Consider the following 57,671-nt stretch of genomic DNA (forward strand, 5'->3'; position numbering starts at 1 on the left):
CGTCTCAGCCTGCTTGAGCGCTTCGGTCGTTCGTTCATGAGCAGCCAGTTGCTGGACCGTCCGCATGGAATTCCACGCAGACTGGACCTCCGCCTTCTGACCGGCCGTCATGCCTGCTGTGACGGTCTCGAAAGTCTTGCCATCAGTGTCTTTCGCAGCCAGAGGCAGGAAGGTCCGTTCCCCGAAACGGGCGGAAACCGCCTTTGCAAAACCTTCGAGTTCTGCCTTCACCATTTTGTCGGCGAGCGCGTATTCGAGGCCAGCCGGGAGATCGTTGCGATCGATCGCATCACGAACGCGTTCGAGCGTTTGTTTGGCAGATGGTGAGAGCGCCGGGATGTCGACCGAAACCTTGAGCCGGACCGCGCGCTCCTCCGTCTCATGTTTCAATTCAGCCTCGGCCCGCTCACGAAGATAGCGTTCAAGATTTCGGGCGAGCGCCGGCACGTTGGCGACCGCTTTTTCACGGTCCTGCTTGTCGCCACGGCTGGCAAGAAGTCCGGTCTTGCCCTTGAGCGCGCCAAAGCTCTCTGGCTCGCCGGCAATCCTTGCCAGGGTGGACTGCGCGACCGACGGGTCCTTGACCATGGCGTCGACATTGATCGCCTTGAAGGCGGCTTCCGGCTGCGCGTAGACGAGATGGAAGCGCGTCGAGACGTCCTCCCATTGCGTCTTGAGGCCGGGATCGGCGGCGAGCTTATCCTCGACAGCCTGGTCGAGCGATTTCGGGAAGGTGGTGATGCCTGATACCATGGGCTTGGCCTCCTTGATTGTGTCCGGGATGGAATGTTTGTTGCTGCCGCGGACCAGTCCGAGTGCCGCACCGATGGCGGCTAGACGGGCGCCGAGGTCGGCAAGTTTCTGTTTTTGCCGGACGGCCCATTGGAGGCGATCGTGTGCGATGGTGCGGGCGACGTTGACAAGATGAAGGCCCCGCGCTTCCGCGAAGCGCAGCGCTTGGCCGTAGAACGACGCCTTCTCGTAATCGAGGGTCGTCTCCTTGGCGTTTCGGCGCGACAGGATCGGGATGAGGCCGCCGGATTTGGCGAAGGAGCGACTGCCGTAGTAGACGGCGAGATCCTCACGATGGCGCGTCATGGCCACATAGGTGAGATGCCGGTCCAACGAGAGGGAAGCAAGCACCTTCACCCGGTCGACCGTCGCGCCCTGGCTCTTGTGGATCGTCGTCGCATAGCCGTGATCGAGGCTGTTATAGAAGCGCTGCTCGATCGTGATCTGGCGGCGGTGCTCGCCGTCACCAATCTCCGCAACGATCCGGCCAGGTGCGGCTTCAAGCACCTTTGCGAGCATGCCGTTCTTGACGCCAAGGCTGCCCTCGTTCTTGAGGAACACGATCTGGTCGCCGGTCGCGAACATGCGGGTTCCGTCCTCGGTCTTGAACGCAAATCCGTCTGCGACGACGCCGCGCTCGACCAGCTTGGCGCGCGCCATATCATTGAGCATTCGGACGTCGCGGCGAAGGTGTGCGAGGATCAGGCTGCTCTTCGAAGGGTCGTAGTCGCGGTCCCAAGCTGCGATCAGGCTTTCGACGGCTTGGTCTTTCAGTCTCAAACCAATCATTCGACCATGGGCGGTGTAGGCATCGACAGCCTTGCGGACATTGCCACGAGCGAGATCGAGCGAGGCGTCGCGCATCCATTGCTGGCGCTGACGATAAATGGTCTCGAGTTCGGCATAGCCGATGCGATCGGCAATCGCGCGGAAGGCGGCACCCGCTTCGATCGGCTGAAGCTGTTCCGGATCGCCGACGAGCACGAGTTTGGCGCCGGCCTTGGTTACGGCTTCGACGAACAGCGCCATCTGCCGTGACGACACCATGCCCGCCTCGTCCAACACGAAGACGGTCTTGTCGCCGAGCTGGTTGCGACCCTGGTTCCAGCGAAGCTCCCACGACGACAGCGTGCGGGAAACGATGCCGGCTTCCTTCTCCAAACCTTCGGCGGCTTTGCCAGCCAAGGCTCCGCCGACCACGCGATAGCCGGCCGTTTCCCACGCCTCGCGCGCCGCCTTCATCATCGTCGTCTTGCCGGCGCCGGCGCGGCCGACGACAGCGGAAATCCGCGTGGCCCCGGCGACATGTTCGATCGCCGTTCGCTGCTCATCCGACAGACGGGCATGGCGCGAAAGAGTCATCTCCAGCGTCGCTTCGCGCACGCCATGAGAGTCGCGGCCGGACAGCCAGACAGCCCGGTTGACCATCTCGGCTTCAAGCCGGATCATCTCCCGCGTCGTGTACTTCGCGGGTGTCCGAATACCAGTCGCAAAGTTGATCCGCTCGCGTTCGAGCCGGAGCGCTTCCGGACTTTGCAAAATGCGGACCATCAGACTTTGGAACAGAACGACATCGTCGATATAGCGATACAACACCTTCGCAACATCGCGTTCATCGAAGACGCTCTTCTCCCGCGTAATCAGGTCGAGCACGATCTCCGGACGGCGCTGGATGCGGCGGGCGTTCTCGCCGCGGCGCTCCTCCTGACGCTCGATGCGTTCGAGTTTGGGAGTCGAGGTCTCCGACTTGTGGTCGGATTGCTGCGCCTTGCGCTCGATGGCTTTGGCGCCGACGCCGAGGTGAATGGTCGGCTCAAGCAGAATACCTTGCTTTTCGAAGGAACGGCCATCGATGCGGATATCCAAGCCAGCAAGCGCCAGATGTTTGTTCTGGCAGGCAAACCAGCCGTTGCGAAACGCGTTGAAATCGGCCGTGCTTCCAGCCCAAAGCTGATAGACGATCTTGCCGGCGTCATTGCGGATCGGCTTGCCGTCCGGGGCGAGAACCACGACCTTCTTCGAACCGAACCCGTCTTCGACGAGTGGCCGCAATGTCGTCATCAGATGCACATGCGGATTACCAGGCGCATCGTGATAGACCCAGTCCGCGACCATGCCCTTCGAAGTGATGTGCCGCTCCACGAAATCCCGAATAAGCGCAATGTTCTGCCCGACCGTCAGCTCGATTGGCAGGGCTATGGTGACGTCCTTGGCGAGCTGCGCGTCGGATCGCTTCTCGAAGCCCTCCACATTGTTCCAGAAGGCCTCGGACGCGCCGGCGACCGAGCGATCGGCAATCATGCTGCGCACCCATTCCGGCGCGTCGGCAGGGATCACGAACTCCTCATGCAGGAGCCCCTGCTTACGGGTGTAGTCGATCGTCCGGGCTTCCCGCTCAAACTCCATCTTGGCGCAGTGCCGGTAGGCCGCCGACAGGACGGCGCTGCGGCCGGAGCCACGGGCGACGATGCTGACGGAGAAGTGAGGGACGGCCACGGCGGAGTTCTCTCCCGGTTGCGAACGAAATCAATGGGTTCGTTGGGAGTGGCGGCGCCACCAGGCTCTCTCAGCAACACGTCGCGCCAGCGACGTATAATTGCGCCCTTGGAAGCCGCTCCTTCGGAACGGCCGGGATCATTCCCGAAAGCATCACCCTTGGCGATTGTAGGATTCACAGTAGTGCGTTCGCTACTTAAGTTCCGGAAACTGGGTTCGAAAGACAAGCTTTCTCACCCAGGAGACGATCGGACATGAAGAAACCATCCTCGAAAATCCGTGACGAAATCGCCAAGCTGCAGGAACAGCTCAAGATCGCCGAGACCAGGGAAGCGGAACGCATCGGCCGGATCGCGCTCAAGGCGGGCCTTGGCGAGATCGAAATCGACGAGGCGGAACTTCAGGCAGCGTTTGAGCATGTGGCCAAGCGATTTCGCGGAGGGCAGGGCGCTACGACCGGAGGGAAGAAGGGCGCCGGCGGCAGCAGTGGACAAGCGTCCACCGCGGCGGACACGTCTGGCGCGGCTGCGGGCGGCGATCGCGAGGCTTGAACGCATGGCGAGGACGATGACATCCGACACCCGCAAGAAGGACACGCGCGAAAAGATCGAGCTCGGCGGCCTGATCGTCAAAGCCGGGCTGCGCTACGAGAAGCGCGCGCTGTTGCTGGGCGTGCTTCTCGATGCCGCCCGCCGGATCAAAGGCGACGAGGGTGAGCGGTCCAGGCTGACCGCAATCGGCGTGGAGGCCTTCGGCAATGACGATCAATAGGATTGCGCTCGTCGTCGTGCCAGGGACGTTGATGATCCTGGTCGTCATCGGAATGACCGGGATCGAGCAGTGGCTTTCAGGCTTCGGAAAGACCGAGGCCACACAACTGGCATGGGGGCGGGCGGGCATAGCCTTGCCCTATGTGGCCAGTTCGGCGATCGGAGTTCTGTTGCTGTTCGCGACCGCCGGCTCGATCAACATCAAACAGGCAGGTTGGGGCGTCGTCGCGGGATCGAGTGGGACAATCCTGGTCGCAGCAGTCCGCGAAACAATGCGCCTTTCCGCTTTCACGAAGACGGTGCCCGCCGACAAGACGGTCTTGGCCTTTCTCGATCCGGCAACGTCGATCGGAGCGAGTGCGGCGCTACTATGTGCCTGCTTCGCACTCCGCGTGGCGCTCATCGGCAATGCGGCATTCGTAAGGGTCGAACCGAAGCGCATTCAGGGCAAGCGAGCGCTCCATGGCGAAGCGGACTGGATGAAGCTCACAGAGGCGGCCAAGTTGTTTCCCGATGCTGGTGGCATCGTCATCGGTGAGCGCTATCGCGTCGACAAAGACAGTGTCGGTGCCCGAGCGTTTCGAGCCGATAGCGCGGAGACCTGGGGCGCCGGCGGCAAGTCGCCGCTGTTGTGCTTCGATGGCTCGTTTGGTTCGTCGCACGGGATCGTCTTTGCAGGTTCCGGCGGTTTCAAGACGACGTCAGTGACGATCCCAACGGCGCTCAAATGGGGCGGCACGCTGATCGTGCTCGATCCATCGAACGAAGTCGCACCGATGGTCTCCGCGCATCGCGGCGAAGCGGGGAGGGACGTGTTCGTCCTCGATCCCAAGAAGCCGGACGTCGGCTTTAACGTCCTGGACTGGGTCGGCCGTTTCGGCGGAACGAAGGAAGAGGATATTGCCTCGGTCGCATCATGGATCATGAGCGACAGCGGCGGCGCGCGCGGTGTCCGTGACGACTTCTTCCGCGCATCGGCGCTGCAGTTGCTCACGGCGCTCATCGCCGATGTCTGCCTTTCCGGCCACACGGATGAGACGGAGCAGACGCTTCGGCAGGTGCGCATGAACCTCTCGGAACCGGAACCGACATTGCGCAAGCGGTTGCAAGACATCTACGACAATTCGAGCTCGGATTTCGTCAAGGAAAACGTCGCCGCCTTCGTCAACATGACCCCGGAAACATTCAGCGGCGTCTATGCCAATGGGGTCAAGGAAACGCACTGGCTTTCCTATCCGAACTATGCCGCCCTCGTGTCAGGAAAAAAATTCTCGACCAGCGACGTCGCGGCGGGAAACACCGACGTCTTCATCAACATCGACCTCAAGACGTTGGAGACCCATTCGGGTCTTGCGCGAGTCATCATCGGCTCGTTTCTCAACGCGATCTACAATCGCGACGGACAGCTCAATGGGCGCGCGCTGTTTCTCCTCGATGAGGTCGCGCGCCTGGGCTATATGCGGATCATAGAGACCGCACGGGACGCCGGCCGCAAATACGGGATCATGCTGACGATGATCTATCAGTCGATCGGCCAGATGCGTGAGACCTATGGCGGCCGCGACGCAGCAAGCAAATGGTTTGAGAGTGCTAGCTGGATTTCGTTCGCCGCGATCAACGATCCGGAGACTGCCGAGTACATCTCTAAACGCTGCGGCATGACCACGGTCGAAATCGACCAGGTGAGTCAAAGCTTCCAGGCAAGGGGATCGTCGCGAACGCGCTCGAAGCAACTCGCGGCTCGACCGCTGATTCAGCCGCACGAAGTCCTGCGCATGCGGGCGGACGAACAGATCGTCTTCACGGCCGGCAACGCGCCGCTCAGATGCGGCCGCGCCATCTGGTTCCGGCGGGCTGATATGAGGGTCTGCGTCGGCGAGAACCGGTTTCATTCGATGGGCGGAAGGGAGAGGGAAGGTTCGAATTCGAAGCCAGCGGTAAACGCCGATGAACCCAAACCGACTGTAACGTCTGTCGGCGAAGAGGGATAAAAGCTTGGTGCAAAAGAACGTCATACCGTTCAGGAAAGATCGGAAGGTCGCGAACAATCGCGCCGGCTTCAATGCGTCGCGCTCGACGCCGGGTCGTCACCGTCCCCATCGCGGCAGAGGCATTCCGACCGCGATTGTCTGGGCCGTGGTGATCGGCGCCGCCGGTTGGCTGTATCTCGATCGCAGCGGCCATCTCGACAGCATCGCAGCCTTCGCCAAAACACCGGGGCAAGATACGCTGTCTGCGCCATTCGTGTTGTGCGGCGACAGCCATCGGACGAACTGCGTCGTCGATGGCGACACCTTCTGGTTCAAGGGCCAGAAGATCCGCATCGCGGATATCGATACGCCTGAACTCAGCCCGCCCCGCTGCGAGACAGAACGGATCAAAGGCGAGGCGGCAAAATCCCGCCTGCTGACGCTGCTCAACGCGGGAAAATTCTCGCTGTCGACCGAGTTGCGTGACGAGGACAAGTATGGACGGAAACTTCGGACCGTATCTCGCGCTGGCAATTCACTGGGCGATGTCCTGATCAACGAAGGGCTCGCCCGATCGTGGGATGGTGCCCGACACGGTTGGTGCCAGGGCGGGTGACAGCCATCATCACCTTTCCTCCACGGGAGAGGGATAGGGGTTTGGGGAAAGGGAGGAGGGAACCGTCCCCTTTCTCCATGGGAGGAAGTTTGAAGGAGGGGCATTGCCCTTCCTTCATGGGGTGAGTTGAGAGGGGCGGCAGAGCCCCCTTTCATAGCCGCTGCGGCCGGTCGATCCGGCTGGAATGGCTCATGCGGAAGGCGAAGACCAGAGGCGGAAAACCGCCTCTGGTCTCGACCTCAATCGCCCGGGTCGAAAGGCTCTTTGTCCTCAAGGCCGATGTGCCATCGTTTGTCGGACCACCGGGATGGGAGGTAGATCTCGTCACCGCCGAAGTGCGCAATGATAATCTCGTCGGCTTCGTGGAACAGAGCGAAATCGACCTTGTTGTCGATTGCCCAAAGCAGCGCCGCAGACAGAAACTCGCGCGAAATATCGGCGGGAAGATGCACCTCCGCATCGAAATTTCCGCGCAAACTTTCCAGCCTGTCCGGCTGTTGATCCGGGAGCTTCTGGCCGTCTCCAACCGGCTGAGTGATTTGATACGTTGTCATCAGGGTCTCCTTTTCGTTTCTGACGAAAGGTGTCTGCACCGTAGCCGTGAGGGGTCAGGTACCGCGGATCGCGGCCGCCGTGCGGCGAGCGGAGGAACCGATTTTCTCTGTGCCGCTTGCGGCGCAGGGAAAATTGGAGGGGCCGTGATGTCCTTGACGCCGGAACGGCGGGTGCAAAATGGGACGTCAGAGAGAGATAGAACCGCGTCCTGAAGGGACGCGACCGCTTGCCATCTGCGATGGCCATGGGAGGCTCTGGCTGTCTGCGGACAATGATGTTTGGCAGAGGCATGCTTCTTGCTGCGAGAGGATCGTCACCCGGCTGGGCGGAGACCGCGTGCGGGCTCCGGTCGCAGCGCGACTAGAGCCGCGCGCCATCGGCGCCTCGCCCGAGCGCCATTCTTCACGAAAATGAATCGGTCGCACCTGTAGGATTCACATATGTCGTTGGACGTGGCGGCGCTGTGTGACGATCATGCCGCTATGATTTCGCAACCCTACCAGCTCTATGTCGAACGATCGGATCCAGCCAGGAACATGGCTCGTTTCTACGCTATGCAGATTTCGGTTTCCTTGTTCGGGGAAACTTGTCTGACGCGAAGGTGGGGAAGGATAGGAACGTCAGGGCAGACAAAGGTCCACCATTTCCAACGGGAGGAAGAGGCGGTCAGCCTGTTCCTCGATCTAACGCGGCAAAAGAGAACACGTGGCTACCGACCGAGGCCGGCCAACGATCGCGCTATGCGCTAATAGCAGGGCTACCGGCGGGAGATAGCAGTGAAAAAGAGTCGCCGTGGCGACCCTTGCGTCATTTGCGCCGGTCCCAGTCGGTCTCGAACGAAACCTCGATCTCGACGAAGAACGGGATCTTGATTGCGAGCTTCAGGCCGAGCTTTCCCTTGCGCAAGAAGTGACTGATCACCTTGCCGAGATTGCGGAGCCGGCGGCCCGTGGCTGCGAGGAACTTTGTGAGTTGTTGCATGGTAGGTTCTCCTTTCGAATTGGTGGTATCGCGGGGATCGAAAGCAGACCTCGAAGGAAGGCCGCACCGGAACGGCCGAAGCGCGAGCGGAGAACCTGGAGCCGCCTGAATTTTGATCGCGCGAGGAGCCGCATGCGGCGGGGAAAATTCTGGCGGCGCAAGGTTGCGGCGTGACGCAAGGGCTGCAACATCCCCTGACGTAGATGACAGCTGTGTCGAAAGGAGAGATGCGACGGCGCGGTGCTCCTCAGGCGGAAAGCGCTGGAATCGGGGGCGGTGATTGCCGAACGGAGCTCGGCTCTGAAATGAGAAGGGAAGCCGCCTCAGAAGGGCGGGTCGGCCTCGATGGCACCGACCTGCTCGGCGAGTTGCACGGCGAGCTCGGCCCGTGCAAGTTCAAGCTCGCCCTCGATCTGGCGGCGCTCGGCCGCATCGCATGCGTTGTTCAGCTCTGCCCGCAGTTCTTCGATATGCTGTTCGATCGTCATGGTCTCATCTCCTTGAGTTCGTGAAAGACGACATCGCAAGGCGGGACGGGATGGCGGGGTCAGGGATCGCGGATGCGACCGCCAACGGCGGCGAGTGGGGGAGCCGATTTCGTGTTGGCGCCACAGGCGGCGGCGCGAAATTGGGGGAACCGCTCGTCCTTGACGCCGTCATTCCGGCCCGGCATCCTCGACCGATCTGAGCAGCTATCCCCAGTTTCCGTATGCCACCAAAAAGCCGAAGGTGGGCTCGACGCCCGGCTCCGGCTTCACAAATCCGGGGAGGAGGCCCCGCCCAATGGACGGAGCCTCGAGATCCTAGTCGCGGTTAGGGCGTGACCAGATCAGTTGCAGGCCGTCTTCGCCTTCGACTTCGGCCAGCGTGGCATAGATCGGAGCGGGGAAGCTCGGGTCGTCCAGCTTGACCGAGAGGTAGCCGCGGTCAGTTTGCTCGGAGCGCTTCTGCCAGGCGGCGCCCAGCTCGACGTTTTGCGGTGCACCGCAAAACGTCGATTATGCTGAGACGGTGATTATGCGGAGTGCCGGTCGCTGAATGCTGTATTTGCCGATGATTTCGGCGGATCCTGCTCCGCATAATCCCGGAGGCGGTGATGGATAGTGCGTCTTAAAATAGGGACGCGTTTGGCCTATGCTGATACCCACGATCAGTTAGGCGAAAGCTGCAAAGTTGGCGGAAAAGAATGATGCTTGGGAGAACATTGCTCGCATTCGACGGCGGTTAGCCGAACTGAGTGACGAGCAGATGGCGCTTGAGCGTGAGCTGGAAGCATTTAAGCAGCAGCTGATTTCCGATAGCCAGGCCCACGCAGATAAGCCGGTCTTCGCAGACGCTCCTGTGACAAACAGCTCACCGTCAGTGGAAAAGGTGCAGTTGTTCCGGCAGCTGTTTGCCGGACGTCCCGACGTCTTTCCGGTTCGCTGGAACAACAAGAAGGACGGACGCTCCGGCTATTCACCGGCCTGTTCTAATGAGTGGGCGAAAGGAATCTGCGGCAAGCCGAAGGTGAAATGTGGGGACTGCCCGCATCAGGCGTTCATCCCATATTCCGAGGATATCATCGAAAAGCACCTTCGTGGCGGAGATGCCCGTTCAAGCGACTTTGTTGCCGGCGTATATCCATTGCTGCAGGACGAGACATGCTGGTTCCTTGCTGCTGACTTCGACAAGGAAAGCTGGGTAGACGACACCAGAGCTCTGCTGGCCACTTGCCGTGCAAAAGGAATTTCCGCTGCCCTCGAACGGTCGAGGTCTGGAAACGGTGGCCATGTCTGGATATTCTTCTCAGAACCCGTTCCAGCCAGGATCGCCCGTCAACTGGGTGCAGCGCTAATAACGGAGACGATGGAAAACCGTCCTGAGATCGGCTTCACGTCTTACGACCGTTTCTTCCCCAACCAGGACACGATGCCACTTGGCGGCTTCGGCAATCTGATCGCGCTTCCTCTGCAAAGGAAAGCCCGTGAAAATGGCAACAGCGTTTTTGTCAATGGCGACCTACGACCCTACGATGACCAGTGGGCATACCTGTCGTCTTTGCCCAGGTTATCGGCGGACGAAGTCTTCAGGATTGCCGACGAAGCCGAATTGTCGGGGCGGGTCTTGGGCGTCCGTATGCCAGTCGATGACGAACATGCCGATGAGCCGTGGAAGATGTTGCCGTCACGTCGTAGCGAGCCGCGGCGAATAGAGGCTGCGATCCCGCAAAGCATCAAGGTCGTGATCGCTGATCAGGTTTACATTGATAGGACCGAGCTTCCGTCCGTGCTGATTGCGCAGTTCGTGCGCCTGGCAGCATTCCAGAACCCGGAATTCTATCGTGCGCAAGCAATGCGATTGCCGACATTCGGCAAGCCGCGGATCATCTCCTGTGCCGAGCTTCATCCACGCCATGTCGCGCTGCCACGAGGCTGCTTCGACGAAGCAATTGAGCTCATTAAGAGCCATGGCACGACGGCCATTCTGGAGGATCACCGCGAGGACGGAGACGCGCTACCCGTCGGCGTCTCGTTCCTAGGGGAACTGCGACGGCCACAATCGCGGGCCTTTGATGCTCTTGTCGTCAACGATAACGGCGTGCTCGCCGCCACGACCGCCTTCGGCAAAACAGTTGTCGCAGCTGCACTCATTGCACATCGAAGCCGCGACACGCTTGTTCTTGTTCACCGCAGGGAGCTTCTCACCCAGTGGGTTGAGCGTCTGAGTTCCTTCTTGAGCATCGACCCAAAGCAGATCGGCACTATCGGTGGCGGGAAAAGGAAGCCGACAGGGATCATTGATGTAGCGCTGATCCAAAGCCTGGTTAGGAATGGCGAGGTCGATGACATCGTCGGCAATTACGGTCATCTGATTGTCGACGAGTGCCACCATCTGTCCGCTGCAAGTTTTGAACTTGTCGCTCGCAGATCGAAGGCGCGATATGTCGTCGGGCTGTCAGCGACGGTCGCCCGAAAAGACGGACATCATCCGATTATCTTCATGCAATGCGGCCCCGTTCGCCATCGGGTCGATGCGAGAGTTCAAGCTGCCGAGCGTGGCATTCGCCACCGTGCCCGCGACCGTTCGACGAAGTTTGAGTTGCCAGCGTCGCTCGTCTCGGCAGAGCGCCCGTCAATGCCAGCGATCTATGCGGCCCTTGCGCAGGACCAAGGCCGAAATGACCTGATATTCGATGACGTGCTGAAATCCCTCGAGGCAAAACGTTCGCCCATCCTTCTTACGGAGCGGAAGGATCACCTCGATTATCTGCAGCAGAAGTTCTCGCCGTTCGTGAAAAATCTGGTGGTGCTGCGCGGTGGCATGTCGGCGAAGGATCGCAAGCAAGCCAACACGGCGTTGAATGTCGCAGACGATGATGAGCGTCTGATACTTGCGATAGGGCGCTATATCGGGGAAGGCTTCGATGACGCCCGGCTCGACACGTTGTTCCTGACCATGCCGATCGCCTGGAAGGGAACTCTGGCGCAGTATGTCGGCCGTCTGCATCGCCAGCATGACGGCAAGCGGGACGTCCTGGTCGTCGATTATGTCGACAGCACCGTTCCGGTGCTGGCCCGGATGGCCGCAAAGCGACGATTGGGTTATCGCGCGCTGGGCTATGTGATCGAATGAGGGCGCCCCGCTTTGAGCGGAGCGCCTTGGTTCTGGTCAGCGAGACCAGATGAGCTTGTGCTCGCCCTTGTCGCCCTGGACGAGGGAGGCGTAGACGGGCGCCGTGAAGGACGGATCGTCGAGCTTGAGCGAGAGGTATTCGGCGCCCGTTTCGCGGGCTGTCCGGCTCCAGCCTGCTCCGAACTCGACACCCGTTGCTGTGACCCGGAAGTCGGGTGCGCGGTCGTTGTCGCGGTCGCAGGGCTTGATGGATGCCTTGACGTTGAGGGTGAGGGTCTTGATGATCCCTGCATAGGTGCCGGTTTCGTCGCGGGTGAAGGTGCCGATCTGAGCCATTGTCGTATCTCCTGAGGTTGTTCGAAGCTGCCCGATGCGGCCTCGATGGCGGTCGAGAGGCGACGGATTGGACGGACTGCATCCGCAGGACCGCAGCATCAGCGAAGGACGGCGGCAGCCGAGCTTGTTGGCTCGCGAGGAATGACCGCTTGCGGTCAGGGGGAAGAAGGTCGGCGGAGCCGTTGCAGGCCAGGGCCGGTCCGGTGCCAGACCAGCCCCAAAGAGAGGCCGTATGGGGGGCTTTCGCGCCGTCAGCAGAATGACGTGATTGATCGGCGCCGTCTCATCCGCATGATTAGCCGCCGCCTGGGCCATCATCCCTCCCGTCGACCCGGCCGCCATCTCCCTGGCGCAGACAACATGCCAACCTCTGCCTTGTTGGCTCTCGGGGAGTTTAAGGAACGGGAATGTCGCTCGCCTAGCGCTGGAATGGATTTGAAACCTCCGATTTGTTCGACACGCCGGACTTCACCGGCACCAACGATCAAATCGAGGAAAATAGCGTGACAAAGCGAAAGTACAGACATCGCCGCAGCGTCAATGTTCGCATCAATTGGCTGCAACCACATGTCGACGGCTTCAAGCACTGGCTTGTCCAGCGGAATTACTCGGCCGCGACGATAACGGAGGTGGTGCGCCTTCTGGCATTGTGGGGCGATTGGGTACGTGCCGCCGGCCACGACGTCGACACACTTACCGCGGGCTTGAGCGCTTCTGCATCAGTGTTCCACGGCAACAGAACTGCCCGTGCGCCACAGGGTGCTGCCAAGCTGTTCGTCGAATACCTTCGCGAGCTGGACATCCTGCCGCCGGAGCAACGCCCCTCATTGGACGAAACCTGGCCTGAATTGGCTACTTTCCGTCGGTGGATGCGAGAACAACGCGGTGTCAAGGCTTCCACTCTTGATACCTATCAAGCCGTCCTCGTGAAATTTATGATGTCCTTGGGTGCAGATCCAGCTGCTTATACAGCTTCAGCAATCCGCATGTTCGTGCTCGAGTCCGCCAAGCCGCACCGACGCCATTGGGCACAGAGTATTACCGTCGCCACGCGCGCCTACCTAAAATATCTCGTCGCGATGGGAAAATGTCCCGCTGGTCGGGAGCACGCGGTTCCGAACTTCGCAAGTTGGCAATTGGCGACGACGCCGCGCTTTCTTGCGCAAAGTGACATCGACCGCCTCCTTGCCACATGTGACGGCGAAAGCCGGTTACGCGATCGCGCTGTCATGCTCTTGCTGGCTCGATTGGGCCTCAGGGCAAGCGAAGTCAGCACTCTCAGCTTCGATGACATTGACTGGAGGAATGGCCGAATAGCACTTATCGGTAAGGTCCGGCGCGAGGAATGGCTGCCGCTGCCCCAGGAGGTTGGCGACGCTATATTGGCCTATATTGAACGGGCAAGGCCGCGCATTGCGACGACGCGAGTGTTCCTGACGGATATCGCGCCAATCAGACCACTGAGCCGCATTGCCGTGAAGTGCATCGTGCGTCGCGCGCTCGACAGAGCAGGAATTGAAAGCATCCATCGCGGTGCACATGTGTTGCGTCACTCGGCAGCGACGGCGATGCTGCGTAACGGCGCAAGCCTTGCCGGAGTCGGGGCCGTGTTGCGCCACCGTTCTCCATCAACGACGGCGCTGTACGCTAAGGTGGACATCGGCCTGCTGTCGGAAATCGCGCAGCCTTGGGGCGGGAGGTTGCCATGCTGAGCGCTGACGTCAGTCGCTATCTTAGTCTACGTCGAGCGCTCGGTTACAAGCTGATCAAGGCCGAACGGCATCTTCTGGCGTTCGCGCGCTTTGCATCCGAGCGGGGCGAGAGCCACGTTCGGGCTGCAACGGTTCTCACATGGTTGCCGACGGCTGCTAAAACGCCGAACTCCATGGCGCATCGCCTGACGAACCTGATCGGGTTTGCCCGCTTTCTTCATGCGGAAGATCCGCGTCACGAGATCCCGCCTGCGGATATCAAGCGGGCCACCAATCGACCGGTGCCCTACATCTACACAAAGGACGAGATCGCCCGGATCCTCGATACTGCCGGCAATCTCAGGCTCCAAAAGCCCAATCCGCTGCGTCGCGAACTCTATGTCACGCTCTTCGGTCTGATCGCGGCCACTGGACTTCGCATCTCCGAAGCTCTTGCACTCAGGCTCGATGACATCTTGCCCGATGGCGTTTTGCACATTCGGGAAACAAAGTTCCGCAAGAGCCGCCTAGTGCCGCTGCACGCCACCGTCATCGAAGCGCTCCAAGGCTATCTTGAGATCCGGCGCCAACGCGCTGGCGAGAGCGATTGGCTCTTCCCATCCGTCCAGCACCGACAGCTCTACCCGACGACCGTCAATTGTACGTTCCGCTCCCTGCTGCGACGAGCGGGTATTGCCCCGGAGCGAGGTCAACCGCCACGCATCCATGACCTTCGTCATACGTTCGCAACCCGGGTGCTGGAACAATGCGGCGCCGATCGCAGCGCAGTTGCCAGGCACTTCGTCGCCCTGTCGACGTACCTGGGTCATGTCAGTATCCACAATACATACTGGTATCTTCAGGCGACGCCGGAAATGATGGCCGACATCGCCGCGGCGGCAGAGGCTTTGGTCGGGGAGAATGCCGCATGACGAAGCTCGCCCCTCTTATCACCGGCTTCCTGCGAGACTACATGCCTCGACAGCGAGGTTACAGCCCACAAAGCTGCGAGACATACGCGTTCAGCTTCAAGCTGCTGTTCAACTTCGCAGCAAAACGGCTCGGCACTCGCCCGTCTTTGCTCAGGATCGAAGACCTCGATGCACCGATGATCGTGGCTTTCCTCGCGCACATTGAACAGGATCGCGGCAACAGCGCATCGACGCGCAATGTGCGGCTCGCCGCCATCAAGGCGTTCATGCGCTACCTCGAGCACAAGGTGCCGTCCGCACTGGAGCAGATCGGGCGGGTCCATGCGATCCCGACCAAACGCCACGATCAGAAGCTCATTCGCCATCTGACAATGGAAGAGGTCCGAGCGATTCTTAACGGACCCGACCTTACGACGAGATCTGGCATCCGTGATCGGGCGATGATGCATCTCTGCTTCGCCGGAGGCTTGCGAGTGTCAGAATTGATCGGAGTTTTGACGGCAAATCTGTCGCTTCGCCACGGCGCGAGCGTGACAGTTCTGGGAAAGGGCCGCAAGGAACGCTGCCTGCCGCTCTGGAAAGACACTGCGCGCGACATTCGCGCTTGGTTAAGTGTCCGGGGCGAGGTCCGTGTGCCGGAGCTCTTCGTCAATGCTCAGGGCGACCCGATGACCCGTGCCGGCTTCGAGTATGTCCTCGACAAGTATGTCGTCAAAGCAGCCGGGAGCTGCGTATCGCTTCGCGACCGTCGCGTCTCACCTCATCAGCTTCGGCACGGCTGCGCAGTCGTCATGCTGCAGGCGACCCACGACATCCGCAAGGTCGCCCTCTGGCTCGGCCACGCAGATATCCGCACGACGGAGGTTTACCTCCGCATGGACCCGTCCGAAAAATTGGAAGCTGTCGAGGCGGTTGTTCCGCCAGAACTGAGGCGGGGCCGGTTTAAGGCTCCGGATGCACTGATCGCATCGTTGCTTTCGGATTTGGAAATATCGACGTAGTCAGAACGGGTGAGCCCCAGAGCGGAGTCCCCCACCGGTACGGTCTGATCCGCTTCATCTGATATCGCGCTCGGCATGGCGGTAATCCCATGTCGGGCGCAGCTTGTCTCATGCGCCAGGGAGATGGCGGCCGGGTCGACGGGAGGGATGATGGCCCAGGCGGCGGCTAATCATGCGGATGAGACGGCGCCGATCAATCACGTCATTCTGCTGACGGCGCGAAAGCCCCCCATACGGCCTCTCTTTGGGGCTGGTCTGGCACCGGACCGGCCCTGGCCTGCAACGGCTCCGCCGACCTTCTTCCCCTGACCGCAAGCGGTCATTCCTCGCGAGCCAACAAGCTCGGCTGCCGCCGTCCTTCGCTGATGCTGCGGTCCTGCGGATGCAGTCCGTCCAATCCGTCGCCTCTCGACCGCCATCGAGGCCGCATCGGGCAGCTTCGAACAACCTCAGGAGATACGACAATGGCTCAGATCGGCACCTTCACCCGCGACGAAACCGGCACCTATGCAGGGATCATCAAGACCCTCACCCTCAACGTCAAGGCATCCATCAAGCCCTGCGACCGCGACAACGACCGCGCACCCGACTTCCGGGTCACAGCAACGGGTGTCGAGTTCGGAGCAGGCTGGAGCCGGACAGCCCGCGAAACGGGCGCCGAATACCTCTCGCTCAAGCTCGACGATCCGTCCTTCACGGCGCCCGTCTACGCCTCCCTCGTCCAGGGCGACAAGGGCGAGCACAAGCTCATCTGGTCTCGCTGACCAGAACCAAGGCGCTCCGCTCAAAGCGGGGCGCTACCTTCAATCCCACCGGGATTATGCGGAGCAAAATCCCTTACAACCGCCGGGAATCCGGCCTTCAGCGACCGGCACTCCGCATAATCACCGTCTCAGCATAATCGACATTGCCGGCGTAGATGCGGAAGTGCGGACCCTTGTCGGAGGGGTTTTCGACGCGAGCGATGCGGGCCTTGACGTTGAGGGCGAGCGTGCGGATCGAGCCGGAGAAGCCGTTTTCAGTGGAGGTGAAGGTGCCGATGGTAGCCATTGTCCAAGTTCCTTTTGCCGTTTCGGGCCGCGCCATTGCGGCCTCGATGGCTGTCGCAAGGACCGGGGACGATCGGACCGCACCCCTAGGGGCCGAAATGAAATGGAGGGCGGCCGGGAGCAACTTTGTTGACGCGCGAGGAATGGCGGCGGAGCCGCCAGGGGAAGAAAGTTGCGGACGGCCGTTGCGGGAGGACGATCGAGGCGAAGCCGCTCTCCGGTCAGACATGCCTCATCGAGCCCGCAAAGGACGTGGCCCATGACTGCGATGGGAGGAACATGACGATGGCAGCCCTCGCCTACACCTTGTCGCGCCGGAACATTGCACCGGCAAACTCTTGCCCTGTCTTTCCGTGGGGGTGGCGAAATCGACGTGAACAGCAGCCGGTGGGGAGTTGCTTCCGCCTATCGACGCGATATCGTCGTGTCGCGATTCGTCGCCTGGAGGAATTATGCGTCAGCAGACAAAGCCGTTTATCGTTGAAATCAAGCAGTCCCGAAAGCCCAAAGCCAGCGACCGGAAAACATCGATCTGGGGAAAGATGGACCTCACATCCGATCAGGACATGCAACCGGAAGGAAATCCGAGGGTGCTGTCGGCCGCCGCGGGCGACAGCGACCGACCTTAACGCCTCTCCTACGCAACCGCTCTGTCATCGACCTGAACGGGCTGGAGACCGTGTAAAAAGCTGACAGCGCGCTGGGCGTGCGCCGCAGCCTGGAAGATCGCACGCTTGTCGTCGGATAGGACCTTTAGCCACGAGGCGAGGTAAGACGCATGGTCCGGCCGCGGCTCCATTTCCGGGGCGATGCCGAGATCCGCACATAAGAAGCAACTGCCAAGTTCGGCGACGAGTTCCTCGCGAGCGCGTTCGCTCCTGTCTTTCGCGTAGCGGCTGAGATCGCGTCCCACTCGCCTCGGGTTCGCCGTCCAATGGGTCGCCTCATGGCTGAGCGTGGCCACGTAGGAAGCCGCATCCCGGAAGGTCTCGAACGGCGGCATCTGGATGTGGTCGGTCACCGGCAAGTAATATGCCTGCGATCCGCCATGCCGGATAACCGCGCCCGTGTTGCGGAAGAAGCGATCGGCATTTTCGATCCGCTCAACCGGATCGAGGGCTGGCGTCGGACGATGGTAGTAGTGGTCCGGTAATCCGTCGATCTGGTCAACGTTGAAAACGGAATATGCCTTGAGAAAGGGAATTTCCCGGTCGACATCGTTGCCGTTGCGGTCGGTCTCCGCCTTGGTGAAGCGGCTGGCGAACACGACGGTCGAGCCGGTTTCGCCTTTGCGAACCGCGGCGCCGAGCTCCAGCGCCTGCTTGAAGGTCATCCACATCGGAGAGGTAAACCCTCTCGCCATCCCCTCGGACCATAGGAGGAGTACGTTCATGCCCGAATAGGGTTGACCATTGTGCCTTAGCGGCCGGGTAATCCGACCTTCGGTGTTCGCGGCATTCCAAGGCTTCATCCAGGGACGAACCCCTTTCTCCAGATCGGCGATGATACGGTCGGTAATCCTCGTATAGATGTCGGCGCGCTCGCCTTCGGCTTTCCTGCTCATGTCTAAAACCTCCTTTTCCGGGGCAGCGCCGATCGCGGCCCGTCGCGGAGGTCCGAAGGCAGGAGCGCAATGGCCTGGAGGGCACCGGAACGGCCGCAACAGCGTGGAGGACGGCGAAGCCGTTGCGGCGACAGGCCGGCTCCTGCAGGACCAGCGACAGGGACGGGCCGCGATCGGCCGTCTCCTCAACTCCTTTCCCCGCCTTTCCCTAGCTTCGGGCATGGACATGCAGAAAGGCCGGCCCCTAAGTGGAGCCGGCCGATGCAAGCCGGAATAAAAAAGGAGGGCGGGGCCGATGTCCCGCCTGATGGCTTCAGCCGAGAGCCGCCATTTGCGCATCGGCCGCCTTGCGGTCAAGTGAAGCGCCCGGATTGTCGACCGGGCGATCGAACGGCTTCCAGGTCTCACCGACCACCTGTTCGTAGGCCACGACCGCGCCCTCGGCGGCCATCCGCAGGGCATGGGCCTGAACGCCCATGTCGGCTGCGAACTCGCGCTTGCGCTGAGCGGCGCTGTCATATCCGACCGGGCCATCGAGATCCTCGTCCCGGGCATCGTTCGATGCCTTGGCCGTGGCATCGCGTGCCTCCGATACCGCGCGGGAGTAGAACTGACCGGCACCATGCGCTGATCCGACGAAAGCGCCGACGATGCGCTGGAGATGGATCTGCATCGCTTTCTCGCCGAGACCTTCAGCGAGGCTTGCCGAACTCGCAGTGATCATCCGCTCATGCTCATCGCGGATTCCGTCGCTGTCGACCACGGCGGTCCCGAAGCTCTCGGCGATCTTGAGGGCTTGCGCGCTATCGGGGCAGGTGAGGCGGACCATTTCGAGGGTGGCGCCCTTGCGGAGCTGCACGACGCGAGAGGAAGAGCGGTTGGATGTCGCGGGCTTAGTCATGTCGGTTTCCTTTCTTCGGTTTCGTCCAAAGCGGCTCCGGCCCGTGCCGGTCTGCCCTTCGGTGCGGTCAAAAGGAACCGGCGAGAGACGGGCGCTTTCACAGGTCCGGGACGGCTGAGCAAGCAGAGCTGGCCTGCGGCCAAGCGGGGACACCCTGCGCAGGACGCGGGTCCGCTTTGCGAAGTGAGGCTGTCCTGGCCGCCCCGCGGCGCGACAGCGGCCTTGAAACGACCGACCGCGGGTTCAGACCGCAACGAACACGAAGGGCAGGCCGGCACGTGGTTGGAACTTGCACCCCGAAACCGAATGCCGAAACCGATGGCCATCCTCGCAAAGACCCTCGCCGGACACGCGGGATGTGCACTCCGCCAGTACGCCGCCGGCGACCGCCTCTCATACGGCTTGTCGCCAAGCAGCTTCGCCGAGCTTCAGTCGCAAGGTGGTGATGGCGCGATCCTGACGCTCGAGCTTTCGGGTGAGTGTATCAAGTTCTCCGCGACGCTCGAATGACAGGCGATCGACGTGATCCTGAAACAGCACCTCATCGGACCGGCTCCATCGCGAGCCGGAGCGCTTGTGCGTGCGGTTCCTGGCTTTTGCCTTTTCGGTGACGGCCAGGCGCTCGGCACGCGCACAGATCTGCCGATGGACGAGATCGAGGTGATGGCGCGTTTCGCGCCGCGCCACCTCCATACGTGAAAGGAGCACCCACGGATTGACCGGGTTCATGCTCCGGTCCTCCGCTGCCGCCAGCCGATGAAGTCCGAAGGGCCGTCATAGACAGCGTGTCGCCGCTCTTCGATGACGAAGCCAAACGGCCCGCGGGTTGCGTATTCGCAGCTCGGCACGAGAAAACGGCGTTCGACGGCACGGTGATCCCGCATGCCGCCGCGCGTGGCAACCACCTCCGTCATGTCGGCATGGTGGCTGGAAAAGATCGCGGAGATCACGATCCAGTCCCCGGCATGCTTGGCCTCGAAAACTTCCCGGTCCTTCGCCCAGGATTGGCCGGGCACCAGTTCGCGACCGTGGATCGCCTCCCACACGGATGGCCAGTTGTTGCGGATCGTCTCCTCGGCGCATTTGCGCTCATAGGCCGTGAACAGGTCCGGGAAGCTATGAGCGACGATGGCCCATTCGGCATCCTCCTCGTACCAGGGCGAGGATTCTCGCAATAAGGAAGACACCCGCAGATTCCGCTCGGCCGACAGATGAAACCCGCCATGGCCGGCCGTCATATGGGAGACGATCCCCTCGGCATAGATGGTCGCGAGTTGCGACGGACCCCATGGCGTATTCGCTGCAATGCGGGTCTGGATCCGACCGAGATCGGAAAGTTCCCGCTTGTGCCGCGCGGTCTCGAACACACGCGTGCGAAACGCTGCCTCATCGTTGAGGCGGCCTTCGTGACCGTGGAAATCCTCCCGCGTCAGCTCTGAAAGTGGACGGACGATCCGCGAGGCGCTGGCGAGGAAGCTGGCGCCATCACGCGCCGGCACCATTGCCAGGAGGGTATTGGCGATCCGGGCGACCGGAAAGCCGTCAGCACTGACGCCGAATTCCACGCCCAAATCATCCGCAGCCGAGATTGTATCGTGCCAAATATCGGGCGCGCTCATGCCGCTGCCCTCCCTTCGACATGAGCAGCCGCAACCTCGTCGGCGGTCACCTCCTCGAGGATAGCGTTCGGGTATCCGTGTTGTTTCAGCCAGGCCGCGGCCGCTTCGCGATTGTCGGCGAGATGGACGAGCTCCGCGTTCGCACCAGCGCGATCGAAGACGCGGATAGAACCGAGCGCGGGGCGCTCCAGAACCTTGAAGGTCAGCTTGGAATCGAGACCGAACGTTCGGTGAATGCGCATGACGACGGTGTTCCTGCCGCCGAAATCCGCCTCATGCAGCGTGAAATACCCCGGCGAGGCGTCGTTGCCGGATTGGCGAGGACCTTGCCTGCGGATCAGGCGGCCGCTGCTGTTTCGGGTCTGCCAGGCAGCCAGCTTCTTCTTGAAACGCTCGGGCGGGCGAGGGTTGCCGTCGGACCAGGCGACGATAGAGCCGATCGGAGCTAGGTCATAGATCAGGGACGCAGACATCAGATATCTCCTTGAAACTCTGCTGTTGATGGAAACGAGACCGCCGCCGGTGATGGCCGGCGGCGGGGTGTCGATCGGATGAAAAGGGGAGGGTGGCTACTCGGCCGCAATCCCGTAGGCGGCGTCGTCCTCGTCGGACGCGTCGTCACGGACCTGCGGATCGGCGACGGCGAGATCGGCCGCGTCGCCGGTATCTCTGACGCCTGCAAATTCGTCTACAAGACGATCCGTCGCTTCGTTGGAGGTGACGGTGTCCTCCTCTTCGACGATCTCACCTTGCTTGAGCAGTCCGGTAAATTCCTTCGGATCGGGAGCGAACAGGGCTGCCGGATGGACGAAATGCCCGTCCTTGAAGTGCTCGACGAGGGCGGCGCGGGTCTCGCGGACCTTCGGGCGCGGCAGAACCGCGGTATCCTTGCACGACGCCTCAAGCGCCTGCCGCGACAGGCATAGCAGGAAGTCCTCCGTGCCCATGTTCGGGAGATATCCATCCGCACCGATGGCCTCGCCGGCGATGCGCGAGACGATACCACTGTTCGACATGCCGCGTCGGCAAGAGAGCACATCGACCAGCATCGAACGGGCGGCAACCCGCAAAGAGTCGATGTCGAAGGATAGCTTGCCATCGCCGCCAAGCAGTCGAGCCGCATGGCGCGCAAACCGCTTCGGACCGAAGACGGTGTCGTTTGCCCCGGAGTCAACCCGGACGTTCAGACCAGCAAAGGCAAGAACGAGGAGCGCCGTCAACGTATCGTCCTCGATCGGTGCGCGGGCCAGCGCCTCGTGCAGTGCGTCGGTCCTGAGGTCACCGATCATGTCGTGACCCTTTTGCGTGACATCAGGTCGCTGCTTCGGCGCGTCGGTCACATCGTCACCAGCGGTGGCACCACCTCCAACGAGCGCTCCCTTGCCCCCGGTCTTCTTTTCCTCCGGCATCCGGTAGTGCACGGTCTGAACCTTGCCGTTCCGATCCAGATACATGGCGGTGTGGTCGCCCTTGCTTGGCTTGCCGTAGACGCGACTTGCCTTCTGCGGCAGCTTCGCCTCGCCCCATTGCGTAACCTCGGCGATCACGCCCTTCTTGGGCAGATTGTTCGTCATCCATTCCTGCTGGGCGCCGAGATAAGCTTCGACGTTGGTGGTATAGCGGCTGTCCTCATTGGCAGGGGCAAACAGATCCTCGATCCATTCGATGCCGTAGGCTTCCCTGAGATCGTCGCCGAAGCTCGCATCCTTTGCATACATGCGGGTCTTGCTCAGCGCGTTGGCGATCTGGAACCACGTGGCAGGCTGGCCCTTCTTCGGCTTGTGCGCCTTCCAGACTTCCTTCTGCTCATCGAGGTGTGCCGCCGCGATCGTTCGAAGCTGCTGCTCGTTCGGCATGTCGCCGAGAGCCATCTGGTCGAGCATTGCCTGCAAGACGTTGGCGAGCAGCCGCAACTTGCGGATCTGCCGGACGGGCAGGGCAAGCGCGACTGCAATTGCTTCCTCGGTCCAATCGAGTGCGATCAGGCGTTCGATGCCGCGCCACTGGTCAACCGGGTTCAAGGGTTCCCTGGCGATGTTCTCGACCATCGACCGCATGGCGCCATTGTCGTTGGCGGCTTCGACGACGAGAACCTCGATCTCTTCGAGGCCTGCGGCAATCGCCATGCGGGTGCGCCGATGGCCAGCCTCGATGACGTAGCCGTTCCCGCCACCGACCTCCGGAAAGATAACAGGCGGCTGGATGATGCCGACGGCTTTGATGGTGGCGAGTAACAGGGCATCGGCTTGGGGCGTAGATTTGGACTGGCGGGTGTTGTCCGGGTTGTCTTTTAACGAGCGCGGATCGACCTTCATGATGTGCATGGGATTTTCCTTCTCCGGGATGCGGGACGCGGCTCTCTTGCCGGTCCTTCCTGTCTTCATTTCTTTCGAAGACACCTCCCGGACCGCAGGGCGGGCGGGCCGGCGCAACTGCGGCCGAGCGTCCCTGCTGCGAAGGACAAGCGGGGCTGACAGCCCTGCGCAGGTCGAGGGGCCGGGATGCGGAGGCAGCGGTTGAGCGCGAGCGACGACGGTCGGACCGGTCTGCGACCGGTTTATTTTTCCCTCTTCCTTCTATTTGTCCTCCTTCCTTCGCGACGCTGCCGCTCACACTTTTTGAAGGATCCAAGCCTCTCCGACGTCGTGACTGTCCTGAACCACCCGGAAGATGCGAGAGCGCGGTTGATCCAAACGATCGAGCGTGTCGAGCTGATTTCCTGAGCGCGGTGAGGGCGCCGGCGACGCGAACGTCAGGGTCGTCGTATCGACAAGTGGAAATCAGGACAAAAAAAGAGGGCCACGAGAAAACTCGGGCCCTTTAGATGTGAAGGTAATTTAAACCTCCAGAGGGGAACAGCTGCTGCGGCGGCACTGGGAGGAAATCCGCCATGTGCATCAGCTGTGAGCACTATGCTCAAATTTCGATCAGAAGGAAAGTAAATATTGTGCAACGCAGCTATGCAAATGCTGCGTTGCATCAAAACCGCTGCGCCGGATCAAGCAGCCTGCGCCGGGGCGTCGTCGTTCTGAGCGGACGCGGCTGCAAGAGCATCGTCGACGTCGCGAAGCTGTCGGCGCTTTTCCGCAAGTTCGTCGGCGAAGGCGAAGGTGCCGCCTTCACGAGTGCGGTAGGAGGCAAGCCGCCGGCGCGCTTCATCGAGACGGTGGCGATAGCGCTCCCGCTCTTCTTCGAAACCGTCGAGCGCGTGCTCGAGGCGGGAAATGGCGCCGAGCGGGGTGACGGTGACCGCAAGATCGATCTCGTAGGCAGCGCCGGTGCGCTGGAGCGTGGTGGCGTAGCGATATCCATCGCCCTTTCCGAAGCGCTCGCCGTAGTAGGCGAGATCGAAGCCGCCGATGGATGCCAGGTGTACCTCGCCCTCTTGCTGGAGCTGGAGGAGCGTGAGGATTTCCTTCATTAGCGCGCGACCGGCCTCCTTCCGCTCATGGTGGACCTTGCCCAGCACGGTCATCGCGAAGGCATCACCGCCTGTCGGAACAAGGCGCTCGATATCCTGGTCGATCTCGCCGATGCGCCGGGTCGAGACCTCGATGTCATGCTCGGCATCGCGCATCTGCCGACGGACCGCGTACTGGTCATCGTCATGGGCGGCGCGCAGCCTTTCCAGCCGCGCGATATCGGCTTCAAGGCCAGCCTTCTGCATGAGCCGCTCGTCGCCGGAGGCGATCGCCTTGGCCATGGCGAACTGGTTTGCCTGCCCTTCACCGAGGTCTTCGAGCCGGCGGATCGAGGTATCTCCGCTCAGCGCGGCGGCGATGAAGCGGGCCTTTCGCTCGTTGTTCTGCCACATGGAAGCGTCGAGACTGCCCTCAGTGGCATAGGCGAAAATGTCGACGACATCGTGCTGATTGCCCTGCCGGACGATGCGACCCTCGCGCTGTTCGATGTGCGACGGCAACCACGGCACGTCGAGGTGGTGCAACGCCTTGAGCCGGAGCTGGGCGTTGACGCCGGTTCCCATCGTGTCCGACGATCCGATCAGGAATCGAATCCGACCGGCCCGCACGTCGGCGAAGAGCCGCTGCTTGGCCTCGGTCTTCTTGTAGTCCTGCATGAAGGCGATTTCGGACGAGGGAACACCGAGCCGCACGAGCTCGTCACGGATCCAGCGGTAGGCCGAAAAGCCGCGAGTTTTCTCGACGTTGATGGTTCCGAGATCGCTGAAGATCATCTGCGCGGCGCCCGGCAGATCGAAGGATTTTCCGTCCGGCCGGACGTAGGTGTCGTCGCTCGTCTCGTTCCAGATCCGGAAGGCATTGCGGACGAGGAGATTGAGCTTGTTGGCCTCCTCATTGTCGTTGGCCGGCATGACGAGGCGAAGATCGATCGCCGCATGGCGGCCGTCGGTGATCACCGAGAGCAGGATATCGTCGCCGGGCTGCGCCGGCCCTCGCGCATCTCGATCGCCTTGATTCGGGCGTCGAGCATCTGCTGATAGGCCTTGAAGGCAGGCGTCGGCTTGGCTGTGAGGATCTGGCGTCGACCCGTGGAGATATCCGGCACCTTGACGTATTCGCGGAGATCCGCAGGCATGACGACATCAGCAAAGGCCCGGAACATGGCGATCAGTTCGGGGACATTGACGAAGCTCGCAAAGCGGCTGACCGGCTTGTACTTGCCGGACGGCTGGATCTCCAACTCGGTCGTGGTATCGCCGAAGCAGGACGCCCAGGCATCGAATTCGTGCAGGCCGCGTTCGGCGAGAGCCTCGCGGCCGAGCAGGCGCTGGATCGAGAACATCTCGCCGAGTGTGTTGGTGATGGGCGTGCCGGAAGCAAGCACCAGGGCGCGGCCCGGGTTCTTCGTTTCGATGTAGCGAGACTTTACATAGAGGTCCCAGGCGCGCTGCGAGCCGTTCGGGTCGATACCCTTCAGAGTCGACATGTTGGTCGCGAAGGAGAGCTTCCTGAACTCCTGCGCTTCATCGACGATGATCTGATCGACACCGATTTCGGCGATGGTGAGCAGATCATCCTTGCGGGTCGCAAGCCCTTCCAGACGTTCCTGCAGGCCTTCCTTCAAGCGCTCGAGGCGCTTACGCGAGACGCGGTCCTCGCCGTCCACCTTGGTCAGCAGATCCTCGTAGAGTTCCAGCTCATCGTGGATCATTTGGCTCTCGAAGGCAGAGGGCACGGCGATGAACCTGAACGCCGAATGCGTGATGATGATTGCGTCCCAGGTGGCAGTCGCCGCGCGTGACAGGAAGCGCGCCCGCTTGTCCTTCGTGAAATTCGTCTCGTCCGCGACGAGAATGCGGGCATTGGGATAAAGGGCCAGAAACTCGCGCGCCGCCTGCGCCAGGCAATGGCCCGGCACAACCAGCATTGCCTTGGCGATCAGCCCCAAACGGCGCTGTTCCATGATTGCGGCCGCCATCGTCATCGTCTTGCCGGCGCCGACGGCGTGCGCAAGATAGGTCGAGCCGGACGAGATGATCCGCCAGATGCCGCGCTTCTGGTGCCCATAAAGAACGAAGGCGCCAGAGGCGCCGGGAAGTTTCAGATGAGAGCCGTCGAATTTGCGAGGCGCGATATTGTTGAAGCGGTCGTTGTAGACCCGCGCCAGGCGGTCGGTGCGATCTGGATCGGTCCAGACCCAGTTCTGGAAGGCTTGCCTGATCTTCTGCAGCTTGTCGCGCGCGGCCTCGGTATCGACGACGTTCAGAACACGCCGCTCGCCACAGACATCCTTGAAGATGTCGAAGATCTGCGGAACGCGGCTGTTCAGCGCATCAGCCAGCAGCTCGCCGGCATCGCGGCGGCTGGTGCCCCATTCCGATGTGCCGGCGGCGCTATAACCAAGCTGCCGGGCCTCCACGGTCCAGCTCCCAAGCTCGGGCATATGGTGGATCCTGATCTCGGCACCCATCATCTCCTTCACGAACGCCACGACGTCGTTCGCCGGTATCCACGGCGCACCGAGGCGCGCGGTGATGTCGGAGGGACGAAGATCGGCGGGCTGCACCGCCTGAAGCGCGCGAACATTCCGCCCGAAGACGTGATCGAGCGCGGCGGCAGCTACGGCCACAGCCAGCTTGGTACGGACCACCCCGGAGAGGTAGGCATCCGAGGTCTGCCAGGAGCCGTCCGCGGGATCCCGGAAGATCGCGTCGCCGAGTTCGTCGACGACCGCATCGGCATTTCTGTGCAGCAGTTCGGCGATATGCTCGATGTCGACGCGACCGCGTTCGTTAAGCACGACGGCGAGCGCGTCCGCGGCGCTGGTGATCTCCGGCGGGGCAGGAGGCGCGATGACCCGTTCGGAAAAGATCGGGCCCGGTTTCGCCGTATCGGTGTCGAGGTCATAATCCTCGATCGAAGCGACCAACCAGCAGTCGGGATCGTCGAGGAACGGCTGCAGGTTCGGACGGCGGTGGGTTTCGCGCACCTCGCCGGATTCCTCATCCTCGTTGATCGAGACCGTGGTGTGGTTGATCGGCCCGAAATCGCGCACGAAGCTCGACCAGGCGATGCGCAAGCGAACCTGCAGATCCCGCCACGGACGATCCTGTTCCTGAGCCTTCAGCACCTCGCGCACCGCATCGCGGATCGGAATCAGCTTCTTGATGATGCCGACGTGCTTTTCGGACAGACCTTCGCCTGATCGCCCTTTTCGTACGTTCACCGCCTGCGGAGATCCGTCGACCATCTGCATGAGACCGCGCCTGATGTCGATGAAGAAGCTGCCTTCCCTGACCTGGCGGTTCTCGGGCCGCAGATCGACGATTTCACCGAGCTCATCCTCAAGGTCGATGTCGATTGCAGTCGGCTCGTCGTCATAGCGGCCTCCGGGAAGGCGCCGGATGGCGTCTTGCAAAGTCGCCTGCAGGTCTTCCTCTGCACGCGGCCGGCAGGTGTAGGTTTCGCCAAAGGGTCCGGAGGTGAGAGCATGATCGCCGAGGACGAAATAAGGATGCCGTGCGAACCAGCGGTTGACGCGAATTGCGCCCTCGTCCTGGCTTTCGGGCCGCACCTCCTCGAGATCGAGCCAGGCCAGATCGCTTGTCGGCTCGCCGATCTTGCGCTTGCGGAAGAAGAGAAGATCGACCACGACATCCGTGCCGGCGTCGCGGCGGAAGCTGCCCTCCGGCAATCGAACCGCGGCGATCAGGTCGGCGGTCTTGGCGATGTGCTGGCGCGCTGTCGCGTCCGCCTTGTCCATCGTCCCGGAACTGGTGACGAAGGCGGCGAGTGCGCCGGGTTTGAGCAGGTCGATCGAACGGGCGATGAAATAGTCGTGCAGCCGAAGCCCGAGTGAGCGATAGGTCCGGTCAGAGCGAACAATCCGATCGGAGAATGGCGGATTACCGATAACCAGATCGTAGATCGGCGCCAGATCTGTGCGGGCGAAATCTGCATTGATGATCCGCGCCTTCGGCTGCAGCAGCTTGACGATGCGGGCGGTGACCGGATCGAGTTCGACGCCGGTGACGAAGGACGTGTCGCGCAACGCCGCCGGCATCAGAGCTGGAAACAGGCCCGTACCGACACCGGGCTCGAGCACCCGGCCGCCACGCCAGCCCATGCGCTGCAAGCCCGACCAGATTGCCCGGATGATGAACTCCGGTGTGAAATGGGCATATTGCGTGCAGCGGGAAAGCGACGCGTAGTCAGCATCTGAAACAGCACTTTCGAGCGAGCCGGCGAGCTCACTCCAGCCGGTCCGGAAATCGATCGCGCCAGGGCGGCGGAACATCGTGTTCGCCAGATCCGAGGCGCCGAAGCCGGTGAAGCGGACGAGTTGCGCCTGCTCCTTCTGGGTGGCCGGTCGATCCTGCTTCTCTATATTGTTCGCGATCAGGATCGCCGCAACATTGACGCGGGCGCGATCCTTCCAGGATACGGCCAAGTCTCGATCCACATCGTCGAGGTAGAAGTTGCGCCGGTTGCCCTGCCGCCGGGGCGCCGGACGTTCTATCGTCGCGCTCGGCAAGGCCGGCGCGGGAGAGGACGGCGGCGGTTCGGGGTCGTCGTCATTGGCCGCGACCGTATCGAAGCCGCCGAACGCTGTGACACCGAGGCCAGACGACAGCGAGCTGCTGCCGAACATGTCGAGAGTGAAGGGATCGTTGCTCATGAAATTATCCTCGGGAATTGGCGAGCATCATCACCCCGCGGGAGCTACTTGCGGGACTGAAGGACACTCAGGATTAGGGATTGATGGCCAAACCGGCCGGACCGGTGGCGAATTGCCTAGGACTTCCCGACCAGGGTGAGCTGCATCGAGTCTTGGAGGAATGCGATATGAAGGTGCGTCGCTTCCGGAGCAGCAGCCATCATGGCTTCCAGCAGCTCCGCACCAATGAAATCGACGCCGTCATCGCCGCCGAAAGTTCGGCGTTTGACGTCGAACCAGTCATCATTGGTGCGGGGATCGCATTCCTCGGCATAGACGACCAAAGGCTTGGCACCATCTGGCAATTTGCCGTTCGAGAGAAGGTAGACCCCCTGGTCTCCGACGAGCCAGAGGCCCGGCTTTTCGTCCTTGCCAGGGCGCAGGCCGTAATAGGGATTACGAAAGCCACCATGGGCTTCCGCATCGGCACGACCGCGGGCGATCACCTCGCGGACGGATGTGAGCGGGAAGGAAAGCATGGTGTACCTCCTTCACGCGGCGATTGGCGAGGGGAAGTGGCGCAGTTGCACCGGTAGCTTGGTTGCGACCTCGTCGTCGCTCAGATCGTCCAGCAGTTTTGACGTGCTGCCCGTCTTGCCGCCGTAGAGCACGATTGTGCGCTTGCCGCGCGCGGCTTCCTCCCAGCTATCGCCGGCAAAGCCACGATAGTCGTCCGCCGTGATGCTCCAGATATGTTCCAGGCGTTCCGCGCGCGTCATGGCGCGCACGGGCCGGCTCTCACGCTCGATGATTGCCACGCGCATGCGCTCGACCGCTTGCCCGTCGGAGAGGTCGCAATAGCCATGAAAATGTCGAATGGCGCCATCGATGCGCAAGGCGAAGAACACGGATGTCACGGAACCGGTTAGAAACTCGCGCATCGCAAACATCGCGCCGCGGATCCAGAGCGGTGGAAGGATCTCGAACATGTAGTCATGCTCGCCCTCGCCGATCTCAAACCATTCGCCGGCATAAAGCGGCGAGGCATCACCGTCCCAACGGTTCGGACGCTGGGCGTGCCGATCAAACATCTTGAACATTTGCTGGCGTGAGGCCACGCCCTGGAAGACCTTGCGGATTGCGGGAAAGGGATTCATCTGCGGCTCCTTTGAGATGGTTCCGGACCGAAGCGCAGCACTGTCCTTCCGACCTTGCCATCCTCTTCAGTCCTTCATGACACCTTCCGGGCCGCCGGCATCGCGGCCGGCCGGGTCAAGGGCCGGCTCCGCCGGGCGAAGCTTCCCTTGACGAGGGCGGCGCGAATGCGGTACGCCGCCTTCCTTTCTTTCCCGTTTTTCTTTCTCATTTATTTTCAGGGTCTCGTTCCAGTCCTCCTCGGGCGGGCGGAGCCTCGACCAGTCGCAGCCGGTTTCGTGAGCGAGCGCCCGCAACCGTTCGGCAAACATCTCTCCTTGGAGATTGGCGTCGGTCGCAGCGACGAGGAGAGCATCGGGTCGCGAGGCCAACTGCCGCAGCGCCGCCTCCGTTGACGGCGACCATCCGCCCCCGGTACTGAGATACATGGTTCCATCACGCAGCCCCTCGATGGCGGCAAGGCTCATGGCGTCGATCGCAGCTTCAGTGACGGCCAGGCGCAATGCTGTGTCCGGCCCCAGACGGAAGAGAACCTTCGTTCCTCCGGAGGCAAAGCCCCGATACTCAGGCCCTCGCGCCTCCCAGCCGGTCACTGCTCCCCCATTGTCCGTATGCGCTGCCCACATGCTGCCATGGGGACCCTCACGGAGGCGGTCTTGCCTGATCGCAGCGCGCAGCAAAGTAGCCGGCAGGAAGCGCGCAGTGTCGAGATAAGCCCAGGTCGATGAACCAGGCCACGGACGGCGGCGTGCCTGCCAACGCTCGGGTAGAGAAAGGTCCTGTTTGTAATCAGGCCTGGGCGCGTGCCATTCCGGTTCCGTGATTGCGAAACCGACGAGGTCGGCGACCCTCCCGGCGCCTTCGAGAAAACCTACATGATCGAGATGTTCGACAAGTCGGAACACATCGCCTTTCGCATCGCTGAGCGGGTCGAACCATCCGCGCCCCTTATGGGTGACGATGATAATCTCGCTGCCTCGGCGAAACTTGACCGCCCGCCGGGTACTCTCCTTCGCATCGATGGCGAAGCCCGCATGCTCAAGAACGGCAGCACAGCTCACCTGGTCGCGTAGCGTCTCTATATCCTTTCTGTTCATGCTTTTTCCTCTTTGCCTTCCTTGCCCGTCATTTCGCGGGCGCACTTCCACCAGCCGCGAAGAGCAAAGGCGGCAAGGGCGCGGTTGACAATTGTCGGATCATGCAATGCCCGGCCGCGGCAAAGCCTCCCTTGCGGCCTGCCGCTCGCGAGCGGCAGGCCGAAGGCACAACGCCGGCTCAATGAGCCGGCCACGGGAAGAACTCATGGACGATTTCGAGATCGTCATCGGCGTCGATCTCGTCCGAAGGGAGGACGCCGTATTCGCCGTCGACCGAGAAAAGAGTGACCGGGACCATCAGGTCGCGAGAGAGCTGGAATGCGTGGGACTGAGCGAGCGAAAGATCGTGCGACATATGAGAGGCTCCATTCGGAGCGGGCCAATTCCCGCTCGATGGCTCCTCAAAAGGCCCGGCGACGGGCGCGATCACCGCGCAGGCAAAGCCAAGCGGCCGCAGCTTGCTAGCGGACCCTTTACGGGTTGATCGTGGAAGATCCGGCGTTGGGGCCAGGACGCCATCACAGACAAGCGGGATTGGCTTACTTCGTCTGGTGACGCAGGTTCTGCGCACGGCCATCGCTCTTGTGCCAGTTGCTTCCTGCTGCTCTGGGCAGCAAGATCGCTCCCGTTTTCAAGCTCGCTCCAAGAGCGCCGGCAGAAATCTATCAAGTCAATCGGACTGACCGAGGTCGGCTTTCTGAAGTGCCTCCTCTATCGATTTTGCCTTCAGCGCGACCAACGCACTTTGCAGGCAGTTCTCGATAAAGGCGACGCTTTTGCCTTCAAGCGAAGCAATTTCGGCGACGGTCCTGCCTCGAGAAATCCACCGAAGGCAGGTCTTTTCAAGGGGCGAAAGTATCCATTCATTCATGACAAAATCGCACTCAGTTGCGCCGCAGTCGGCGGCAGGTTTGGTACCGGACGCCAGCACTGAAATCTCGGTAGAAGCCGAGACGGCGATGCCCTCGAAAAAGTGGCTGCCGCCGAGACCTGTGCGACGGCTGCCGAGGCGCCCGGGAGGAGGCTGGGAGCCCGAAATCCCGTCTTCATCAATCGCTAGTTATGTTATAACGTATCGCATAATCTATCTTATGGAACATCAGCGTTGCGAAGTATTGCCCAGAACCCCACCAATCCGGTTTTAGGCGCCATCAAGAATGGGCGCGGCGCAGAGGGCGTTGCCAGCAAATTGAAAGCAAGGCTCGTCGGCAGGAACATGCAATATTCGGATACCACTATTCGCGATGCCGGCGAGCCGCGCCGTCAAAACTCTTGCCATTCGTTGGTAACGGGAGCAGTGGAAATTCTACCGCCGAACGCGCTTACAAGTTTTTTGCCAAGAAGACGGGCTGGTGAGGCCACCGATCGATCAGCCTCACCGACGGAGCGAAGCTGCCGGTCAACGCCACCGAGTCTGAAGGGCGCGACCAAGCCACGAAGCTTGGTCGCCTCGAGCGCCAGGCTGGCCGCCGCAGCCGTCGACTCCTCCACCATCGCAGCGTTCTGTTGGGTGACTTGATCCATCACGATAACAGCAGCATTAACCTCCGAGAGCCCGGTCGCCTGCTCGTTGGTCGATGCAGCAATTGAAGCCATATGGCTGTTAATCTGGCCGATGAACCCGCCGATGGTGTGGAGCGCCTCACGGGTATCACGTACCAGCTTGACGCCACTCTCTACTTCGGTCGATGAATTCCGGATTAGCCCTTTGATTTCCTTCGCAGCTCTAGCCGCCCTCTGCGCCAGTTCTCGCACTTCTTGGGCTACGACGGCAAAGCCCTTGCCTGCATCGCCGGCCCGCGCCGCCTCGACGCCGGCATTAAGCGCCAATAGGTTGGTCTGAAATGCGATCTCGTCGATGACGCCGATAATGTTGGAAATCTGCTGTGAGCTCTCTTCTATTCGGCGCATCGCGTCTTCAGCATGGGAGACAACCTCGGCCGATTGAGCGGCGCTCTGGTTGGCGTGTGCTGCGACAGTGCGGGCTTCTTCGGTAAGCTTTGTCGATGAACCTACATTTGCTGTGATCTGATCCAACGCGGCAGCGGTTTGCTCCAGCGATGCGGCTTGATTCTCTGTCCTCCTTGCTAGGTCCTGGGCGCCCGAGGCGATTTCCCGTGTACCGCTGTCCATAGTCGAAATACTGTCGATGATAGCCGAAAGCGCCCCACGAAGGTGGCTGACAGACTGGTTAAAGTCGTGACGCAAGGGCTCGAAGTCTGGTGCGAACGTTTCATCCAATTGGAAGGCGAGGTCCCCGGCGGCAAGTCGCTTCAGGCCGTCCGCGATCCCAGAGGTTGCGATCTTCATCCGCTCGGCGGCGTCCGCCTCTGCGGCCTGCTGCATTGCTGTACGATCGGCCTCTGCCGCCTCGCGGTTTGCTTTGGCTTCCCGCTCTAGGCGCTCGCTGGTGATTGCGCCTTGGCGGAACACTTCCACTGCACCCGCCATAGCGCCGATCTCGTCCGTTCGCTCTGCGAAGGGGATTTCCAAGCCAGTATTGCCAGAAGCCAGATTGCGCATTGCACCGGTGATCCGAGTAATTGGATCGGCGATGCCGAACACAGCGAAGAGAGCCGCGACACCGACCATCAACAGGCTGAGTAGGAGAATGACCACGGTGAAGTTGCGAGTCGAATCATAGACGGCAATACTATGTTCTTGTGCCCGTTTGCCGCCTGATGTGGCCACGTTCACTAGTTCCGCGGCATTATTGCTCATTTCGTCGGCAATAGCCTTGAGCTCCGTGCCAAATACGTCGGCAGCGGCCTGGCCCTTTCCCGCATAGGAGAGGTCCATCATCCTGCGCACGGGGACATCATATTTTTTGATCGCCGCCAAAAGCCTCTCGAAGATCTCTCTTTCTTGCGCGGTTGCTATGAGCGGTTCATATGCTTTAATCTGCTGAAGCAGGTTCGCCTCGACCGCCCATACTATCGTTTCGGCAGTTTTTTTTTGCTCCTGTGTCTGCTGCATCACATGATTGGCAAGCAGAATTCCCAACTCGAAACGGGCCTGAGCGATCTCATGCGCTTGATGGACGCTTGGAAGGTAGTGTTCGCTAAATTCCTCAGTCGATTTGTTCAATGTCCGCAGGCCTTCGATAGAAGCATAGCCAAACGCCGCGACCAAGGATCCAAGTAAGACGAAAATGCTGATCATTGCCAATTTGATGCTCGGTCTTTTCACTGTACGCCCTCTCGCTAATGTTCTTCGAAATTTGCGTGCCGCCGTGAATTTACTCCTACAGAGCAAACCAATTGCTCACGTGAGCCGCGCTTGATAACGGTGATGAAAGTAGTGGTGATGGTTAACGATTTGGTGCAGAATCGCACCGCACGCATAAAGCGTGCAATTTTCGCATGAGAATTGCGTCAGATGTACATTCACCGAGAGCTCACCGGCCCTCGAGAGCAGAGTTCCATTTCAGAAACCCTGAACTCGCTTGGTGAGCGCGGAACGGTTCACACCAGATATTACTGCGTCTCGGGACATATCAGAGTGGGCTGCTGACGGTTTCATGGTCATCGAGTTGAGGTGTTCCTCCTGAAACCGGAGAGCATGAATGCAAAGACAAATCTTCAGCGATGCCGCGCTGAAGATTTGATTGGACATTCGCCTATGGCCTTCGTCGCAGTGCAAGATGTGTGTGCAGCAATCTCAAATAGAGGAACCAATGCCAAGCAGACAAGGCACAGCCGATGGCGGGACAGTCCACAGTCCGACACGGAATGACGCTACGAAGCTCGACATCAAAATATTGCTGCGGCTCGACCTTTCGGCTGCCTCACTTTGGGAATCCTTGGCCAAGTGACGGGGCCTGGTTCCTCTTGTGAGTGAACAACGGTTGGGCGGGCTCATCGCAACATTTCCAGAGCATAGGGAGAATCAGCTCTACAACGCCAGACCATACTAGCCTATAATATTAACTTATTGAATATATTGATAATTCGTGAAATAATTGTATCCAAATTCCGAGAAACCGAAGATCGCGCACAGGATTTGGAGTTCCATCCCGCGAGGGAGGCGATAGTCGCCCACATCATGCGCCACGTGAGTGAGTACGTCAGATCGCTTCTGCCGTCCGCAGGCTGCCAACAGCGACTCAATGGGGGCGCCATTCTTTACACGCCAGAGGGCCTTGCCCGTTCGGATGAGCCGAGCTTAACTACTTGTATGCCGTCCGTGCCAGTCGCAAGTGAGGCTGGACCGAGCTTCCCCCTCGCTTGAAGGCACGCTGATCGCATTTTAATTAGTATTTTGCCCGAAGTGTTTGGGAGGGGAGTTCTGCAAACCTTGCTTGATAATCGGCGGCGAAACGCCCCAACTGAACAAACCCATAGGCCAAAGCAATTTCAGATACAGTTTGTACATAAGCCCCATGTTTTAGCTCGTGGTGAACCGCCTCCAGTCTGAGATCGCGCAAGTATCGCATCGGGCTTGTCCCTTTAAATCGTCGGAAACCATCTTGTAGCGATCTCGCGCTCACCCCAGAGGCAATCACAATCTGCTCCAATGTAATTTCATCGGATAGATGAGCCCGCATGAAGTCCATCGCCCTCTTAACGTGGCGAGGCGATGCGGTTGGCACCCCGGCCCCCAGGCGGGCAGACAATGAATGAGGCAGAGAGTAGAGTACAAGATTGAAAAAAGCGTCTGACAAGTTCCTCAATGCGAGCGGGGGCGGAGAGGTATCGCTGGACAGTCCTCTATACATAAGATCGGCTAGTTGATGCAGCAGAAATCCTGGACCGGAAGTGAGATCAATTTCCGGATGAAATAAGAAATTTTCGCTAACCGAGGTTTCAAGAAGGTTAGAAAGGCGACTGCGTAGCTCGGCATGCCCTAGCGTTGCAACGAGGTGATGACGCCGCTCAAATATATTGAAGCCCGTATTGTGGGCCGAATCCATAATGACCCCCTTCCCTGGCGCGGACACCAAGTCTTGCGAAGTCCCTCTAATGGTTGCGACACCTTGATGCGGAAATACGATTAGGACTTTATCACCCGCTGCTTGCCTCGTGTTTCGCATCTGCCCTTCATAGGCAGCGCTAATAAAAGCCATTTCCCCCAGGGTGACGACGCGACAGTCGAACGACAGCCTACCTGTCCCCATAGGTTCGACTGTGACCGGCGAACTAGAACTCGAAAGAATCTCCGCGAGCCTGTCTGGATCGGTGCCGCGCTCCGCTGTTCGATCAATAGCCAATTTATTTGGCTTCATATCCGCTCTTCTTTGCAAGTCTTCCCTCGCACGCTATTCGTCGTAGTGAACTCCCTGTGAGACGTAGATACCATTTAGTTTTCAGATACCACAAAAATCTGCATTTGACCCTGCGAAGGATTCTATTTGCGACGGCATCACGAGGGGAGCGCTGGAGAGGGTGTTGCGACTGGCGGATCAAGCAGCCGTCTCGATATAGAGTCGAGCTTCATCGCCGATCATGCCAAGCGCCGATTTCATGCCGAAGTCGCTTCGCTTGACCTTAGTATGTACGCCGATCCGCGCGCGGAATCTAAATTCTCCCCAGTTAGGAGCCGCAACTCAAACATCAACGCACCATGGCCTTGACGATATCGTCGGTCATTTTCTTGGCATCGCCGAGCAGCATCATGGTCGCGTCCTTGTAGAACAGCGTGTTGTCGATGCCGGCATAGCCGGAACCGAGCGAGCGCTTGACGAACAGGCAGGTCTTGGCCTTGTCGACATCGAGGATCGGCATGCCGTAGATCGGCGAGGTCTTGTCGTCGCGCGCCGCCGGATTGGTGACGTCATTGGCGCCGATGACATAGGCGACATCGGCCTGGGCGAATTCAGAGTTGATATCCTCGAGTTCGAACACCTCGTCATAGGGCACATTGGCTTCGGCAAGCAGCACGTTCATATGACCGGGCATGCGGCCGGCGACCGGATGAATGGCATATTTCACCTCGACGCCGTTTTCCTTCAGCTTGTCGGCAAGCTCGCGCACGGCATGCTGGGCCTGGGCGACCGCCATGCCGTAACCCGGCACGATGATCACCTTGGAGGCATTCATCATCAGGAAGGCGGCATCGTCGGCAGAGCCCTGCTTGACGGTACGGCTCACGCCGTCATCGCTGGCAGCCGCCGCCGCATCGCCGCCGAAACCACCGAGGATGACCGAGATGAACGAGCGGTTCATGCCCTTGCACATGATGTAGGACAGGATCGCACCCGACGAGCCGACCAGCGCGCCGGTGATGATCAGCGCCAGATTGCCGAGCGTAAAGCCGATGCCGGCAGCCGCCCAGCCGGAATAGGAATTCAGCATCGAGACCACGACGGGCATATCGGCGCCGCCGATCGGCACGATCAGCAGAACGCCGAGCGCCAGGGCCAGAATGACGATCGCCCAGAAGTCGAAATGGCTTTCGGACGCCGCCAGACCGACGATGAAGAAGACGATGAGCGCCAGAAGCGCGATATTGATGACATGCCGGAAGGGCAGCATGATCGGCTTGCCCGACATGCGGCCGTCGAGCTTCAGGAAGGCAACGATCGAGCCGGTAAAGGTGATGGCGCCGATGGCAACACCGAGCGCCATTTCGACCAGCGCCTGCGCATGGATCGAGCCGATCTCGCCGATCCTGAAGGAGGACGGCGTATAGAGTGCGGAGGCTGCGACCAGCACGGCGGCAAGACCGACCAGCGAGTGGAAGCCGGCCACCAGCTGCGGCATCGAGGTCATCGGGATCGAGCGGGCGATATAGGCCCCTGCCCCGCCGCCGATGGCAAGGCCGAGAACGATCAGCACGAAGCCACCGAAGGACGGCGTCGCCAGCAGCAGCGTCGTGACGATGGCGATGCCCATGCCGACCATGCCGAGGATATTGCCGCGGCGCGAGGTGGTCGGATGCGACAGGCCGCGCAGCGCCATGATGAACAGGACGCCGGAGACCAGATAAAGGAAGGCTGCGATATTGGCACTCATGACGGCAGCCTCACTTGTCTTTTTTCTTGTACATGGCGAGCATGCGCTGGGTGACCAGGAAGCCGCCGAAGATGTTCACCGAGGCGAGGATCAGCGCCACGAAGCCGAAGCCGGTGGCAAGGCCGGACGCCGAGATCCCGACCGCCAGCAGAGCGCCGACGACGATGACCGAGGAAATCGCATTGGTGACGGCCATCAGCGGCGTGTGCAGAGCCGGTGTCACCGACCAGACGACGTAATAGCCGACGAAGATCGACAAGACGAAGATCGCCAGCTGGAAGACGAACGGATCGATTGCACCGCCCGACAGCCCGTGCACCACATTGCCGGCCGCATCCGGCACATATTCGGCCGCCGTGCGCACCGCTTCGACCGCCCGGTCGAGGTCGCCGATCGCCTTGTCGAGAAGCTCATTCGCCATCAAACATCTCCCTTGGGCGGCCGCACTTCTCCCCGAAGTGCCGGCATCGCCCTCTCCAATCTTTTTAAGCTGTTGCTGCGATTGCCAGCGGCGCCGGCGCAAAACTCGGATGCACGATCGTGCCGCCATGCGTCAGCATCGTCGCCTTGACCAGTTCGTCCTCGAGATTGAGGGCGAGCGCCTTGGTGTCCTTGTCGACCATGGTCTCGAGGAAGGTGACGAGGTTCTTGGCATAAAGTGCGGACGCCGACGCTGCGATACGACCGGGCACATTGACATACCCGACGACCTTGACGCCCTCGATCTCGACCACCTGATCGGCCACGGCCCCCTCGACATTGCCGCCGCGCTCGACGGCGAGATCGATGGCGACCGAGCCGGGCCGCATGGCTTTCAGCATCTCGCGGGTGATCAGCCGCGGCGCCGGACGGCCCGGGATCAGCGCGGTGGTGATGACGATGTCCTGTTTGGCGATATGCTCGGCCGTCAGCGCGGCCTGCTTGGCCTTGTATGCGGCCGACATTTCCTTGGCATAGCCGCCGGCAGTTTCGGCCGCCTTGAATTCCTCGTCCTCGACCGCGATGAACTTGGCGCCGAGCGAGGCGACCTGTTCCTTCGAGGCCGGACGCACATCAGTGGCGGAGACGACGGCGCCGAGACGGCGGGCGGTGGCAATGGCCTGCAGACCGGCGACACCGGCGCCCATGACGAAGACCTTGGCTGCGGGAACGGTGCCTGCCGCCGTCATCATCATCGGCATGGCCCGGTCGAATTCGGCGGCTGCGTCGATCACCGCCTGGTAGCCGGCCAGATTGGCCTGGCTCGACAGCACGTCCATCGACTGCGCCCGGGTGATGCGCGGCATCAGTTCCATCGCAAAGGCGGAAACGCCGGCATTCGCCATATCGTCCAGCGCCTGCTCGTTGCCATAGGGATCCATGATCGCCAGCACGACGGCGCCGGACTTGTAGCCCGCGACCTCGGCGGACGACGGACGCCGCACCTTCAGCACGACATCGGCACTCGCGGCATCTGCCGCTGACCCGATCCGTGCACCAGCCTTCTCGAACTCGCTGTCGGGAATACGCGACAAGGTGCCGGCCCCCGCCTCAACGACGACGTCGAAACCCAGCGTCTTCAGCTTCTTGACGCTGTCGGGCGAGCCGCCAACACGGCTCTCACCGGCGGATGTCTCCAAGGGTATGAATATACTCTGCTGCACCGGTGATTCCTTGCAAGGGACTTGCGATTTTCGAAGTCGTAGGTTGCGTCGATACCAATCAATCTTCCGGCGCCAGGATGACGATCATACCTTCGAGGTCCGGGGTGAATGGAAGTTGACAAGAGAGGCGCGATTGGGCCTTCCGGTAATCCGAACTGTCGAGTAGTTCGTCCTCATCGTTCGAAAGCTTCGGCAGGCGCGCCTCTATGTCGTCATCGATATAGACATGACAGGTAGCGCAGGAGCAACAACCGCCGCAGAGCGCGAGAAGTTCGTCCAGACCTGCGTCTCGGATATGCTCCATGACCGACACGCCGAGCCGTCCCTCAACAGGGATGACCTGCCCGCTGCGCGTGATGACTGTAAATGTAGACATTTCGATCCTCCCATATAATCCGCGAAACACACCACGCGGCAGTGACGCCAATTCAGCTGTTCGCCATCGATTTCAAAGTGACGCGGCTATCCGCCAAAATATCCGCAGCGATACGCGCTCGTGCCTCAACAAGGGCGCGGCCTTCGACGTAGTCTTTCACCGCGTTGACGCAGTCGATCGCGATCACAACACCCTTGCGTAGATATACGACGCTGAATTTTCGGTCGTTCGGCTCACCACGAACAACAGTCTGGTCGTATCCGCTCGAAAGCCCGATCGTCTGAAGACGCAGATCGTATTGATTCTGACCAGAACCAGGGAACAGCGCTGTAGGGCACCGGCTCGCCACACAACGCTTTCGCCACAGTAATGGCTTGGTCGCTCGCATTCTGGACAGACTCGATCCGCAGGCCATGGCCGGAGACCATGCGCGCGCAGTCACCGATGGCATACACGTCGGCGAGGCTGGTTTGGCAATGGTCGTCTATGTCGACGCCGTTGCGTCCTGTGGCACCGGCGGCAACAAGGGGGTATACACACGGCAGAATGCCGATCCCGACGATTGCCATGTCAGCAGCCAGTGTTTCGCCATTCGTCAGTTGCACACCGCTCAGGCGCCCATGGTTCCCAACAAAGCTCTCAATACCCGTTCCCAACCTGATATCGACACCGTGATCGCGATGCTCCTTCTCGTAGAAACGAGAGAGGGGTTCGGCCGCTACGCGCGCAAGAACGCGGTCCATCGCCTCCAGGACGATAACTGCCTTGCCGAGCTTTCTCAGAACCGCCGCCGCCTCAAGCCCGATATAGCCACCTCCGATGACGACCACGCGCTGGACGCTGGCGAGTTGATCGATGATCAAATCGACGTCAGCCCGATTGCGCACGGAATGGATGCCGCGAAGGTCATGGCCGGCACAGGTCATTTTGCGCGGCCGTCCTCCCGCCGCCCAAATCAGGCGCCCATAGCCGAAGGTGGCACCATTTGCGCAAAAAACGCGTTTTTCCGTAGCGTCCAATCTGGTGACTTCGTTTCCGAGAAGGAGATCGATGTTCCGTGTCGTCCAAAATTCGGGTGGGCGAATGAGAATGCGCTCGAAAGGCTTTGCCCCAGCCAGATAGTCCTTGGACAGAGGGGGGCGCTCATAGGGCAGATCGCGGTCATCGCTGACAAGGCCGATCGAGCCGGTAAAACCATGCTGGCGAAGGGAGGCCGCCGCCTGAACACCTCCGTGCCCGCTGCCCACGATAAGACAATCGTAATCCATCGTCGCGCTCCTCCCAGTTGGCGCAATCTCGTATAAATCCGGTTCTTGATCGGACGTTGGTCGCCGACGCTGGCCTCAGGCCCGTGTCGCGCCAATCAGAATAAAAGCCATGGTTGCTGGCGACGTGCTCTTGTTGCGCCACGCATGACGGGTGCCGCACTGAACGGCGACATCCCCCTTTCGAAGATGAACCTCCGCGCCGTCGTCGAGTTCCAGCCAGATTTCGCCGTCGAGCACGATGTCGTAGTCCACTGTTACCGTCATGTGCATCCCGGGCGCCTCCCGCTCGAAGAGCTCGGCAAGCCCAGGCAAATGCTGGCGCTGCTCGGCGTCGGCGGCGATCGGGTCGAAGGACGGATCCGCCATGACAGAATCCGGCGGAAAACTCACGATCATCAAGCGTGTCTCACCCGGAGCGGGTGGTATACTGATTCCCCGAAGGGATGGGTCGCCGCGATCGAGCGGAAGACTTAGTTGGGAGGGCGTCGCCCAGCAGACAGACGTCATGAATCCGGGGATGGATTGATGCAAATGGGCGTTAGGAACCTCACCGTCGCTAACGAAAACGGACCTGCCATCACGGACACCTGTGACCACGCGACGTGGCACTCTAGTGCTGTTATCAATCGACATAGACAAGTCCTTCCTGCAAGAGTTTGCCGCGCATGTCGTTGACGTCGAGGCTGAGCTCTCCGGCCGCATAACGCTGGCGCTTCTCCTCCTCCATCCGCTCCCGGCTTCGGCCCTTCTCAAGAACAGCCGCGGCGTTCTCCGCTGGCACTACGCAGATACCGTCGTCGTCCGCGATGATCACATCGCCAGGCCGAACGAGACATCCGGCGCAAACAATCGGAACTTGTACGTTTGCCAAGGTCTCCTTAACTGTCCCCTGCGCAGAAACCGCCTTTGACCAGACGGGGAAACCCATTGCTGTCAGCGTGGCGATGTCGCGAACGCCAGCGTCGATCACCAGCCCGCGAATGCCGCGAGCTATTGCAGACGTTGCAAGCAGATCGCCGAAGTAACCATCGTCGCAAGGCGACGTCGGCGAAACGATGAGGATGTCCCCTGGGTGCGCTTGCTCGAGCGCCACATGGATCATCCAGTTGTCACCCGGCGCTACTTCGCAGGTCAGGGCGTTACCGGAGATTTTCACCGGCCGGTAGATCGGGCGCAGAGAGGCGGCGAGCAGCCCCTTTCTCCCTTGCGCCTCATGAACCGTTGCAACACCCAACTCGCCAAGACCACGAACGATGGAATCCTCTGTCCGCGTCACGTTTCTCACGACCTTCGCCATGTCTTCCTCCCGTAACTTCCATCGTGGAGCAGTGTCAAAACTGCCGCCGCCGGTCAGGAAGCTTCCTTCGATTTCACTTTAAGATACCGTAAGTATCCGAATTCTTGCTGGAATGTCAATGGCGAATTCTTATCGAGGTGTTAAAACAACACCTGAAACGGTCGCGACACCCACCGACACGAAAAAAGAGGGCACCGCTTGCCCTCTTTTAACAGTCATAGGTTCTTTTTCGATCAGTGCTTGGGCGTCTTGCCTTCGAACGAAATGACATCGCCGAGCGGCTGATAGGCGGCACCGTCGAACTGGAACAGCTGAAGCGATTCAATCGGATAGACATCCTCACCGCCCTTGGTCGTCAACGAGATACCCGGCAACAGCAAATCCAGCTCGACGTGATCGAGATTGCGGGCTACTTCCATCATTGCCTCGCGGGTCGGCGCTTTCATCGTTTCAAGCACCTTTCCCAACGCGTCGCCGATCGCATAGCCGGATTGGCCGAGTGCGTCTTCCGGCGAGAATTTCGACTGAGCGGACGCGTGATCGGCCAGGTAGCGCTTTACGCCCGCATCGTCTCCAGGTGCCGATGGATTGACCTGCTTCAGAAATTGGCTGGTGATGACACCCTTCGCATTTTCAAGGCCCGCCGGCTTCAGGGAGGCGATGGATGCGGCGATATTGGAGACGAGCGTCGTCGGCTTCCAGCCACTTTCCGTCGCGAAACGCACGGCCTCCGCACCTTGTTTGGGACCGGCGATCACGACAAGCGTATCCGCGCCTGAGGCTTTCAGTGTCGAGAGCTGCGTTTCGACCGTGGGATCAGCCGATGTTACAGGCTGAGCTGCGACGATCTCGGCGCCTGACCCACTAAGCGCGCGCTCCAATGCCGCCTGAAACGTCTGCCCTGTTTCGGTATTGAGATAGAGAAGCGCGATCTTCGCCTGGGGCTTGTTGTCGAGTAGATACTTTGCAAACGTCGCAGCCTCCGTCGTGAACGACGGCACAAAGCCGATCTCCCACTCAGGACCAACGAGTTCATGAACGCCGGAATACATGAAGAGGTTAGGAATGCCACGCTGCGTGATATAGCGTCCGATTGCCTGATTGTTCGGTGTGCCTGCCGTCGCAACGATAGCAAATACCTCTTCCCGCTCGGCGAGCTTGCGGACATTGGTTAGCGTGCGTTGCGGATCGAGCCCATCGTCCTCCACGACCAGCTCGATCTTGCGCGTTTTGCCATCGGCCATCTTGATGCCGCCGGCGGCATTGATGGGGTCTACCCTCGTTCTCACACCATCGGCGATGGCGCCGAGTGCGGCCACTGGACCGGTTAGCGGCCCCGATATGCCGATCTTCACGGTGTTATCCGTGATCCCCGGCGAAGGCTCTTGTGCGTGCAAGGGCCCAGTGACAAACGCCACCAGTGCGAACGCCCGCAGTGCAAGCGACGTCCCCGATAAGGTCAGTAATTGCATGTCATTCTCCTCCCAATTGCCCAGGCACGACGCCCGGAACGCGTGACAAACCCTTTTTGCTGAAGATGTGCTTCAAAGCCTGCAGACCCTGGCCAATCGGAATCCCGGCTATGCCTTGCCGTGCGACCATCATCATGACGATCAGGCAGAGGCCATAGATCAGCCCACCGAGTGCGGGGTTGATATCCGTAGTCCAACCCGGCACGAAGACGATGAAAACGGCGCCAATGAACGCTCCAGCCATGCTGGTGACGCCACCGACGATGCCGCCGATCAGGATGTCGATCGACTTCATCGGCAGGAACGATTGGGGACTGATGAACCCGTTGAGGATGCAGAAGAGGCCGCCGCCGAGACCTGCCAACGCCGAACTCGCGGCGAAAGCCGCCAGTCGGCCCTTGGTCAGGTTGACGCCCAGAGATTCAGCGATCAGCGGATTGTCGCGCAACGCCCGCAAGAGCCGGCCGGTGTCACCGCGCAGCAAGCGGCTCAGCATGAAGACTGAGGCAGCAGCGCAGATCAGCGAAAGACCGTACAGCCACAATTCCTGACTGCCTGGAAACCAGCGCGGAGCCATCGGCTGATCGATGGCCAGCCCCGTAACGCCGCCAGTGATCGAATCCATCTTCAGCAATAGTTGCGGAAAGGCGCTCGCAACGCCGAACGTGACGATCGCAAGCTGAAGTCCCTGTAGGCGCAATGCAGGTAGACCGATCAGAACGCCGATGAGACTGGTGACAATCGCCGCGAATGGCAAAGTCATGATCGGATCCATGCCGAAGTTCACATTCAGAATGGCAGTCGTATAGGCGCCGATCCCGAAGAGCGCACCCTGAGCGAGACAGATCTGGCCGCTGAACCCGAGAAGCAAGTTCAGACCGAGGATCGCGATACCATAGGAAACGGCGATGCTGAACTCGAACAGCATGAAGTCCGGCGCCAGAAGCGGGAGACAGAGGGCGGCGCCAGCGACCAGCATAGCGGGAGCGGAGTGGAACAATCGAATGCCGTTCATACTTTTACCACCGTGCTGGAGCCGAAGAGGCCGACGGGCCGGACGAGCAGAATTATCAGCGTCACGGCGATCGGAATGACGACGCGCAGATCCGCGCCGATGAAGGGAAGGAAGGTCGCGCCGAGGCTTTCGGCAACACCGACGATCAAGCCGCCAACCAGCGCTCCGAGCGGGCTATCCCAACCGCCCAATGTTGCCGAGGCCAGAGCGTAGAGCAGGATCGGCATCATCATCGTCGGGCTGAGGAAAAGGCGTGGGCCAACGAGGGCGGCGGCGATAAACCCGATCGTGGTCGCAAAGCCCCATCCGAGCATCAGCATTCGCTCGACCCTGATGCCGACAAGCAGGCTTTTCTCTCTGCTATAGGCAGATGCCCGCATGGCAAGCCCGAGACGGGTAAACCGGAAAATGGTGCCCATCGCTGCGGCAAGGCACAGGAGAACGAGCAGGACGCCAAAGGCACTTGCTGTTATGCGGACACCCAGGATGTCCCAGCCACCGCTCGGGAACATTGCCGGGAAGGCTCGCTGGTCGGCTCCCCAAAGCCACAGACACAGCGCCTGAAAAAACACGAACAATCCGAGCGTAACGACGACGACGGTTTCGGTCGATGCCTTCGAAACCGGCTTGATGACAGCACGGAAAACGAGAACCCCCAGCAGGAACGACGCGGCCCCGACGATGAGGAAGGACAGCGCAATCGGCACGCCCCATTCGCAGAGCTGCCAGGCACAATACGCAGACAAAGTGGCCATCTCGCCCTGGCCGAAATTGACGATACGCGTCGCCCGGAAGATCAGAACGAGTGCAAGAGCGAGGGACGCATAGATCGCGCCGGAAGCAAGGCCGTCGATGAGGAGTTGGAAAAAGAGAACCATGTCAGACTCCCAAGTAGGATTGCTGGACCGCCTCGTTGCTCAACAGTTCGCTTGCCGAGCCGCTGACGGTGATATCACCAGACTCCACCACGTACGCGGTATGTGCGAATTGAAGCGTGAGGTCGGCGTTCTGCTCGACGATGAGAAACGTCATGCCATGCTCGTGATTGAGCGATTTGAATATCTCAAAGATCTGCTCGGTGATCGCCGGCGCCAGTCCCAGCGATGGCTCATCGCACATCAGGAGCTTCGGGCGAGACATCAGCGCCCGAGCGAGTGCCAGCATTTGCTGTTCACCACCGCTGAGACTTCCGGCCTGTTGCCGCCGACGTTCGGCGAGCCGCGGAAATGCCGAGTACCAACGTTCGATGTCATCGGCGATCTGCTTCTTGTCGCGGACCGTAAAGGCGCCTGCGGCCAGATTTTCCTCGACGGAAAAGTCACCGAACGTGCCACGGCCCTGCGGTATATGTGCCAAACCCAATTCCACCCGTCGGGCCGGGCTGCATTGGTACAAATCCATCCCGCCGAATTCCACAACGCCTCGCGACGGAAGAAGCCCTGACAGAGCACGAAGGATCGTCGTCTTGCCCGCTCCATTGGCGCCCAGCAGGGCCACGATGGTTCCTTGCTCAACAGTAAAATTCACCGTGTGAAGAACATCGGTGGCACCATATCCGGCGGACAGGTCACGGACCGTGAGGATATTCATTTGGACCTCCCGAGATACGCGTTGATAACAGCCGGATTAGCCCTCACCTCGTCGGGCCTTCCACTCGCCAGATTCCGTCCGAGATGAAACACCTCAACCCGGTCGCACAGGCTCATGACCAGACCCATGTGATGTTCGATCAGGATGACCGTCACGCCATAGGCCTGCCGCACTCGCGAGACCAAGGCTCCGAACTCCGTCACCTCCCCGTGCGTAAGCCCACCGGCGGGTTCATCAAGGAGAAGGAGCGTCGGTCTGGACGCCAGGGCCCGGGCGATCTCCATCCGCTTCTGTGTTGCGTAGGGTAAAGACCCGGCCGCCACGTCGGCAACGTCCTGCAGGCTGAGATCGGTCAGAATATCCCTGCAACGATGCTCGACCTCCTTTTCCAGCCGCCGCGAACGTCCAGGGCGTATCAAGGCATCGACAAAGCGTCCTCCACTGAGGTGATGGGCGCCGAGCATGATGTTCTCAAGCACGGTCATACCGGCATAGATGCCGAGGTTTTGGAATGTCCGCGCAATTCCCATGCGGACGATTTGACGGGGTGGCAGGGTTTCTATCGATTGCCCATGAAGGCGGATGGTACCGGCGGCCACAGTGCTTAGCCGCGTAATGCAGTTGAATAGAGTCGTCTTGCCAGCGCCATTGGGGCCGATCAGCCCACAAATCTCGCCTTTATGCACGTTGAGCGAAACGCCTATTAGCGCCTGAATGCCACCGAAGCGGACATCGACGTTTTCGATCGAAAGCACTGGGCGGCCCTCCTCGCCAGCCGGCGCAACCACAGCCATGGCCTCTCCTCCCTCGTTTGGAATGGCTTGTACCAACTGTCTCTCCTCGTCGCGTTCTGCTCCTCAAAACGCGGTTGACAGCTCCCATTCCTAAAGATACCGTAAAGTATCTGAAGTCTTTCTGGTATGTCAACCGTTACTTTAGACAGTGAAAAGGAATTGTCGTGCCGACTTGAGACGCCACTTCAACGCACGGATCGAGAAGTCCTGAACCCAGGGCTGGCGCTTCGACGTGATAAGTTTCCGGCCCTGGGACGGACGACAGCACCACGCCCCCTCAGTGCTTCGGCGACCGGCCGGGGCCAACAAACAAATAGGAGATTATGTTGATTGACGTGCGCACTGCCCCCTATGCCATCCTTATCCTGCGCCTGGCGCTCGGCCTTTTGTTTCTGGCACACGCGGGTCTCAAGATCTTTGTGTTCACGCCAGCGGGAACGGCCCAATATTTTGGAAGTCTTGGGCTCCCCCCAGCGCTTGCCTATCTGACCATAGCGATTGAGCTCGCGGGAGGCCTCGCGCTAATCGTGGGTTTCTTCGCCCGCATCGCCGCCATAGCGCTCATACCTGTACTGCTTGGAGCAATCGTCAGCGTCCACGCAGCCGCTGGCTTTTTCTTCACCAACCCGAATGGTGGGTGGGAGTTTCCAGCGTTCTGGATCGTGGGCCTCGTTGTGGTCGCTCTTAGCGGCGATGGAGCTCATGCGCTTCGCCCGACCGTGAAGGCATAATAGCGTAACAGACGGGCTGGCCGCTCACAGCGCGCGCCAGCCCGTCGAAGCTCTGTTTTGGGAGGCGCGCTGACGGACAGATTTACCAGGGACATGCCCTGGGTAAAAATTATCCTCGGCTATTCCGGGCCCTATCCTGCTAGTCGGAAGCGTGAGCTCTTCCGCAAGGTACAAATCGACTATACCAACGGCCGAAAGCGCAGACAGAATTAGCATTCAAAGTTGGACACCATCCGGGATTTACGAGGCTTGATGCGCCGCCAATTCAAAATCCTCCCAGCTGCTTTTAACATCAGGTGGGTATTGATCTTTGTTCAAAATCATCGACATCCACTTTTCTGCGGATATTTTCCGGTCGCGCAAAAATGACGGGTTCTCAAGATGAATGCTTGCCTTGTCCACCCAAAATTTGCGGCATAATTTGAAGCCCGAGAAATTTGATCGAAGCTGGTAGCGGTCTTAAAGCGCTCGGCACCCAACTGCGCGCATCAGTTGGCTGTTTCATGCCCCAAGCCATATGCCTTGTACATCGAGCTCAACGCGACATTGACCAGTTCGCCGACGGTCGGCCCTTCTGTGAAGCTGGATGCCGCGCCATAAGTCAACTCGAATACGATGCCTCCAAGCGTCGCCGGTTCCGCGGGCGCCTTACCCTCCGGGAAGAGACGCAAGAGAATTTTTCCAAGTCCTTCCCACTGGGCACGAAACAGATTCGAGTGTCGCTCGCCAAAAGTCGCATCGCGTCTGGCGCGGCGAAACAGTTCCAGCGCCAGCATGCCCCAGCTAGGGTCCGCTGAACGCTCCTGCGCCCAGTTGCTGAGAGTATCAATGAAGAGCTGTCCGTCGTTTATGTCCCCGAGAAGACGTTGCAGTTCGACTACATCCTCGCCGGAGTGAGTCTCAAGCAGATAAAGGAAGATATCTTCCTTCCCGTTGAAGTTGGAATAAAAAGCACCTTTGCTGAAGCCTGCCTCCTCGGCGATGCGTTCAACGGTTGCCCCTTCGTATCCGTCGCGTGCAACAACTTCGCGCGCGGACGCAAGCAGCTTTGCTTTCGTCCGCGCCTGGCTCTGTTCGCGTGTCAGTCGCGCCAACTCTACACTCCTTGATTGCCCCTGCACTCAGATACCACGCGTATCTCGAAAACGAAATGGGGTCAACCAAGCACAGAGAGGATACAGGCTGCTGACCAGAACGCCATGAATTCCGGCCCCTGTTTCTGCCATCGCCAGTTCAATCCGTTGATTCTGAGTACGGCATAGCTGGCCCCCAGTAGGACTGCAACCGCCATGCCGGCGGCAAGCCGGGGAAAGATATTGAACACCATCCCCGCTCCGGCAATCAACTCCACAATGATCGTCACGATAACGAACAGGCGGGCGGGATGAAATCCGGCTTTGGCAAATGTCGCGGAAGCCGGACCGACATGCCTGATTTTCCCGATGCAATGCGGGATAAACCAGAGGCCACACAGGACCCGTAGGATAGCCATAGGCTCAAATGCAAGTTCCATCGTTCTTCTCCGCCTATGCTGCGATCTTTGCTTCAGTGAAACTCTCATGAAATGTCGTGGCTGCTAAGCCGCGCTTGCTGGCATCCAAGAGACCTGCCTTGATCATGAAATCCAGCGTGGTTGCACGCGCTGCTGCCGGAATTTCCAGGAACCGGGCAAAGGCGCCCTTATCCCGCAAATAGTCGAGCGCGCGTTGGCTGCAGTGTTTGTTGGTCTGGGTAACCTCCATCACAATCGATCGCACCAGCGCGTTACTTGAGGAATCGTAGAGAAATTCCGTCGCTTCGCGCAGCCCGGCCAGCAGCGTTGTTATCTGCTCACAGTGTGTGGTCGCCCATCTGCGATGGCCGACAATCGCGGTGTACACAATGTCTGGAATATAATCGCTGAACTCCCCGAGATTGATATATCCCGCATCCACACCGACAAAGTTGAGCGGCAGCACTGCCGCGTCAAGGCTTCCTTCCTGAAGCGCTTTCCACCGCGCCGGATGCCTATCGACAACGGAGAGTTGGTAATCCACTGGATAGTCGAGGCCGTGTCGCGAGAGCATTTCGCGCGTGTAGATTGCCGTTCCCTCGGTCATGGAGGATGTACCGAGCACTTTCCCTTTCAACTCCTCAATCCGAGTAAAGCGAGGGTTGGCAATCAGCGATAGCGGCAGGCGGTTGATGTTTCCAGCCAGGATGCACACCGCGCCGCCGGCAACGTTATCGGCGATGGCGCCCTCCGGTGGGGTGATCGCAAGATCGGCCTCCCCCGCTTTGACCGCGGCTGTCGCTTTCTCGGCGCTACCTGTCCTCTTGAGAGACACGCGCAATCCGCTTGCCTCGAATATTCCTGCGCAAAGGGCAAGATGGACCGGCAGCCAATTAAGGCCGAGCGCACCGCCTGCCAGAACGATATCGTTCAACTCATTCCTTTGCACCCGTTGGCCGGCGGCTACAGTAAACATTCTCACCTCCCGATTTCAAAACGGGCACGCGCCCTCCTCAAACGGGGCCGCGCCGGCATTTCTTCCTCCGCAAGCCGGCGTCTCACCAATTCAAAGATGCGCCTTGCAATTTCAGATACCAAATAGTATCTACAGACTGATACGAACGTCAAGAGGAGAGCCCAACCCGTTAGCACGTAAAGGAAGGAGGAAGACCATGGTCGGGCTGCAGCCGGTTGCAATCGCCACGATTAGGGGCGTTAGCAGGTACGAACCGGACCCTCGCCGTCAGGCGACAATTTCGGGCATGGAAGCCAAGCGCGTCATCGGGAGGTATCTACCTCTCGTCATCTCTCACACCTGGTATGGGCCGCCGGACACCGACGGTCTTTCTTAATTGCTACGAATGCGGGATATGCCCGCATCGCGACAAGGGATTCCACATGAAATCGCGCGCTGCGGTCGCTTGGGCGGCCAACAAACCTCTGACCATCGAAACGATCGACATCGGCGGCCCCCGGACCGGTGAGGTCCTCATCGAGATCATGGCGACAGGCGTCTGCCATACCGATGCCTACACGCTTTCGGGGCTCGATTCCGAAGGCAAGTTTCCGGCAATCCTCGGCCATGAGGGCGCCGGCATTGTGAGGGAGATCGGCCCGGGTGTAACCTCACTCAGGGTTGGTGACCACGTCATTCCGCTCTACACGCCGGAATGCCGGGAATGCAAAACCTGCCTTTCACGCCGATCCAATCTCTGCACATCAATCCGTGGGACGCAGGGGCTGGGGCTGATGCCGGACCAGACAAGTCGCTTCTCCTGCGATTCTGGACAAATCTTCCACTACATGGGCTGCTCGACTTTCTCGAATTTCACGGTGTTGCCGGAGATTGCTGTCGCTAAGATTCGCGAAGACGCACCTTTCGACAAGATCTGCTATATCGGCTGCGGGGTGACCACGGGCATAGGCGCGGTGATCTACACCGCAAAGGTGTGGCCGGGCGCGACTGTTGCCGTCTTCGGCCTTGGCGGCATTGGTCTCAATGTTATCCAAGGCGCCCGAATGGTCGGCGCCGACCGGATCATCGGCGTGGACCTCAATCCGGCCAAGGTTGAAATGGCCCGCAAGTTCGGTATGACCGACTTCATCAATCCGCAGGATGTCGGCTCCGACAAGGTTGTGCAGGCGATCCAGGATCTGACCGGCGGCGGCGTCGATTTCTCCTTCGATGCCACCGGCAACACCACCGTCATGCGCCAAGCGCTGGAATGCTGCCATCGCGGCTGGGGTGAATCGATTGTCATCGGCGTCGCGGAAGCCGGCAAGGAAGTATCGACAAGACCATTCCAACTGGTGACCGGGCGGGTATGGAAGGGCAGCGCCTTTGGCGGCGCGCGTGGACGGACCGACGTTCCGAAAATCGTCGACTGGTACATGGAGGGTAAGATCAACATTGACGATCTCATCACCCACACCATGCCACTGGAGGAAATCAATACTGCCTTCGACCTCATGCATGAAGGCAAATCGATCCGGTCGGTCGTCGTCTACTGAAAAAGAGACAGCTGTAAACGTGAGACGGTGCGGGCCGGCGCCCGGATCCGTGTACTGGCCGGCACAAGGAGGAAGTCATGACAAATTCAATCTCGATACATCCCCTGCTCGACAAAGGCATATCCAGGAGCACCGGGGAGTTTTCGGGCGGCGTGCTTGTCTGCGCCTGCACCGATCGCCCGGTCAAGGTCAGGATCGAAGGTGCCATCGCGCACAACCACGCCTGTGGCTGCACGAGATGCTGGAAGCCGGAAGGCGCGGTCTTTTCAATGGTCGCGGTCGCGCCGCACGACAAGGTCAGCGTACTCGAAAACGGCGACAAGCTGGCGGTGGTCGATCCGTCGGCGCTGATCCAGAGGCACGCCTGCACAGAATGCGGCGTGCACATGTATGGGCCGGTAGAGCGGGATCACCCCTTTCAGGGCCTTGATTTCATCCATCCCGAACGGTTCCAGGAGAGCGGATGGCAAGAGCCCGGTTTTGCAGCCTTCGTCTCTTCAATCATCGAAGCCGGCGTCGACCCAGATATGATGGATGGGGTCCGTCAACGTCTCAATGATTTGGGACTTCCCCCATACGACTGCCTGTCACCGGGACTGATGGACTATATCGCGTCTTGGACGGCCCAGAGAAACGTCGCACCAAACAACTGATCTATGCCGGATCAACTCACTGACCGGTCGGCGCTACGCCGACCGGTTGCGGTGCAACAAACACGATCACCATTCGTAACGGCAACAAACCCATGGGGTAAGATCAATGGCTTTTTCGAGCTACACCTACGAAGTATCAGTCAAGCTGGTTCGAGGACGCGATGGTCATGCTCCCGACAAGGCCGCCTATGTGACCTTTGAACATAACAATCATGACGACATCATCGCTATTGTGGACCGCATGCGCGGCAGTTCAGGCCTTGCGCCCGAAGCGGCTGCTGCCGTGGCGCTCGGCACTAAGCTGCTCGGCGAGGTCATGCTAAAGGAAAAACATAATCCACTCTTTAATCCGCTGAGAGCTGGGTTCCATGCATTCATAACCGCACTGAAAAACACCCCAACGTCCGAACGGACCGAGTATTGATCAGGTGCCTCTCAATGATCCCGCGTGCGCTTCAACGGTTTATGCCGGATTCCGAGGGCTATGTCGTCAAGATGGAAAGCCAACCCGTGCCGGGCACTGAGCAATACAGCTACAGGCGGGATCGGGCGATCCCGTCCTTTTCGGATGAGGGGCCTATCTTCGTCTTTGACGGCGAGTGCGTCTTCTGTTCTGGCTGGGTCAAGTTTGCGCTGAAACACGATAAGAGTGGCAAGTATCGTTTCATAACCGCGCAGTCGCAGATCGGCTCGGCGCTTTTTAGGCACTATGGACTTGACGACCGCAACTTCAAAACCAACCTGTTTCTTCAGGATGGTTGGGCTTACCATCGCGCGGAGGGCACTATTCGATTTGTGGCCGGCCTCGGATTTCCCTGGACGATGTGCCGTGTTCTTCGTCTCATTCCGAGAAAGTGGGCGGATGGGCTCTATAAATTTGTAGCGCGCAACCGCTACCGGTTTGCAGGCAGAACGACGACCTGCTTCGTTCCGAAGCCGGAAGAAAAAGACCTTTTCATTCTTTAAAACACTTTGTAACGCGACCGCATACCGATGGGCGTAGGTTTTGAAGTCGGCGACCGTGAAGGGCAGAGCCGGATGGGCCTGCCCTCCCTCAATGGTGAGGCAGGCCCGTGTTTATTCACAGCCGTTCCTATGTCCGCTTCGCTTGTCGATTAAAGCGTCACGGCGTAGTAGGTGAAGCCGCCGTCGCCCTTTGTGACGCCGGAAATCGCTTCATTGATGTCTTCCAGCGGCCACACCATCGGCTCCATAATCGAAAGGTCTATGACATTGCCTTTGACCATGGCGGCGATTTCCATGCCTTCGGCCGCAGTGAACCAGACCGAGCCGATCAGTTCCATCTGTTCGTCCATCCACCATTTGACATCGACAGGCAGATCGCCCGCCGTGCCACCGATATTGATGATTCTGACCACCCCGTCGAACGCCCTTCATCGCATCGATCATGGACTCCAGCGGAGCCTTGGCGCCAAGCGTGTCGAGCATCAGATCCGCGCCGATGCCGTCGGTTTTGGCTTTGACGAATTCAGCCGTGGAGCCGGCGCGGTTCGAGAAGGTTTCGATCCTGTGTGGTGCAAGCGCCTTCAGGCGGGCGAGCAACTCGTCGCCACGCGCGACTGCGTAAATCTTGCCGACCCCCATTGCGAGTGCAAAGAGCGTAGCTCCGACACCGAGAGTTCCGGTCGCGCCGTTGATGATCAACGAGCGTCCCATCAACGGGCCACATTTCTTCAAGGCGGCATAAGACGTGCCGAGATAGCCCATGCGCGATCCCTGGACAAAAGACATGTTGTCGGGGATTTTGACGACCTGTGCCTGCGGCGCCACCATGTATTCGCAGAATCCGCCGTACGGATAACGTTTGAACATCTCCAGGCTCTTCGTGTTGTAGCCGAAGTAACCGCCGAGCGTCCAATGCTGGCAGGCCTGCGGATGACCCGACGAACACGCGTGGCAGGCCCCACAGAAACGGCCGGGATTGACGTAAACCCGGTCACCGGGCTTGAGGCCCACGACCTGTTCTCCGACCTGGTGAACGATCCCCGAAGGGTCAAGGCCGTGGATCGCAGGCCGCGGCGGCAGAGGCATCTGGGGATACCACGTCTCCCAATTCGCAAGCACGTTGCCGAGATTGGGTACCATTCCGCAGGCTTTGACTTCAACCACGACATCGCTGCCGGAGACCAGCGGTCTTGCGACTTGTTCTATTTTCATAGGCTCGCCAACCGCGTGCAAGCGCGCGGCACGCATCGTCTGCGTCATGATTTCCTCCCTGTCACATTGGATACTATCAGTGTTCCAATACCAATAGGTATTCGAAATAGCAAGGCATCGCGCCATTTTACGGCCCGGGTACCAAATGAACTGGAGCTGTGGCCTTCAAATGGACCGCTGCACATCGCCGGGAACCCCCACTGCTTATTGACAGTCGATCCACTTCAAGATACTTATAGTATCTGAAAACGCCATGGTATTCGAGATCAGGCTTTGTCGACCCTGACGTTTCCGGTTCGGCATGAACAGAGAAATAACCGAGGCGAGAGAACAGAGCTGAATCAGCGCTGCCGTCTTGATGTTCTGAATGGGAGGAAGACATGTCTAGCAATGCGTCAGAGTTGACGAGCGACAATCTGTATACGGACCCCTATCCCGTCTATGCGCGGCTGCGTAAGGAGGCACCGGTCGCCCTTTTTGAGGGAACCAATGAGTATTTCGTCACCCGCTACGACGATTGCCGTACGGTCGGCGCAAATGACAAGATTTTCGGCCCGTCGGGCGCTGCCGATCGCCCGGAGGCTCGCGTCATGGGCATGCCGAACGTCTTGACGATGTCGGGCGAAGAGCACGCATGTCTGCGTCAAGGCATTGAAATCGATCTGACGGCGGAGCGCGTTCGCTCCTATGTCGACCGTCTGACGCGGCCCGTGGTGCAGCGCTTCATCGACCAGATCAAGGACAAGGGCGAGGCAAACCTGACGACGGAACTTTTCGAGCCGATTTCCGTACGTTGCATCGGCGACGTGATCGGGCTGACGGAAACCTCGAACGAGAACCTCGTCGAGTGGTTCCACGCGATGGCGCTCGGCCTGCAGAATGGATCCAACGACCAGGCGGTGTGGGATCGGCTTGATGCGGCGCTCGAGGACATCAGCAACCAGCTTGGCGCGCTCTATGACGCGGCACTTGCCAAGCCCAACCACACGCTGATGAGCCACGTGATGTATGGCGGCATGCCCGAAGGCAAGGTGCGCAGCCTGGAAGAGATCTCGCCAACGATGCGCGTCATCATTCTGGGAGGGCTGCAGGAACCCGGACATGCGGCGGCGAATGCCTGCGCCGGTCTGCTTTCGAACGCCGATCAGGCGAAGGTGATGGCGCAAGACCCGACGGCACATGCGCTCAGGGCCTTCGACGAGGGGTTGCGCTGGATTGCGCCGATTGGCGTGACGCCGCGCGTCGCCGCCACCGATTTCGAGATTACCGGCACAACGATCCCTGCCGGCTCCTCGGTGGCTATCGTCATGGGCTCGGCAAACCGCGACGAGGCACGTTTCGAACATGCGGATCAATTCGACATGTTCCGCAAAAAGAAACAGCACGTCTCGTTCGGCTTCCGACCGCATTTCTGCTCGGGGCACTTCCTCTCGCGCGCGATGGGTGAGATCGCACTTGAAGAGGCCTTCAGGCAGTTCCCGAACCTGCGTCTCGATCCGGACAAGGAGCTGAAGGCCAAAGGCTGGCGTTTCCGCGGCGTGAACGTGCTTCCAGCAAGATGGGACGCGTGATGACCCTTGTTATAGACTGTCACGGGCATTTTACGACCGAGCCGCAGGAACACCATGACTTCCGCAAGGCGCAAGTTGCGTATGCCGACGGCAAGACGCACGAAAGACCCGTCTACCCCGGCATCTCCGACGAGGAGTTGTCCGGGATTGTCGAGTGCAATCAGCTGCGGCTCCAGAAGGAACGTGGGTCTGACCTGACTATCATCAGTCCGCGCGCTTCCGGAATGGGGCATCACATTGGCGACGTGGAAATCGCGACCGAATGGGCAACGATATCCAACGATTGTGTCAAACGGATCGTTGACATGTTCCCGCAGAATTTCGCCGGTGTTTGCCAGCTGCCGCAAACCGTCGATGGCGACCTTAAGCCGGTGATAGCAGAGCTGGAGCGTCGCATTGATCAAGGCTTCGTCGGCTGCAACCTCAATCCTGACCCCTCAGGCGGGCGATGGAGTGCACCGCCGATCCATGATGAATGGTGGGACCCGATGTGGGAGGCCATGGCCGCGTTGGATGTCCCGGCGATGATCCATGTGTCAGGCTCCTGCGAGCGCTGCCTGCATACGACCGGAGCTCACTACATCAATGCAGATACCGCTGTCTTTATGCAGCTGATCCAGGGCGATCTGTTCGAACGCCATCCGACGCTGCGGCTGATCATCCCGCATGGCGGTGGTGCGGCGCCGTATCATTGGGGGCGTTACCGTGGTCTTTCGATCATGCTTGAGAAGCCCCCGCTTGGCCAGCATCTGATGAACAACCTGTTCTTTGACACCTGCGTCTATCACCAAGCCGGCATCGATACGCTGTTCAGGGTGGTCGACAAGAAGAACATTCTGTTCGGCTCCGAACTGCTCGGCGCCGTGAAGGCCATCGATCCGGAAACCGGTCACAGCTTCGACGATACC

Annotated in this window: 52 protein-coding genes and 4 pseudogenes (2 of these 56 cut by a window edge); 18 read left to right on the forward strand and 38 right to left on the reverse strand. The window is 60.1% G+C overall.

All coding sequences use genetic code 11. The features are described 5' to 3' along the window. On the reverse strand, positions 1–3,288 hold the 5' portion of the coding sequence (gene traA, locus RBH10_RS24340; RefSeq protein ID WP_281039580.1) for a Ti-type conjugative transfer relaxase TraA. It extends 39 nt beyond the left edge of the window; 3,288 of the gene's 3,327 nt are visible here — the first part of the coding sequence; its start codon is at positions 3,286–3,288; its stop codon lies off the left edge, out of view. A gap of 254 nt (positions 3,289–3,542) precedes the next feature. Here traA and traC point away from each other — a divergent pair, with 254 nt between their 5' ends. The 4 genes from traC to RBH10_RS24360 all read left to right on the forward strand — a co-directional run bounded on the left by traC (position 3,543) and on the right by RBH10_RS24360 (position 6,644). Then, positions 3,543–3,839 (forward strand): conjugal transfer protein TraC, encoded by a 297-nt coding sequence (gene traC, locus RBH10_RS24345; protein WP_281039581.1) that lies wholly within the window; start codon positions 3,543–3,545, stop codon positions 3,837–3,839. 4 nt (positions 3,840–3,843) lie between these two features. After that, complete coding sequence (gene traD / locus RBH10_RS24350; protein ID WP_042475001.1) at positions 3,844–4,059, forward strand: type IV conjugative transfer system coupling protein TraD; 216 nt, start codon at positions 3,844–3,846, stop codon at positions 4,057–4,059. Then, a complete protein-coding gene (gene traG, locus RBH10_RS24355; protein ID WP_281039582.1) occupies positions 4,046–6,049 on the forward strand; it encodes a Ti-type conjugative transfer system protein TraG in 2,004 nt (667 codons plus the stop codon). The genes traD and traG overlap by 14 nt, the downstream gene beginning before the upstream one ends. A 169-nt stretch (positions 6,050–6,218) precedes the next feature. After that, a complete protein-coding gene (locus tag RBH10_RS24360; RefSeq protein WP_372339814.1) occupies positions 6,219–6,644 on the forward strand; it encodes a thermonuclease family protein in 426 nt (141 codons plus the stop codon). A gap of 239 nt (positions 6,645–6,883) precedes the next feature. Here the strand turns inward: RBH10_RS24360 and RBH10_RS24365 are convergent, their stop codons facing one another. Then, positions 6,884–7,198 (reverse strand): hypothetical protein, encoded by a 315-nt coding sequence (locus RBH10_RS24365; RefSeq protein WP_281039583.1) that lies wholly within the window; start codon positions 7,196–7,198, stop codon positions 6,884–6,886. A gap of 441 nt (positions 7,199–7,639) precedes the next feature. Here RBH10_RS24365 and RBH10_RS24900 point away from each other — a divergent pair, with 441 nt between their 5' ends. Next, positions 7,640–7,948, forward strand: a complete 309-nt coding sequence (locus RBH10_RS24900) for a WGR domain-containing protein (protein WP_372339812.1) — start codon at positions 7,640–7,642, stop codon at positions 7,946–7,948. A gap of 58 nt (positions 7,949–8,006) precedes the next feature. Here RBH10_RS24900 and RBH10_RS24375 read toward each other — a convergent pair whose 3' ends face one another. From RBH10_RS24375 to RBH10_RS24385, 3 genes and pseudogenes are all read right to left on the reverse strand, one after another. Then, positions 8,007–8,180 (reverse strand): hypothetical protein, encoded by a 174-nt coding sequence (locus RBH10_RS24375; RefSeq protein WP_281039584.1) that lies wholly within the window; start codon positions 8,178–8,180, stop codon positions 8,007–8,009. Between the two features lie 323 nt (positions 8,181–8,503). Beyond that, on the reverse strand, positions 8,504–8,668 hold the full coding sequence (locus tag RBH10_RS24380) for a hypothetical protein (protein WP_281039585.1): 165 nt from the start codon (positions 8,666–8,668) through the stop codon (positions 8,504–8,506). Positions 8,669–8,983: 315 nt separating this feature from the next. Continuing rightward, positions 8,984–9,154, reverse strand: a pseudogene (locus RBH10_RS24385) (DUF736 domain-containing protein); the annotation flags it as partial. A 199-nt stretch (positions 9,155–9,353) separates the two neighbouring features. Between RBH10_RS24385 and RBH10_RS24390 the strand changes: the two are divergent. Continuing rightward, on the forward strand, positions 9,354–11,795 hold the full coding sequence (locus RBH10_RS24390) for a DEAD/DEAH box helicase family protein (protein WP_047525793.1): 2,442 nt from the start codon (positions 9,354–9,356) through the stop codon (positions 11,793–11,795). Positions 11,796–11,831: 36 nt separating this feature from the next. Here RBH10_RS24390 and RBH10_RS24395 read toward each other — a convergent pair whose 3' ends face one another. Continuing rightward, positions 11,832–12,131, reverse strand: coding sequence for a DUF736 domain-containing protein (locus RBH10_RS24395; RefSeq protein WP_047525429.1), 300 nt, complete (start codon positions 12,129–12,131; stop codon positions 11,832–11,834). A 449-nt stretch (positions 12,132–12,580) separates the two neighbouring features. Between RBH10_RS24395 and RBH10_RS24400 the strand changes: the two genes are divergently transcribed. The 4 genes from RBH10_RS24400 (at position 12,581) to RBH10_RS24415 (ending at position 16,519) form a co-directional block, all read left to right on the forward strand. Beyond that, on the forward strand, positions 12,581–13,843 hold the full coding sequence (locus RBH10_RS24400) for a tyrosine-type recombinase/integrase (protein WP_281039748.1): 1,263 nt from the start codon (positions 12,581–12,583) through the stop codon (positions 13,841–13,843). After that, a complete protein-coding gene (locus RBH10_RS24405; protein WP_046797783.1) occupies positions 13,837–14,754 on the forward strand; it encodes a tyrosine-type recombinase/integrase in 918 nt (305 codons plus the stop codon). The genes RBH10_RS24400 and RBH10_RS24405 overlap by 7 nt, the downstream gene beginning before the upstream one ends. Next, a complete protein-coding gene (locus RBH10_RS24410; RefSeq protein ID WP_046797782.1) occupies positions 14,751–15,755 on the forward strand; it encodes a tyrosine-type recombinase/integrase in 1,005 nt (334 codons plus the stop codon). The genes RBH10_RS24405 and RBH10_RS24410 overlap by 4 nt, the downstream gene beginning before the upstream one ends. A gap of 464 nt (positions 15,756–16,219) precedes the next feature. After that, positions 16,220–16,519 (forward strand): DUF736 domain-containing protein, encoded by a 300-nt coding sequence (locus RBH10_RS24415; RefSeq protein ID WP_047525429.1) that lies wholly within the window; start codon positions 16,220–16,222, stop codon positions 16,517–16,519. Positions 16,520–16,655: 136 nt separating this feature from the next. Here RBH10_RS24415 and RBH10_RS24420 read toward each other — a convergent pair. The 28 genes and pseudogenes from RBH10_RS24420 to RBH10_RS24555 all read right to left on the reverse strand — a co-directional run. Further along, positions 16,656–16,805: pseudogene (locus tag RBH10_RS24420) on the reverse strand (DUF736 family protein); the annotation flags it as partial. Positions 16,806–17,441: 636 nt separating this feature from the next. Continuing rightward, positions 17,442–18,368 (reverse strand): ArdC family protein, encoded by a 927-nt coding sequence (locus RBH10_RS24425; protein WP_281039462.1) that lies wholly within the window; start codon positions 18,366–18,368, stop codon positions 17,442–17,444. A 313-nt stretch (positions 18,369–18,681) separates the two neighbouring features. Next, positions 18,682–19,269, reverse strand: a complete 588-nt coding sequence (locus RBH10_RS24430) for a hypothetical protein (RefSeq protein ID WP_281039463.1) — start codon at positions 19,267–19,269, stop codon at positions 18,682–18,684. A 393-nt stretch (positions 19,270–19,662) separates the two neighbouring features. Continuing rightward, entirely contained in the window at positions 19,663–19,998 is a 336-nt protein-coding gene (locus RBH10_RS24435; RefSeq protein WP_281039464.1) for a hypothetical protein, read from the reverse strand. Next, on the reverse strand, positions 19,995–20,888 hold the full coding sequence (locus tag RBH10_RS24440) for a hypothetical protein (protein ID WP_281039465.1): 894 nt from the start codon (positions 20,886–20,888) through the stop codon (positions 19,995–19,997). The genes RBH10_RS24435 and RBH10_RS24440 overlap by 4 nt, the downstream gene beginning before the upstream one ends. Beyond that, positions 20,885–21,361 carry a hypothetical protein gene (locus RBH10_RS24445; protein WP_281039466.1) on the reverse strand — a complete coding sequence of 159 codons (477 nt, stop codon included), beginning with the start codon at positions 21,359–21,361 and terminating at the stop codon, positions 20,885–20,887. Before RBH10_RS24445 ends, RBH10_RS24440 begins: the two co-directional genes overlap by 4 nt. A 96-nt stretch (positions 21,362–21,457) precedes the next feature. Further along, positions 21,458–23,212, reverse strand: coding sequence for a ParB N-terminal domain-containing protein (locus RBH10_RS24450; protein WP_281039467.1), 1,755 nt, complete (start codon positions 23,210–23,212; stop codon positions 21,458–21,460). A gap of 674 nt (positions 23,213–23,886) precedes the next feature. After that, positions 23,887–28,988 (reverse strand): annotated as a pseudogene (locus RBH10_RS24455) (Eco57I restriction-modification methylase domain-containing protein). A 116-nt stretch (positions 28,989–29,104) separates the two neighbouring features. Beyond that, positions 29,105–29,506: a DUF3085 domain-containing protein gene (locus tag RBH10_RS24460; protein ID WP_281039469.1), complete on the reverse strand. Its 402-nt coding sequence runs from the start codon at positions 29,504–29,506 to the stop codon at positions 29,105–29,107. Positions 29,507–29,518: 12 nt separating this feature from the next. After that, positions 29,519–30,124, reverse strand: coding sequence for a DUF1419 domain-containing protein (locus RBH10_RS24465; protein ID WP_281039470.1), 606 nt, complete (start codon positions 30,122–30,124; stop codon positions 29,519–29,521). A gap of 66 nt (positions 30,125–30,190) precedes the next feature. Beyond that, positions 30,191–31,219, reverse strand: a complete 1,029-nt coding sequence (locus RBH10_RS24470; protein ID WP_281039471.1) for a DUF3991 and toprim domain-containing protein — start codon at positions 31,217–31,219, stop codon at positions 30,191–30,193. Positions 31,220–31,397: 178 nt separating this feature from the next. Then, positions 31,398–31,574: a hypothetical protein gene (locus RBH10_RS24475; protein ID WP_037126275.1), complete on the reverse strand. Its 177-nt coding sequence runs from the start codon at positions 31,572–31,574 to the stop codon at positions 31,398–31,400. Between the two features lie 315 nt (positions 31,575–31,889). Next, entirely contained in the window at positions 31,890–32,090 is a 201-nt protein-coding gene (locus RBH10_RS24480; RefSeq protein ID WP_281039472.1) for a LuxR family transcriptional regulator, read from the reverse strand. Between the two features lie 392 nt (positions 32,091–32,482). Beyond that, positions 32,483–34,381, reverse strand: a complete 1,899-nt coding sequence (locus tag RBH10_RS24485; RefSeq protein ID WP_281039473.1) for a HAMP domain-containing methyl-accepting chemotaxis protein — start codon at positions 34,379–34,381, stop codon at positions 32,483–32,485. A gap of 1,090 nt (positions 34,382–35,471) precedes the next feature. Further along, positions 35,472–36,443: an AraC family transcriptional regulator gene (locus RBH10_RS24490; protein ID WP_281039474.1), complete on the reverse strand. Its 972-nt coding sequence runs from the start codon at positions 36,441–36,443 to the stop codon at positions 35,472–35,474. Between the two features lie 328 nt (positions 36,444–36,771). Then, positions 36,772–38,172 carry an NAD(P)(+) transhydrogenase (Re/Si-specific) subunit beta gene (locus RBH10_RS24495; RefSeq protein ID WP_281039475.1) on the reverse strand — a complete coding sequence of 467 codons (1,401 nt, stop codon included), beginning with the start codon at positions 38,170–38,172 and terminating at the stop codon, positions 36,772–36,774. A gap of 10 nt (positions 38,173–38,182) precedes the next feature. Continuing rightward, positions 38,183–38,593, reverse strand: coding sequence for an NAD(P) transhydrogenase subunit alpha (locus RBH10_RS24500; RefSeq protein ID WP_068954325.1), 411 nt, complete (start codon positions 38,591–38,593; stop codon positions 38,183–38,185). 64 nt (positions 38,594–38,657) lie between these two features. Beyond that, positions 38,658–39,815, reverse strand: a complete 1,158-nt coding sequence (locus tag RBH10_RS24505; RefSeq protein WP_281039476.1) for a Re/Si-specific NAD(P)(+) transhydrogenase subunit alpha — start codon at positions 39,813–39,815, stop codon at positions 38,658–38,660. Positions 39,816–39,873: 58 nt separating this feature from the next. Beyond that, the gene (locus tag RBH10_RS24510; protein WP_281039477.1) at positions 39,874–40,191 is read right to left on the reverse strand and encodes a 2Fe-2S iron-sulfur cluster-binding protein; all 318 of its coding nucleotides are present in this window, start codon (positions 40,189–40,191) and stop codon (positions 39,874–39,876) included. Positions 40,192–40,243: 52 nt separating this feature from the next. Beyond that, on the reverse strand, positions 40,244–40,540 hold the full coding sequence (locus RBH10_RS24515; protein ID WP_306181004.1) for an oxidoreductase C-terminal domain-containing protein: 297 nt from the start codon (positions 40,538–40,540) through the stop codon (positions 40,244–40,246). Continuing rightward, entirely contained in the window at positions 40,425–41,459 is a 1,035-nt protein-coding gene (locus tag RBH10_RS24520) for an NAD(P)/FAD-dependent oxidoreductase (protein WP_306181005.1), read from the reverse strand. The genes RBH10_RS24515 and RBH10_RS24520 overlap by 116 nt, the downstream gene beginning before the upstream one ends. 75 nt (positions 41,460–41,534) lie before the next feature. Then, positions 41,535–41,858 carry a cupin domain-containing protein gene (locus RBH10_RS24525; RefSeq protein ID WP_306181006.1) on the reverse strand — a complete coding sequence of 108 codons (324 nt, stop codon included), beginning with the start codon at positions 41,856–41,858 and terminating at the stop codon, positions 41,535–41,537. A 223-nt stretch (positions 41,859–42,081) separates the two neighbouring features. Then, positions 42,082–42,756 carry a 4-carboxy-4-hydroxy-2-oxoadipate aldolase/oxaloacetate decarboxylase gene (locus RBH10_RS24530; RefSeq protein ID WP_281039480.1) on the reverse strand — a complete coding sequence of 225 codons (675 nt, stop codon included), beginning with the start codon at positions 42,754–42,756 and terminating at the stop codon, positions 42,082–42,084. A gap of 233 nt (positions 42,757–42,989) precedes the next feature. Continuing rightward, positions 42,990–44,111 carry an ABC transporter substrate-binding protein gene (locus tag RBH10_RS24535; protein WP_281039481.1) on the reverse strand — a complete coding sequence of 374 codons (1,122 nt, stop codon included), beginning with the start codon at positions 44,109–44,111 and terminating at the stop codon, positions 42,990–42,992. A 118-nt stretch (positions 44,112–44,229) separates the two neighbouring features. Then, a complete protein-coding gene (locus RBH10_RS24540; RefSeq protein ID WP_306181007.1) occupies positions 44,230–45,243 on the reverse strand; it encodes a branched-chain amino acid ABC transporter permease in 1,014 nt (337 codons plus the stop codon). Next, positions 45,240–46,121, reverse strand: a complete 882-nt coding sequence (locus RBH10_RS24545) for a branched-chain amino acid ABC transporter permease (RefSeq protein ID WP_281039483.1) — start codon at positions 46,119–46,121, stop codon at positions 45,240–45,242. The genes RBH10_RS24540 and RBH10_RS24545 overlap by 4 nt, the downstream gene beginning before the upstream one ends. A 1-nt stretch (position 46,122) precedes the next feature. Continuing rightward, on the reverse strand, positions 46,123–46,833 hold the full coding sequence (locus tag RBH10_RS24550; protein WP_281039484.1) for an ABC transporter ATP-binding protein: 711 nt from the start codon (positions 46,831–46,833) through the stop codon (positions 46,123–46,125). Continuing rightward, a complete protein-coding gene (locus RBH10_RS24555) occupies positions 46,830–47,627 on the reverse strand; it encodes an ABC transporter ATP-binding protein (RefSeq protein WP_281039485.1) in 798 nt (265 codons plus the stop codon). Before RBH10_RS24555 ends, RBH10_RS24550 begins: the two co-directional genes overlap by 4 nt. Before the next feature lie 326 nt (positions 47,628–47,953). Between RBH10_RS24555 and RBH10_RS24560 the strand changes: the two genes are divergently transcribed. After that, positions 47,954–48,358 (forward strand): DoxX family protein, encoded by a 405-nt coding sequence (locus RBH10_RS24560; RefSeq protein WP_281039486.1) that lies wholly within the window; start codon positions 47,954–47,956, stop codon positions 48,356–48,358. Between the two features lie 488 nt (positions 48,359–48,846). On the opposite strand, the gene RBH10_RS24565 is transcribed toward RBH10_RS24560, so the two are convergent. From RBH10_RS24565 to RBH10_RS24575, 3 genes are all read right to left on the reverse strand, one after another. Then, positions 48,847–49,452: a TetR/AcrR family transcriptional regulator gene (locus RBH10_RS24565; RefSeq protein ID WP_281039487.1), complete on the reverse strand. Its 606-nt coding sequence runs from the start codon at positions 49,450–49,452 to the stop codon at positions 48,847–48,849. Between the two features lie 62 nt (positions 49,453–49,514). Next, complete coding sequence (locus RBH10_RS24570; RefSeq protein ID WP_281039488.1) at positions 49,515–49,871, reverse strand: DoxX family protein; 357 nt, start codon at positions 49,869–49,871, stop codon at positions 49,515–49,517. Between the two features lie 13 nt (positions 49,872–49,884). Next, a complete protein-coding gene (locus RBH10_RS24575) occupies positions 49,885–50,826 on the reverse strand; it encodes an ABC transporter substrate-binding protein (protein WP_281039489.1) in 942 nt (313 codons plus the stop codon). Between the two features lie 196 nt (positions 50,827–51,022). On the opposite strand from RBH10_RS24575, the gene RBH10_RS24580 reads away from it, so the two are divergent. The 5 genes from RBH10_RS24580 to RBH10_RS24600 all read left to right on the forward strand — a co-directional run bounded on the left by RBH10_RS24580 (position 51,023) and on the right by RBH10_RS24600 (position 53,980). Continuing rightward, the gene (locus RBH10_RS24580; protein WP_306181009.1) at positions 51,023–51,202 is read left to right on the forward strand and encodes a hypothetical protein; all 180 of its coding nucleotides are present in this window, start codon (positions 51,023–51,025) and stop codon (positions 51,200–51,202) included. Positions 51,203–51,248: 46 nt separating this feature from the next. Next, the gene (locus RBH10_RS24585) at positions 51,249–52,361 is read left to right on the forward strand and encodes an S-(hydroxymethyl)glutathione dehydrogenase/class III alcohol dehydrogenase (RefSeq protein ID WP_281039490.1); all 1,113 of its coding nucleotides are present in this window, start codon (positions 51,249–51,251) and stop codon (positions 52,359–52,361) included. 77 nt (positions 52,362–52,438) lie between these two features. After that, on the forward strand, positions 52,439–53,014 hold the full coding sequence (gfa, locus tag RBH10_RS24590; RefSeq protein WP_281039491.1) for an S-(hydroxymethyl)glutathione synthase: 576 nt from the start codon (positions 52,439–52,441) through the stop codon (positions 53,012–53,014). Positions 53,015–53,120: 106 nt separating this feature from the next. Next, positions 53,121–53,438 carry a DUF3861 family protein gene (locus RBH10_RS24595; RefSeq protein WP_281039492.1) on the forward strand — a complete coding sequence of 106 codons (318 nt, stop codon included), beginning with the start codon at positions 53,121–53,123 and terminating at the stop codon, positions 53,436–53,438. A 71-nt stretch (positions 53,439–53,509) separates the two neighbouring features. Then, positions 53,510–53,980, forward strand: coding sequence for a thiol-disulfide oxidoreductase DCC family protein (locus RBH10_RS24600; protein WP_281039586.1), 471 nt, complete (start codon positions 53,510–53,512; stop codon positions 53,978–53,980). Between the two features lie 149 nt (positions 53,981–54,129). Here RBH10_RS24600 and RBH10_RS24605 read toward each other — a convergent pair. Then, positions 54,130–55,240: pseudogene (locus RBH10_RS24605) on the reverse strand (alcohol dehydrogenase catalytic domain-containing protein). A gap of 332 nt (positions 55,241–55,572) precedes the next feature. On the opposite strand from RBH10_RS24605, the gene RBH10_RS24610 reads away from it, so the two are divergent. Together RBH10_RS24610 and RBH10_RS24615 are read left to right on the forward strand one after the other, a co-directional pair. After that, positions 55,573–56,763, forward strand: a complete 1,191-nt coding sequence (locus RBH10_RS24610) for a cytochrome P450 (protein ID WP_281039494.1) — start codon at positions 55,573–55,575, stop codon at positions 56,761–56,763. Next, on the forward strand, positions 56,763–57,671 hold the 5' portion of the coding sequence (locus RBH10_RS24615) for an amidohydrolase family protein (protein WP_281039495.1). 117 nt of this gene lie beyond the right edge of the window; the window shows 909 of its 1,026 coding nt (coding positions 1–909); the start codon lies at positions 56,763–56,765; its stop codon lies off the right edge, out of view. The genes RBH10_RS24610 and RBH10_RS24615 overlap by 1 nt, the downstream gene beginning before the upstream one ends.

Source organism: Rhizobium sp. AN73, from assembly GCF_030757975.1.
GTDB classification, from domain to species: domain Bacteria; phylum Pseudomonadota; class Alphaproteobacteria; order Rhizobiales; family Rhizobiaceae; genus Agrobacterium; species Agrobacterium arsenijevicii.

Excerpts from the sequence above, each read along its gene's own strand:
- RBH10_RS24395 (WP_047525429.1), bottom strand. The coding sequence starts at position 12,131 with ATGGCTCAGATCGGCACCTTCACCCGCGACGAAACCGGCACCTATGCA.
- RBH10_RS24510 (WP_281039477.1), bottom strand. The coding sequence starts at position 40,191 with ATGTCTACATTTACAGTCATCACGCGCAGCGGGCAGGTCATCCCTGTT.
- RBH10_RS24480 (WP_281039472.1), bottom strand. The coding sequence starts at position 32,090 with ATGAATGAATGGATACTTTCGCCCCTTGAAAAGACCTGCCTTCGGTGG.
- traC (WP_281039581.1), top strand. The coding sequence starts at position 3,543 with ATGAAGAAACCATCCTCGAAAATCCGTGACGAAATCGCCAAGCTGCAG.
- RBH10_RS24490 (WP_281039474.1), bottom strand. The coding sequence starts at position 36,443 with ATGAAGCCAAATAAATTGGCTATTGATCGAACAGCGGAGCGCGGCACC.
- RBH10_RS24520 (WP_306181005.1), bottom strand. The coding sequence starts at position 41,459 with ATGGATTACGATTGTCTTATCGTGGGCAGCGGGCACGGAGGTGTTCAG.
- RBH10_RS24445 (WP_281039466.1), bottom strand. The coding sequence starts at position 21,361 with ATGTCTGCGTCCCTGATCTATGACCTAGCTCCGATCGGCTCTATCGTC.
- RBH10_RS24500 (WP_068954325.1), bottom strand. The coding sequence starts at position 38,593 with ATGGCGAATGAGCTTCTCGACAAGGCGATCGGCGACCTCGACCGGGCG.
- RBH10_RS24375 (WP_281039584.1), bottom strand. The coding sequence starts at position 8,180 with ATGCAACAACTCACAAAGTTCCTCGCAGCCACGGGCCGCCGGCTCCGC.
- RBH10_RS24545 (WP_281039483.1), bottom strand. The coding sequence starts at position 46,121 with ATGGTTCTCTTTTTCCAACTCCTCATCGACGGCCTTGCTTCCGGCGCG.
- RBH10_RS24550 (WP_281039484.1), bottom strand. The coding sequence starts at position 46,833 with ATGAATATCCTCACGGTCCGTGACCTGTCCGCCGGATATGGTGCCACC.
- RBH10_RS24610 (WP_281039494.1), top strand. The coding sequence starts at position 55,573 with ATGTCTAGCAATGCGTCAGAGTTGACGAGCGACAATCTGTATACGGAC.
- RBH10_RS24555 (WP_281039485.1), bottom strand. The coding sequence starts at position 47,627 with ATGGCTGTGGTTGCGCCGGCTGGCGAGGAGGGCCGCCCAGTGCTTTCG.
- RBH10_RS24600 (WP_281039586.1), top strand. The coding sequence starts at position 53,510 with ATGGAAAGCCAACCCGTGCCGGGCACTGAGCAATACAGCTACAGGCGG.
- RBH10_RS24405 (WP_046797783.1), top strand. The coding sequence starts at position 13,837 with ATGCTGAGCGCTGACGTCAGTCGCTATCTTAGTCTACGTCGAGCGCTC.
- RBH10_RS24465 (WP_281039470.1), bottom strand. The coding sequence starts at position 30,124 with ATGAATCCCTTTCCCGCAATCCGCAAGGTCTTCCAGGGCGTGGCCTCA.
- RBH10_RS24495 (WP_281039475.1), bottom strand. The coding sequence starts at position 38,172 with ATGAGTGCCAATATCGCAGCCTTCCTTTATCTGGTCTCCGGCGTCCTG.
- RBH10_RS24415 (WP_047525429.1), top strand. The coding sequence starts at position 16,220 with ATGGCTCAGATCGGCACCTTCACCCGCGACGAAACCGGCACCTATGCA.
- RBH10_RS24410 (WP_046797782.1), top strand. The coding sequence starts at position 14,751 with ATGACGAAGCTCGCCCCTCTTATCACCGGCTTCCTGCGAGACTACATG.
- RBH10_RS24430 (WP_281039463.1), bottom strand. The coding sequence starts at position 19,269 with ATGACTAAGCCCGCGACATCCAACCGCTCTTCCTCTCGCGTCGTGCAG.
- traD (WP_042475001.1), top strand. The coding sequence starts at position 3,844 with ATGGCGAGGACGATGACATCCGACACCCGCAAGAAGGACACGCGCGAA.
- RBH10_RS24425 (WP_281039462.1), bottom strand. The coding sequence starts at position 18,368 with ATGAGCAGGAAAGCCGAAGGCGAGCGCGCCGACATCTATACGAGGATT.
- RBH10_RS24450 (WP_281039467.1), bottom strand. The coding sequence starts at position 23,212 with ATGCACATCATGAAGGTCGATCCGCGCTCGTTAAAAGACAACCCGGAC.
- RBH10_RS24435 (WP_281039464.1), bottom strand. The coding sequence starts at position 19,998 with ATGAACCCGGTCAATCCGTGGGTGCTCCTTTCACGTATGGAGGTGGCG.
- RBH10_RS24530 (WP_281039480.1), bottom strand. The coding sequence starts at position 42,756 with ATGGCGAAGGTCGTGAGAAACGTGACGCGGACAGAGGATTCCATCGTT.
- RBH10_RS24365 (WP_281039583.1), bottom strand. The coding sequence starts at position 7,198 with ATGACAACGTATCAAATCACTCAGCCGGTTGGAGACGGCCAGAAGCTC.
- gfa (WP_281039491.1), top strand. The coding sequence starts at position 52,439 with ATGACAAATTCAATCTCGATACATCCCCTGCTCGACAAAGGCATATCC.
- RBH10_RS24470 (WP_281039471.1), bottom strand. The coding sequence starts at position 31,219 with ATGAACAGAAAGGATATAGAGACGCTACGCGACCAGGTGAGCTGTGCT.
- RBH10_RS24595 (WP_281039492.1), top strand. The coding sequence starts at position 53,121 with ATGGCTTTTTCGAGCTACACCTACGAAGTATCAGTCAAGCTGGTTCGA.
- RBH10_RS24900 (WP_372339812.1), top strand. The coding sequence starts at position 7,640 with ATGTCGTTGGACGTGGCGGCGCTGTGTGACGATCATGCCGCTATGATT.
- RBH10_RS24575 (WP_281039489.1), bottom strand. The coding sequence starts at position 50,826 with ATGTTTACTGTAGCCGCCGGCCAACGGGTGCAAAGGAATGAGTTGAAC.
- RBH10_RS24460 (WP_281039469.1), bottom strand. The coding sequence starts at position 29,506 with ATGCTTTCCTTCCCGCTCACATCCGTCCGCGAGGTGATCGCCCGCGGT.
- RBH10_RS24540 (WP_306181007.1), bottom strand. The coding sequence starts at position 45,243 with ATGAACGGCATTCGATTGTTCCACTCCGCTCCCGCTATGCTGGTCGCT.
- RBH10_RS24585 (WP_281039490.1), top strand. The coding sequence starts at position 51,249 with ATGAAATCGCGCGCTGCGGTCGCTTGGGCGGCCAACAAACCTCTGACC.
- RBH10_RS24485 (WP_281039473.1), bottom strand. The coding sequence starts at position 34,381 with ATGATCAGCATTTTCGTCTTACTTGGATCCTTGGTCGCGGCGTTTGGC.
- RBH10_RS24440 (WP_281039465.1), bottom strand. The coding sequence starts at position 20,888 with ATGAGCGCGCCCGATATTTGGCACGATACAATCTCGGCTGCGGATGAT.
- RBH10_RS24380 (WP_281039585.1), bottom strand. The coding sequence starts at position 8,668 with ATGACGATCGAACAGCATATCGAAGAACTGCGGGCAGAGCTGAACAAC.
- RBH10_RS24475 (WP_037126275.1), bottom strand. The coding sequence starts at position 31,574 with ATGTCGCACGATCTTTCGCTCGCTCAGTCCCACGCATTCCAGCTCTCT.
- RBH10_RS24580 (WP_306181009.1), top strand. The coding sequence starts at position 51,023 with ATGGTCGGGCTGCAGCCGGTTGCAATCGCCACGATTAGGGGCGTTAGC.
- RBH10_RS24570 (WP_281039488.1), bottom strand. The coding sequence starts at position 49,871 with ATGGAACTTGCATTTGAGCCTATGGCTATCCTACGGGTCCTGTGTGGC.
- traG (WP_281039582.1), top strand. The coding sequence starts at position 4,046 with ATGACGATCAATAGGATTGCGCTCGTCGTCGTGCCAGGGACGTTGATG.